Origin of the sequence: Nocardiopsis halotolerans DSM 44410 (genome assembly GCF_000341065.1) — a bacterium.
In the GTDB taxonomy this organism is placed as follows: Bacteria; Actinomycetota; Actinomycetes; order Streptosporangiales; family Streptosporangiaceae; genus Nocardiopsis; species Nocardiopsis halotolerans.
On the sequence record NZ_ANAX01000079.1, the window covers coordinates 1 to 41,114 of the forward strand.

The 41,114-nt window shown below is 71.6% G+C and carries 28 protein-coding genes, 2 pseudogenes and 1 riboswitch; of the genes and pseudogenes, 15 read left to right on the plus strand and 15 right to left on the minus strand.

The annotated features are described in order from the left end of the window. Nucleotides 1-252: 252 nt before the first annotated feature. On the plus strand, nt 253-1,683 hold the full coding sequence (locus tag D455_RS0106210; protein WP_040684545.1) for an SGNH/GDSL hydrolase family protein: 1,431 nt from the start codon (nt 253-255) through the stop codon (nt 1,681-1,683). Nucleotides 1,684-1,952: 269 nt separating this feature from the next. Here D455_RS0106210 and rocD read toward each other — a convergent pair whose 3' ends face one another. Further along, on the minus strand, nt 1,953-3,209 hold the full coding sequence (rocD, locus tag D455_RS0106215; protein ID WP_017569893.1) for an ornithine--oxo-acid transaminase: 1,257 nt from the start codon (nt 3,207-3,209) through the stop codon (nt 1,953-1,955). Between the two features lie 362 nt (nt 3,210-3,571). Between rocD and D455_RS0106220 the strand changes: the two genes are divergently transcribed. From D455_RS0106220 to thiD, 4 genes are all read left to right on the plus strand, one after another. Further along, on the plus strand, nt 3,572-5,251 hold the full coding sequence (locus tag D455_RS0106220; RefSeq protein WP_017569894.1) for an acyl-CoA synthetase: 1,680 nt from the start codon (nt 3,572-3,574) through the stop codon (nt 5,249-5,251). A 513-nt stretch (nt 5,252-5,764) separates the two neighbouring features. Next, nucleotides 5,765-6,691, plus strand: coding sequence for a DUF368 domain-containing protein (locus D455_RS0106225; protein ID WP_017569895.1), 927 nt, complete (start codon nt 5,765-5,767; stop codon nt 6,689-6,691). A 19-nt stretch (nt 6,692-6,710) separates the two neighbouring features. Then, nucleotides 6,711-7,391 (plus strand): DedA family protein, encoded by a 681-nt coding sequence (locus D455_RS0106230; protein WP_017569896.1) that lies wholly within the window; start codon nt 6,711-6,713, stop codon nt 7,389-7,391. Nucleotides 7,392-7,499: 108 nt separating this feature from the next. Next, a riboswitch (TPP riboswitch) is annotated at nt 7,500-7,597 on the plus strand. Further along, complete coding sequence (thiD, locus tag D455_RS0106235; RefSeq protein ID WP_017569897.1) at nt 7,585-8,388, plus strand: bifunctional hydroxymethylpyrimidine kinase/phosphomethylpyrimidine kinase; 804 nt, start codon at nt 7,585-7,587, stop codon at nt 8,386-8,388. Its footprint overlaps the riboswitch before it by 13 nt. A gap of 88 nt (nt 8,389-8,476) precedes the next feature. On the opposite strand, the pseudogene D455_RS29420 reads toward thiD, so the two are convergent. Further along, a pseudogene (locus D455_RS29420) lies at nt 8,477-9,900 on the minus strand (alanine/glycine:cation symporter family protein). Nucleotides 9,901-10,108: 208 nt separating this feature from the next. Continuing rightward, the gene (locus D455_RS0106245) at nt 10,109-10,360 is read right to left on the minus strand and encodes a DUF6457 domain-containing protein (RefSeq protein ID WP_026122371.1); all 252 of its coding nucleotides are present in this window, start codon (nt 10,358-10,360) and stop codon (nt 10,109-10,111) included. Nucleotides 10,361-10,574: 214 nt separating this feature from the next. Between D455_RS0106245 and D455_RS29425 the strand changes: the two genes are divergently transcribed. Then, nucleotides 10,575-11,837: a glycosyltransferase family 4 protein gene (locus tag D455_RS29425; protein ID WP_017569899.1), complete on the plus strand. Its 1,263-nt coding sequence runs from the start codon at nt 10,575-10,577 to the stop codon at nt 11,835-11,837. Here the strand turns inward: D455_RS29425 and D455_RS0106255 are convergent. Further along, nucleotides 11,830-13,158: a pyridoxal phosphate-dependent aminotransferase gene (locus D455_RS0106255; RefSeq protein WP_017569900.1), complete on the minus strand. Its 1,329-nt coding sequence runs from the start codon at nt 13,156-13,158 to the stop codon at nt 11,830-11,832. The two genes, D455_RS29425 and D455_RS0106255, sit on opposite strands and share 8 nt — an antisense overlap. 135 nt (nt 13,159-13,293) lie before the next feature. Here D455_RS0106255 and D455_RS0106260 point away from each other — a divergent pair, with 135 nt between their 5' ends. Further along, nucleotides 13,294-14,211, plus strand: a complete 918-nt coding sequence (locus D455_RS0106260; RefSeq protein WP_017569901.1) for a LysR family transcriptional regulator — start codon at nt 13,294-13,296, stop codon at nt 14,209-14,211. 294 nt (nt 14,212-14,505) lie between these two features. Here D455_RS0106260 and D455_RS0106265 read toward each other — a convergent pair whose 3' ends face one another. The 3 genes from D455_RS0106265 to D455_RS0106275 form a co-directional block, all read right to left on the minus strand. Further along, nucleotides 14,506-14,829, minus strand: coding sequence for a hypothetical protein (locus D455_RS0106265; protein ID WP_017569902.1), 324 nt, complete (start codon nt 14,827-14,829; stop codon nt 14,506-14,508). Between the two features lie 96 nt (nt 14,830-14,925). Continuing rightward, nucleotides 14,926-16,143 (minus strand): glycosyltransferase, encoded by a 1,218-nt coding sequence (locus D455_RS0106270; RefSeq protein ID WP_017569903.1) that lies wholly within the window; start codon nt 16,141-16,143, stop codon nt 14,926-14,928. A gap of 16 nt (nt 16,144-16,159) precedes the next feature. Beyond that, nucleotides 16,160-17,038 carry a DMT family transporter gene (locus D455_RS0106275; protein WP_017569904.1) on the minus strand — a complete coding sequence of 293 codons (879 nt, stop codon included), beginning with the start codon at nt 17,036-17,038 and terminating at the stop codon, nt 16,160-16,162. Between the two features lie 479 nt (nt 17,039-17,517). On the opposite strand from D455_RS0106275, the gene D455_RS0106280 reads away from it, so the two are divergent. Further along, nucleotides 17,518-19,110, plus strand: a complete 1,593-nt coding sequence (locus tag D455_RS0106280) for a beta-N-acetylhexosaminidase (RefSeq protein WP_017569905.1) — start codon at nt 17,518-17,520, stop codon at nt 19,108-19,110. 243 nt (nt 19,111-19,353) lie between these two features. On the opposite strand, the gene D455_RS0106285 is transcribed toward D455_RS0106280, so the two are convergent. The 3 genes from D455_RS0106285 to D455_RS0106295 form a co-directional block, all read right to left on the minus strand. Beyond that, nucleotides 19,354-19,959 carry a dihydrofolate reductase family protein gene (locus tag D455_RS0106285; RefSeq protein ID WP_017569906.1) on the minus strand — a complete coding sequence of 202 codons (606 nt, stop codon included), beginning with the start codon at nt 19,957-19,959 and terminating at the stop codon, nt 19,354-19,356. Between the two features lie 356 nt (nt 19,960-20,315). Then, nucleotides 20,316-21,554: an alanine racemase gene (locus D455_RS0106290; RefSeq protein WP_017569907.1), complete on the minus strand. Its 1,239-nt coding sequence runs from the start codon at nt 21,552-21,554 to the stop codon at nt 20,316-20,318. Nucleotides 21,555-21,768: 214 nt separating this feature from the next. Further along, nucleotides 21,769-22,731 carry a glycerophosphodiester phosphodiesterase gene (locus tag D455_RS0106295; RefSeq protein WP_017569908.1) on the minus strand — a complete coding sequence of 321 codons (963 nt, stop codon included), beginning with the start codon at nt 22,729-22,731 and terminating at the stop codon, nt 21,769-21,771. Between the two features lie 255 nt (nt 22,732-22,986). Between D455_RS0106295 and D455_RS0106300 the strand changes: the two genes are divergently transcribed. The 3 genes from D455_RS0106300 to D455_RS35140 all read left to right on the plus strand — a co-directional run bounded on the left by D455_RS0106300 (nt 22,987) and on the right by D455_RS35140 (nt 28,141). Then, entirely contained in the window at nt 22,987-24,417 is a 1,431-nt protein-coding gene (locus D455_RS0106300) for a hypothetical protein (RefSeq protein WP_026122373.1), read from the plus strand. 633 nt (nt 24,418-25,050) lie between these two features. Further along, complete coding sequence (locus tag D455_RS0106310; protein WP_017569910.1) at nt 25,051-26,850, plus strand: gamma-glutamyltransferase family protein; 1,800 nt, start codon at nt 25,051-25,053, stop codon at nt 26,848-26,850. 850 nt (nt 26,851-27,700) lie between these two features. Further along, nucleotides 27,701-28,141 (plus strand): hypothetical protein, encoded by a 441-nt coding sequence (locus tag D455_RS35140; RefSeq protein WP_017569912.1) that lies wholly within the window; start codon nt 27,701-27,703, stop codon nt 28,139-28,141. Nucleotides 28,142-28,210: 69 nt separating this feature from the next. Here D455_RS35140 and D455_RS0106325 read toward each other — a convergent pair whose 3' ends face one another. The 5 genes from D455_RS0106325 to D455_RS0106345 all read right to left on the minus strand — a co-directional run bounded on the left by D455_RS0106325 (nt 28,211) and on the right by D455_RS0106345 (nt 34,252). Continuing rightward, nucleotides 28,211-29,395: a C40 family peptidase gene (locus D455_RS0106325; RefSeq protein WP_017569913.1), complete on the minus strand. Its 1,185-nt coding sequence runs from the start codon at nt 29,393-29,395 to the stop codon at nt 28,211-28,213. Nucleotides 29,396-29,558: 163 nt separating this feature from the next. Beyond that, on the minus strand, nt 29,559-31,223 hold the full coding sequence (locus tag D455_RS0106330; RefSeq protein ID WP_026122374.1) for a bifunctional 3'-5' exonuclease/DNA polymerase: 1,665 nt from the start codon (nt 31,221-31,223) through the stop codon (nt 29,559-29,561). 144 nt (nt 31,224-31,367) lie between these two features. After that, nucleotides 31,368-32,297, minus strand: a complete 930-nt coding sequence (locus D455_RS0106335; RefSeq protein ID WP_017569915.1) for a 2-hydroxyacid dehydrogenase — start codon at nt 32,295-32,297, stop codon at nt 31,368-31,370. Nucleotides 32,298-32,333: 36 nt separating this feature from the next. Continuing rightward, a complete protein-coding gene (locus tag D455_RS0106340; protein WP_017569916.1) occupies nt 32,334-33,149 on the minus strand; it encodes a TrmH family RNA methyltransferase in 816 nt (271 codons plus the stop codon). 416 nt (nt 33,150-33,565) lie between these two features. Then, nucleotides 33,566-34,252 carry a hypothetical protein gene (locus D455_RS0106345; RefSeq protein ID WP_026122375.1) on the minus strand — a complete coding sequence of 229 codons (687 nt, stop codon included), beginning with the start codon at nt 34,250-34,252 and terminating at the stop codon, nt 33,566-33,568. Between the two features lie 423 nt (nt 34,253-34,675). On the opposite strand from D455_RS0106345, the gene D455_RS0106350 reads away from it, so the two are divergent. The 4 genes and pseudogenes from D455_RS0106350 to D455_RS0106365 form a co-directional block, all read left to right on the plus strand. Next, a complete protein-coding gene (locus D455_RS0106350; RefSeq protein ID WP_017569918.1) occupies nt 34,676-36,424 on the plus strand; it encodes a substrate-binding domain-containing protein in 1,749 nt (582 codons plus the stop codon). A 338-nt stretch (nt 36,425-36,762) separates the two neighbouring features. Beyond that, nucleotides 36,763-38,504 (plus strand): annotated as a pseudogene (locus tag D455_RS29435) (substrate-binding domain-containing protein). 432 nt (nt 38,505-38,936) lie between these two features. Then, nucleotides 38,937-39,560 carry a hypothetical protein gene (locus D455_RS0106360; RefSeq protein ID WP_017569920.1) on the plus strand — a complete coding sequence of 208 codons (624 nt, stop codon included), beginning with the start codon at nt 38,937-38,939 and terminating at the stop codon, nt 39,558-39,560. A 99-nt stretch (nt 39,561-39,659) separates the two neighbouring features. Then, nucleotides 39,660-41,114 (plus strand): DUF2510 domain-containing protein (locus D455_RS0106365; protein WP_026122376.1); only part of this gene is annotated, 1,455 nt, incomplete at its 3' end.

The window sequence follows — 41,114 nt, forward strand, 5'->3', positions numbered from 1 at the left end:
CGGCTGACCGCCCGGGCGACCCTGGGCGACGGCGACGTCGACCGCGTTCTGGACGTCATCGCCGCGAACCGGCCCGTGACGTGAGCCGGTCGTTCGACTGACGGGGCTCGGCCGACCGGCGCCGGGACGGGGCGCCTTCGCCGGACCGGCCCGGCCCGGCCCGGTTCGGCCACCACCGGCCGACCGCGACGGGAACGGTAGTCTTGCGCGTGGACTGGAAAGCCCTCCGGGATGTGGGAGGCGGTAGCGGCCGTGTCAGCACGTGGTGAGGACCCCGAGGTGCCCGAACCGGCTTCCGGGTCTTCCTCCGCTGACCCCGGACGCGCCGAGACCGGCGAGGAGGGCGGGAAGAGCGAGGGCTCCCCGGGGGCCGCGGAGGAACCCGTGACCGGTGCCTCCTCCGGGGACGCCTCCCCCTCCGGGGGTGGAAGGCCCGGCAGCGGCTCCTCCGACGGTGGAGCGGACGGCTCCGGCGGTGAGGACGCCGGTGGCACGGACGACGGCGGGGGCTCCCCGAGGAAGCGGCGCCGACGCCGGGTCGCGGTCGCCGTCTCCCTCACCCTGGCCCTGCTCCTGACGGTGGTCCTGGTGCTTCCCCCCACCCGTGAGGGCCTGGTCTCCCTGTGGTGCGAGGTCACCGGCGGCGTGTGCCCGACCCAGGAGTTCCCCCCGATCACCGAGGAGGAGCAGACCGGCTGGCGGGTCCGGATGGAACCGGAGGACGCCGCCCTGTGGGGCAACTACGTGGCCCTGGGCGACTCCTACTCCTCCGGCGACGGCGCGGGCGACTACGTCCCCGCCACCGCCGAGCAGGGCGGCTGCTGGCGTTCGGAGAACGCCTACCCCAAGGTCATCGAGGAGGAGTTCGACTTCGCCGGTTCGCTGGCCTTCTACGCGTGCAGCAGCCACGAGGGCTCGGAGATGCTCGAACAGGTCGGCGCTCCCGAGTCCCAGATCGAACGGGTCACCGAGAACACGTCCCTGGTGACCCTGGGCATCGGCGGCAACGACCTGGGCTTCATCCCCGTCCTGCGCACCTGCATGGTGCGGATGCCGCTGCTGGAGAGCAGCGTCTGCGTCGAGCAGGAGGAGGAGATCGACAAGCGGATGGAGGAGTTCGAGAAGATCCTGACCGAGATCCTCGGGGAGATCCACGACCGCGCACCCGACGCCCGCATCCTCGTCCTGGGCTACCCGCGGCTGTTCCCCGAGGAGCCGCCGGGCATGTACTACACGCTGACCAAGAGCGACCAGCTGTGGCTGAACGGACTCGCCGAGCGGTTCAACGAACTCATCCGCGACGTGGTCTACGAGGTGGACGGCGGCGTGTACGGCGCGCGCGAGACCGGCAGCGTCGAGTACGTGAACACCTTCTCCGCCCTGAGCGGGCACGAGGTGAGCACCGAGCGGGCCTGGCTGAACGGGATCGTGCTCGACCAGCTGGGCGAGGGCCTGCGCGTGGACCGGGCCAGCTTCCACCCCACCGCGGAGGGACAGCTGTCCATCGCCGAGCGGGTGCGCCTCCAGATCGTGGAGGGCCCCGAGCGGGTGCTGTACGTGTCCCGGGAGACCCTGGACAACGTCGACCCGGAGCAGCTGCGGTCGGAGTTGGGTGGTCCGCTGGACCCCGAGTTCACCCCCGACCCCTCCGAGGCACCCAGCGCCGAGGCCGACGGCGCCTGACCGGGCGGAAAGCCGTCACGGTGCCGCGCCGCGCCCCGTGGCTTCGGCTGGTGGCCTGACCGAACACGTCGCCGGTGTTACTGGAGTGCTTCCACCCGGGATGAACGGCGGACCAGGGGACCCTTCCGATCACCGCACCGGCGCTGGTGCGGGGGTGTGGGACACCGGGGGCCTCCGGCCCGGACGGACGTCGCGGTCCGCACCGGTGCCGAAGACCCCCTTCCGTCTCCGTGTGCGTCGGGCGGGACGGCACCGACCCGTCGGTGCGCCTAACGGCCCGCCCGGAGCTCCCCGACCACCTCGGCGAAGCGGTCCAGACCCCAGTTGAGGTCGTCCTCGCTGACCACGAGTGGCGGGGACATCCGGACGGTGGAGCCGTGGGTGTCCTTGACCAGGACTCCGTGTTCGGCGAGCCGCGTGCACAGCTCCCGCCCTGAGGCCAGCGAGGGGTCGACGTCGATGCCCGCCCACAGGCCGATGCTGCGCGCGGACACCACGAGCCCGTCGCCGACGAACTCCTTCAGCCGGCGCTTGAGCACGTCGCCCAGACGGCGCGCGTTCTCCAGGTAGGGCCCCTCGGTCAGCATCCGCACCACGGTGCGCCCCACCGCGCCGGCCATCGGGTTGCCGCCGAAGGTGCTGCCGTGCTGACCCGGCCGGATGACACCGAGCACGTCCTCGTCGGCGACCATGGCCGACACCGGCAGGATGCCGCCGCCCAGCGCCTTGCCGAACAGGTAGGCGTCGGGGACCACACCGCTGTGTTCACAGGCCCGGATGGTCCCGGTGCGGCCCAGGCCGGACTGCACCTCGTCGGCGATGAACAGCACCCGCTCGCGGTCGCAGACCTCCCTGACCCGGGGCAGGTAGTCCGGCGGCGGCACGATCACGCCCGCCTCCCCCTGCACCGGTTCGATGAGGACCGCCGCGGTGGTGTGGTCGATGGCCGCCTCTAGGGCCGCGGCGTCCCCGTAGGGCACCGACCGGAACCCCGGCGTGTACGGCCCGAAGCCCGTCCTGGCCTCCGGGTCCGACGAGAAGGAGACGATGGTGGTGGTGCGCCCGTGGAAGTTGGCGCCCGCCACGACGATGGTCGCCTCGTTCTCGGGCACGCCCTTGACCTCGTAGGCCCACTTGCGGGCCACCTTGATGCCGGTCTCCACCGCCTCGGCGCCGGTGTTCATCGGCAGGACCCTCTCCTTGCCGACCATGTCGGCGAGGGCGCTGACCCACGGGGCGAACTGGTCGTTGTGGAAGGCGCGGCTGGTGAGGGTCACCCGGTCGAGCTGCCGGTGCGCNNNGTGGCCGAAGTTCATGGCCGAGTATCCGGCCAGGCAGTCCAGGTACCTTCTGCCCTCGACGTCGGTCACCCAGGCGCCACGGCCCTCGGCGATCACGACGGGAAGGGGTGCGTAGTTGTGCGCCGAACGCGCCTGTGCGAGCGCGATGTGCTCCGCGCCGGAGAGTGCCTCTCCACCGGGGTCTCCGGCAGAGTCCCGCTGTCCCAGGTTCTGGGTGTTGCTCATCTAGCCGCTCCGATCACCATTGACCGTTGTCAAACGAGTGATACCCACCGTGGGGACGGATCGCGCCCTCCGGCGGGAGGTCTCCAAGAGTTGAGCAGATGATCCGGTGAGCCCACAAGGGGTGGGATCCGTCACAGTTCACGGGCCCCGCCCGAAACCCCAGGCGCGCGCAACGCCCCGCACACCCTCTGAGCGGGGCGGTCCCGTCCACCGTGACCTGCGATAAAACCCCTGGTGACGCGCTCCACAGCCCCAACGGCGATCGGGCCGTCGCCTGAGGGGTACCGTCGCACCAACAGCCACTCCGCCGCCGCGAGCTCCGAGCCGTGGACGGCCCGTCGACCGTGTCAGGGAGGTCAGGCGTGTCCACCCCCGCGTCCTCGGACCCATCCTTCTCCCTCGCCCGCCTGTTCGCCGCCGTCACCGACGCCGTGCCCGAGCGGACCGCCCTGGTCGCGGGCCCCCGGAGGCTCACCTACCGTGCCCTGCACGAGCGCTCGGTACGCCTGGCCCGCCACCTGGTGGGAGCGGGTGTACGCCCGGGCGAGCACGTCGCCGTCCTGGCCTTCAACCGCGCCGAGTGGATGGAGTCCTTCCTGGGGATCCTGCGCGCGGGAGGGGTCCCGGTCAACGTCAACTACCGCTACGTCGCGGGCGAGCTGCGCCACGTCCTGGCCGACTCGCACGCGGTCGCCCTGATCGCCGAGGACGCCCTGGTCCCCGCCGTGGCCACGGTCCGCTCCGACCTGCCCCGACTCCGTCACGTGCTGCTCATCGCGGACGGCTCCGCGCGCGGGACCGACGGGGTCGACTACGAGGACGCCCTGGCCTCGGCCCCCGACGACGCGGTCCTGCCGCCCACCAGCGGCGATGACCACTACCTGCTCTACACCGGCGGCACGACGGGCTACCCCAAGGGCGTGCTGTGGCGGCAGGCGGACATCTTCCGCGCGGCGCTGGAGCGCCGCGCTCCGGGCGCTCCCCGCGCGCGGACGCCCGAGGACGTGGCCGAGCGCGCCGCCCGCTGCTTCCCGCAGCGCATGATGGTCCTGGGACCGCTCATGCACGCGGCCGGACAGTGGAACGCGCTGAGCATGCTGCTGTGCGGCAAGCGGATCGTGCTGTCCACCGACCGCAGTTTCCGCCCGGACCGGGTGCTGGAGACGGCGCACCGCGAGGGTGTGCACGTGCTCCAGCTGGTGGGCGACGCCATGGCCCGCCCGCTGGCCCGGCACCTGCTCACCGAACCGGGTCTGTGCCCCGACCTGGCCTCGGTGCGCTCCGGCGGCACTCCGCTCACCCCGGCGGTTCGTGCGCTGTGGCGTGCCTGGCGCGAGGACGTGTCCCTCTCCGACGCCTACGGGGGCTCGGAGACGGGTGTGTGCGGCTCGGCGACCGCCGCCGAACAGGACGACCGGGGGCGGGAGCCGACGCCGGTCGGGTCCTCCGACAGCCGCAGCTTCACCATGGGCGGCAGCATCGCGGTGCTGGACACCTCCCTGCGCCCGCTGCCTCCGGGATCGACGGAGGTGGGGCGGATCGCGCGTACCGGCCGGATTCCGCTGGGCTACTACAACGACCCCATCGCGACCGCGCGTACCTTCCCCACCGACGCCGAGGGGCGCCGCTGGGCGCTGTCGGGCGACTTCGGAACGCGGGACGGGGACGGCTCGATCGTGCTGCTGGGACGTGGCAGCGCGGTCATCAACACCGCCGGGGAGAAGGTCTACCCCGAGGAGGTGGAGGCCGCGCTGAAGGCGCACCCCTCGGTGGAGGACGCCATCGTGGTGCCCGCACCCGACGAGAGCCTCGGGCAGCGGGTGACCGCGCTGGTCTCGCTGGCCCCGGGAGCCCGGCTGGAGGAGGCGGAGCTGCGCGCGTACTGCCGTGTGCGGCTGGCGGGGTTCAAGGTGCCGCGTACCGTCCACTTCGTGGACCGGGTGCGGCGTACGGCGGTCGGCAAGCAGGACTACCGCTGGGCGTCGTCGGTCGCCCGGAGCGGCACGGCGACCGGCGGTCCCGTCCTCCCGCTCTCGCCCTGAGTGTTCGGCGTGCCGTGGCCCGGGGCCGGGCCGCGGTGTCGCTCCCGACCGTGGAGGGCGCCCTCGGGGGCGTGCCCTCGTCCGGCCCGGCCCTCCCCCACCGTTTCCCACCACGGGGACCGAATCCACGGACCTCCACACCCCCTTCGTGCGGAACTCCGCACCGAGAAGGTAGGGAACCCCTCATTTCGGGCACAAGGTCAATCCGCACGTGTCCAGCCGAAACAGGGGTTCCGCGTGCTTTCGAAAGCCCTCGACCCACTCGGCCACCGCTAGACTGGCGTCGCCTGGTTCCGGGCCCCACGGTCACCTCTCCCCCTGCTCCGGTTCGGTCGGTACCTCCCGACCGAGACGGGCGGCTCCCACCGTGCATCCGGCCGGAACCGTGGAACGCGTGGACAAACCCCTGACTCACCCTCCACCCGTGCACACGGTGCGCGTGCGGTGGCACCACTAGGACGGAGGACGGTGCGCTCGTCCGGGTTCCGGCCCGGGCCGCGCCCAAGAACCCAGATGCCCAACTCAGTAGGCAGCTACATCTTCAACGCGGTGCGCGGCGGTGCCGTGGGCGCCTCGGAGGCCCTGCCCGGCATCAGCGGCGGCACGGTCGCCCTCATCGTCGGCCTCTACGACAAGCTCATCGGCGGCGCGGGCCACATGGTCAGCGGAATCAAGCGCTACGTCACCGACGTCCCGCGCGGACGCGGGAGGGAGCGCGCGCAGGAGCAGTTCCGTCAGGTGGACTGGAGCGTGCTGGTCCCCGCCCTCGTCGGCATGGTGGTCTTCCTGGGACTGGCCGCCGTCGTGCTCGCCCCGCTGGTGGAGGCCCACACCCAGTACGCGTACGCGCTGTTCTTCGGGCTGGTCCTGGCCTGTCTGTGGGTGCCCTACACCGGCGCGGGCAAGCGGTGGCGGGCGTGGCACTACCTCGTCGCCCTGGTCTTCGCCGCGGGCGCGTTCTTCCTGACCGGCCTGCCCGGCGCGAACCTGCCCGCCCACCCCGTGGTCGTCTTCCTCGCGGCGGCGGTCGCCATCTGCGCCCTCGTCCTGCCCGGCCTGTCCGGATCGTTCATCCTGCTCACCCTGGGCCTGTACGAGCCCACGATCGGCGCGGTCGGGGACGCGGACGTGGCCTACCTCGCGGTGTTCGCGCTCGGCGCGCTCACGGGCCTGTCGCTGTTCGTGAAGATGCTCCAGTACCTGCTGGAGAACTTCCACCACATGACCCTGGTGGTCCTCACCGGCCTGATGGCCGGGTCCCTGCGCGCCCTGTGGCCGTGGCAGGACGAGGACCGCACCATCCTGGCCCCCACCGACGTCCCGGTGACGGTGACCCTCATGGTGGTCGGCTTCGCCATCGTGGCCGCGGCCATCGTCTGGGAGCGCCGCAAGCAGCGGAAGCAGGAGCCCGAGCACCACGGGGTGCCCACGGGCGTCTGAGAACGGGAACGACGATCTCATGGGAACGAGTCTGCTGGCGACGGAGGGCGGGACCATCCACGAGTACGAGGGGTTCATCGGGTGGGTCCTGAGCCTGATGGAGGTCCTGGGCGAACCCGGGGTCGGCGTGGCCCTGCTGGTCGAGACCTTCTTCCCTCCGGTGCCCAGCGAGGCGGTCCTGCCCGGCGCGGGGTTCCTGGCCTACTCCGGGCAGATGAACGTCTGGCTCGCCATCACGTGGGCGACGGTCGGCGGCCTGGTCGGCGCCTGGGGCTTCTACGCGGTCGGCGCGCTCCTGGGCCGGGAGCGCACGGCCTGGCTGTTCGAGAGGACCCCGCTGCTGGAGATCGAGGACTTCCACAAGGCCGAGCGCTTCTTCGCCCGGTACGGCGGCGTCGCCGTCCTCCTGGGTCGGTGCGTGCCGGTGGTGCGCAGTGTCATCTCGGTACCCGCGGGAATCGAGCGGATGCCCCTGTTCAGGTTCTCCCTGTACACGGTCATCGGTTCCGTGGTGTGGAACTCGGTCTGGATCGGCCTCGGATACGCCTTCGGCCCCACCATCGAGCCCGCCCTGGCCCGGTGGAGCGGCATGATCAGCAACATCGTGCTCGTGATCATCGGCCTGCTGGTGCTGTGGTTCGTCGTCGCCCGCGTCCACAGGCTGGTCAGGAACCGCCGGAACGAGGGCACCTCCGCCTGAGCGGCCTCCCGACGCGGCCAGCCCTCCCCGGGCGGGCCGCGTCGGCTCCCGCTGGGTATCCTTCCCGGAGCACACCACGACACATACCGACCGGGTCCGCCGCGGCGGACCCGGGGCGCGGGGTGCCGGACACGGTTCCGGCTGAGAGCACACCCGTCGAACCTGCCCTAGTTAGCACTAGCGAAGGAACGCCATGAGCGCGTACAACATCGTGTCCATCGCCGGAAGCGACCCCAGCGGGGGCGCGGGCGTCCAGGCCGACCTCAAGGCCTTCTCCGCGCACCGCACCTTCGGGATGACCGTGGTCACCGCGCTGACCGCCCAGTCCACGCGCGGCGTCACGGGGGTCCACCCCGTTCCGGCGGAGTTCGTCGCCCAGCAGATGGACACCCTGTTCACCGACGCCACCGTGCACGCGGTCAAGGTGGGCATGCTGGGCACCTCGGAGGTCACCGAGGCCGTGGCCGAGGCGATCGACCGTTACGGGCTGCCGAACGTGGTGGTGGATCCGGTGATGGTCGCCAAGAGCGGCGACCGGCTGCTGGAGACCGCCGCCGTCGACGCGCTGCGCACCAAGCTCCTGCCCCGCGCGGACCTGCTCACCCCGAACCTGCCCGAGGCCGCGGACCTGCTGGACGAGCCCGAGGCCACCGACCTGGCGGCGATGCGCGCCCAGGCGGGGCGGCTGCTGGAGCTCGGCCCGCGCCGGGTCCTGCTCAAGGGCGGACACCTGCCCGGGGAGGAGAGCGTCGACATCCTCGTCTCTCGGGAGGAGGACCCCGTCGAGTTCCGCGCCCCGCGGGTGGCCACCCGCAACACGCACGGCACGGGGTGCACGCTGTCCTCCTCGATCGCGGCCCTGATCCCGCGGCGGACGGACGTGGCCGCGGCGGTCGGAGACGCCAAGGACTACCTGACGGAGGCGATCCGGCGCGCGGACGGGATCGACGCCGGAGGCGGCCAGGGTCCGGTACACCACTTCCACGCCTGGTGGTAGGGGCGGCGTCCCCTGGTGGCACCCGGCCGCGCGGACGCGAGGAGGGGACCGGCGCCGTGCCGGTCCCCTCCTCGCGTCCGCGGTGGGACTACTTGCTCACGTCCTCCATGAGCTTGTCCGGGTCCCTCCAGTCCGGGTGGGCGAAGAACCTGCGCGTCTCGGCCACGATGACCGGGGACAGCAGCAGGAGCCCGATGAGGTTGGGCAGGGCCATCAGGCCGTTGGCGATGTCGCTGAACAGCCACACCGAGTCGAGGCTGGCGACCGATCCGACGAAGATGACGGCGATGAACACGATCCGGTACGGCGTGACCAGTTTGCGTCCGGCCAGGAAGACCACGCAGCGCTCGCCGTAGTAGGCCCAGCCGAGCAGGGTGGTGAAGGCGAACACGGCCACCGCGATGGCCACGACGTAGGTGCCGACCGGGGCGAGCGCGGGGGTGAGGTTGCCCAGGCCCTCGGCGACGGCGCTGCTGGTCATCAGGGAGCCGTCCTCCCTGGCTTCGCCCTCGGCCTGCCAGGCGCCGGTGATGATGATGACCAGGCAGGTCATGGTGACCACGATGAGGGTGTCGATGAAGGTCTGGGTCATCGAGACCATGGCCTGGCGGACCGGCTGCCTGGTCTTGGCCGCGGCGGCGGCGATACCGCCGGTGCCCAGGCCCGACTCGTTGGAGAAGATGCCGCGGGCGAAACCCTGCTGGATGGCGAGCATGAGGCCCGCGCCGGCGAAGCCGCCCGCCGCGGACGTGCCGGTGAAGGCGTCGGTCACCACGAGATGGAGCGCGGGCAGGATGCCGTCCCAGTTGACGATCAGGACGAGCAGGCAGGCACCGACGTACCCGACGATCATGATGGGCACCAGCCCGGAGGCGACCCGGCCGATGCTCTTGATCCCGCCGAGGATGACGGCGCCCGCGATGATCGTCAGCGCCAGGCCCACCATCCAGTTCTCGAGCGGCGTGATGTTGGTGATCTGGTCGGCGACGGCGTTGGACTGGGTGCCGTTGCCGATACCGAAGGAGGCGATGGTGCCGAACACCGCGAACGCCACGCCCAGGGTCATGCCCAGGCCGCCGGGGAGCCCGTACCTGAGGTAGTACATCGGCCCGCCGCTCTGTTCACCCTTGGCGTCGACGCGGCGGAACTTCACGCCCAGCAGGGCCTCACTGTACTTGGTGGCCATGCCCAGGAGACCGACCATCCACATCCAGAACAGGGCGCCCGGGCCTCCCGTGCCGATGGCGAGGGCGGCACCGCCGATGTTGCCGACACCGACGGTGGCGGCCAGGGCGGTGCTCAGCGCCTGGTAGTGGGAGATGTCGCCCTGGACGGACTCGTCCTCCTTGCGTCGGACGAGCGCCAGCCACAGCGCGTGCGGCAGACNAAGAGTTGGAGCAGGCGCAGGCGGATCGTGAGGAACAGGCCGACGATGAACAGCAACGGGATGAGGACGAAGGGCCCCCAGATGATGTCGCTGAGGATGCCCGCCATTTCGAGGAGTTGGTCCACAGGGGGTCTCCCTATCGGTGAGTGTGTGGGGACGGGGTCGCCGGTGCTGCCGTACGTGGGGAGCCGACACCCTCGCGATCGCTTCGGCGCTGGTGAACACCCGCGATACCGGCAAAGAATCGCACCGGCGCGTCACAGGCGAATAACGCGTGTTCCACATGCCGGTTTCTTTGGGAACTCGTACGTCCCTACGTACGTTCGCGCGGCGTCAGGCGCCGTTCTCGTCACTCTGGGCGAGGGCGAGCCTGCTGAGGGCGGCCGCGACCTCGGCGGGGTCCGCACCCCGTCCCACCGCGACGCCCATGAGGTAGGTGGTGAGGGGAGCGGCGGGCCGGGCGACGGAGTGGGCGGCGTCCCGGGCGAGATCGAGCACCCGATCGACGTCCTCCTTCCGAAGCGGTTCCGTACCGGTCAGGTCCAACTCTCTTCGGACCGCTTCCGCCCATTCCACGAGGGTCACCACATGACTCCTTAGAGCAATATATTGGTTACTTACAGCGATCATATCCACCGGAGCGTCACCCTGTGGACACGCGGGCACACGAGCTCGGTCACCGCCCGCTCGGCCTGCCCACGCCTGGTCTTCGGGTGCGGTTCCCCCGCGCCCTGACCGAGGTTCACCCCACGAGCCTAGCGTCGGAGTCAGCCATCCCCCGGCGTTGGGAGCCGCTCGTATGTCCCCGGACGAAACCCGAGAGCCGCTGCGCGTGGCGATCGTGACCGAATCCTTCCTTCCCCAGGTCAACGGGGTGACCAACTCCGTGTGCCGTGTCGTCGACCTGCTGGCCGACCGCGGCCACGAGGTCCTGCTGCTGGCCCCGGGCCCCGGCCCCTCCTCCTACGCGGGTTTCCCCGTGGTGCGCCTGCCGTCCCTGCCGCTGCCCCTCTACCGGGGTTTCCCCATGGGACTGCCCGCCCGACGCGTGATGACCGCGGCGATCCGCGCCTTCTCCCCCGACGTGCTGCACCTGGCCTCCCCCGCCCTGCTCGGCTCGGCGGCCGTGGAGACCGCCCGCAGGTGGGCCCTGCCGACCGTGGCCGTGTTCCAGACCGACCTGCCCGGCTTCGCCGGCCGCTACCGCCTTCCCGGCCGGGACGCCCTCTGGTCGCTGCTGCGCCGTACGCACGCGGCGGTGGACCGCACCCTGGTCCCCTCCTCGGCCACCATGGAGACGCTGTCGGATCGGGGGTTCCCCCGGCTGGACCTGTGGCGTCGCGGTGTCGACACCCGGCGCTTCTCCCCCGACCACCGCGACGCGGAGCTGCGTCGCGGGCTCGCGCCGGGCGGGGAGGCGATCGTGGGTTACGTGGGGCGGTTGGCCCGGGACAAGCGTGTGGAGATGCTGGCACACGTGTCCCGGCTGCGCGGGATCAGGCTGGTCGTGGTGGGTGACGGCCCCGAACGCGCCCGTCTGCGCAGGATCCTGCCCGACGCGGTGTTCACGGGGCAGCGCACGGGCGGGGAGCTGTCGCGCCTGTACGCGTCCATGGACGTGTTCGTGCACACCGGCGCGGACGAGACGTTCTGTCAGGCCCTCCAGGAGGCACTGGCCTCCGGGGTGCCGGTGGTGGCCCCGGCCTCGGGCGGACCGCTGGACCTGGTGCTGCCCGAGCGCAACGGGCTGCTGTACGCGCCGGACTCGGCGCGGGAGCTGCGGGTGGCGGTGGGGCGGCTCGTCCACAACCGNCGGGGCGCCCGCCCGTCGGTGGAGCACCGCACGTGGGACGCGGTCGGCGAGCAGCTGCTCGGGCACTACCGGGCGGTGATCGCCTCCAGCGCGGAACTGGCCGCCCGGGGCGTCGGGTCCGGAGGCGGAGCCGCGGAGGGGGCCGGACGTGTTCCGGCCTCCCCCGGAAGGAGCGGCCGGGGGAGGCCGGAGACTGGTGCGTCCGCCCCGCCCCCTTACACGGGGCGGACGCCGGAACGGTCTAGCTGACCGTCTGTGGTGCGGTGGCCTCGGGGCGCGCGGGGACCGGGGTCGACGCTCCGGTGAGCAGCTCGTCCAGGACCTCGGTGAGGCGGTCGAGGTGGTCGCGGATCCAGGGCAGCGCCAGCGGGTCGGTGGCGGCCAGGGCGGCGTAGCGCCGTTCCTCGCTGTCGCCGTAGAGCAGGCTGGTGGCGACCCGCATGCGCAGGGCTCCGGCGCCCTCCCCGAACTCGGCGGCGGGCAGCACTCCCATGCCGAAGCGGTCCAGCAGCAGCCCGGTCAGGTCCGGCCCGGTGGCCACTCCGTGCAGGGCGGCCAGCTGTTCGCGGGCCGGTTCGAAGTCGGGGTAGAGGTAGAAGGCCGCCCGCGGCGCGGACACGGTCGCGCCCGCGCGGACGAAGGCCTCGGTGACCGCGCCCGCGACGATGCCGTGCAGGCGGCGGCTGCGGTCGATGTGGTCGAGGAGTTCGGCGGGTTCGGTGAAGGCGTGGGCGGCGGCCTCCTGGACGGGTGCGGCCGGACTCGACCAGATCTCGCTGGCCACCCCGAGCAGTCCGCCGCGCAGGCGGTGGCCGATCTCGGAGTCGGGCAGGCGCAGGACGCCGATACGCCAGCCGCCCAGGGCCAGGTTCTTGCTCAGGCCGGTGGAGATGACGGTGCGCTCGGGCGCGTACTCGGCCGGGCTGTGTACCTCGGTGGCTTCCCCGCCGGGGTCCGCCGGGTGGACGAGGTCGCGGTAGATCTCGTCGGAGATGATGACCAGGTCGAGTGCGCGGGCCACCTCGCACAGGTGGCGGACGGTGTCGGCGCTGGCCACGGTCCCGGTCGGGTTGTCGGGCAGGGTGACGACGACGGCGTTGACCGTGCGGCCCTGTTCGCGTGCGGCGGTGACGGCGGCGTGCAGGAGGTCGGGCTGCGGTACGCCGCCCTGGCCGGTGGCGGTGGGGACCATGACGGGACGCTGGCCCACCAGGCGGCTCTGGGCGGCGTAGCTGACCCAGCTGGGCGCGGCGATCGCGGTGTCGCCGCCGATCTCCAGCAGAAGGCTGTAGAGGAGCGGCTTGCTGCCGGGCCCGGCGATGACCAGCGCGGGGTCGGTGGGCAGCCCGCGGCGCTCCCAGTACCCGGCGGCGGCCTCGCGCAGGGCGGTCGACCCCGCGACGGGACCGTAGGCGTTGGCGCCGTTTCCGGCGGTGAGCCGGTCACGCATGACCGGGTGGACCGGGAGTCCGGCCTCGCCGAAGCCCAGGGGAAGCACGCGGACCCCCTGGCGGCGCTTCTCGGCGAGGGCTTCGTTCACGGCGAGGGTCGCGGACACAGTGACGGTCATCGATGACTCATCTCCGGCTTGTCGTGGAATGCGTGGCCGTCGCCACCTGGGGCGATGGTCTCTCACCACACACACTGCCCATCTCACCCCATCAGCACAAGCGAGCCTTTTCGATGCTGAGCGTAAGCTCTTCTTATGCTTGATCTGCGCCGACTGCACATCCTCCGTGAGTTCAGCGTCCGGGGCACCATCGCCGCCACCGCGAGCGCCCTCGGTTACACGCCCTCAGCCGTCTCCCAGCAACTGGCCACGTTGGAGAGGGAGGCGGGTGTGGCACTGCTGGACCGCTCCGCGCGGGGCGCGGAGATCACGGACGCCGGACGGCTCCTGGTGACGCACGCCGAGGACATCCTGGCTCTGGTGGAGGCGACCGAGTCGGTGCTGGCGGAGCAGTCCGGCCGTGCCCTGGGCGTGGTCACCGTCACGGCCTTCCCGACCGCGGCGGTGGCGTTCGCGCCCCTGCTCGTACCGCTGCTGCGCCAGCACGAGGGGATGCAGCTGCTGTTGCGCCAGACCCTGACGGCGACGGGGACCCAGCAGGTGCGTTCGCGCGAGGTGGACATCGCTTTGGTGGACGACTGGTCCGGGCAGCATCCCGGGCGCGGTCCGGACAGCGGGCTGCGGCACGTCAACCTGATGCGCGACCCGATGGTGCTGGCGGTTCCCGAGGAGCATCCGCTNNNNTTGGAGAGGTTGCTGAGCGAGTCGTGGATCGTGACGCCCGAGAGTGAACGCTCACGCTACGGCACGGACCGGCTTCTGTCCGAGGTGGGCGGGCTGCCCTCCGCGGCATGGGAGTTCGAGGGCCTGGGGACGGTCCTGAGCCTGGTCTCGCGCGGGATCGGGATCGCGGCCGTCCCGGCCCTGGCCATGGCGGGCGCACCGGCCGGGCTCGTCTACCGGAAGCTGCCCGCCTCCGCGCCCGAGCGGCACGTGTACGCGGTGGTGCGTCCGGCGGCCATGAGGAGACCGGCGGTGCAGGTGACCCTGACGGCCCTGCGCGACGCGTCACAGCAGGTGAACCGGGAGATCGCCGGGACCACCATCTCCTGATCCCGGTGGCCGGGGGCTGGGGTCGACGCCGTTCCGGGCCGGTGGCCGCCGGTGAGCCCGGGGGTGGGCCTCGGGGCTGAGAATCCTGGGGGTCCTGCTCGGAGTCCTGGGCCCGGCTCCCGCACGGGCCGTCCACAGCCCGGAACCCGCTCTGGCGCGGTCGTGTCCGCCCACGGTTCAATGGAAAACGGGGGGCCACCCCACCCCGTCCGTTTCGGCGTGCCCCGGTCCCGCGGCCGGGTGCGGGGCCGCACACGACGGGTGGTCCGACCCCGGGGTCGGACCACCCGTCGTTCACCCGTCCTTGCGGCGCGTTCGATCGATGCGGCGGCGCAGTCGACGGCACACGTGGAGCGCTCGGTCACGGTCGTCGCGGGCGTTCCACCATCGTGCGTAGGCTTCCAGTCTCCGTTTTCGCAGTGCCTCCAGCTCGGCCTCCATCCGGTTCACCCGGTGCTCCAGGTCGATGCGTTCGCGTTCGAACACCGACATGTCACGCTCATGGAACCCCGCCTCGCGTTCGGCGCTGACGAGCCGTTCGGTGAGGCCTTCGGCGACGTTTCCGCCCCGGGCGATCCGGCCGCGACCGGACTGTGCACTGATGCCTTCGAACCACACAACATCTTGTGTATCCCGCAGCGGGGCAACATCACATTTCGCTACGCAAAGAATACGGAAAGTGGCAAAGGCTGCATTTCGGACAAAACGCCCCCGCTACACGGCGACCATCCTCTCGGCCCGCGGCGGCGCCTCCTGGCGGAACCGGGTGTAGACGCCCTCGAACCGCTCCAGCGACCGATGGTGGTCATGCCGCCGCGCGAGCTCACGGCTGGCCGCGCCCATGGCACTCCGGGTCTCCTCGGACCCGAGCACGGCGATCAGCCGGTCCGCCATGTACGCGGAGTTGCCGGGCGGGAAGAGGAAACCGTTGCGCCCCACCTCCACCAGGTGCGGCAGCGCCATCGCGTCGGCGGCCACCACCGGCAGACCGGTGGACATCGCCTCCAGGGTGGCGATGCTCTGCAACTCGGCCACACCCGCGATGGCGAAGACGTCCCCCGCGGCGTACACCGACGGCAGGTCCTCGTCGGGAACGAACCCCAGGAAGAACACCCGGTCCGCCACGCCCAGCTCCTTGGAGAGCGCCCGCAGTTCCTCCTCGCGCTGGCCGGTCCCCGCCAGGACCAGCTGCGCGTCCCGCTCCGGCACGATCCTGGCCAGCGCGCGGATCGTGTCGTCGATCCGCTTCTCCTCGTCGAGCCTGCCCACGAACACGACCGTGTCCCGGTCGGGCAGGCCGAACCTCAGGCGCGCCGCCGCCCTGGCCCGCCGCGGCCGGGGACGGAACCGCTCCAGGTCGATCCCGCACGAGATGGCCTCGACCTCGCGCGCGAACCCCTTCTCCCGCAGCAGCTGGGCGGCACGCGGGGTCGGTGTGGTCACGTGGTCGGCCTCACCGGCCACCCGGACCATGTCGTTCCAGGCCAGCGTCCCCGCGGCCTGCTGCATGGAGGAGGGGATCCGGGCGTGCGCGTACAGGTTGTCCGGCATGAAGTGGTTGGTGAGCACCACCGGGACGCCCGCGGCCCTGCCCCTGCGTATCGCCGAGCGGCTGAGCGGGAAGTGGCTCTGCGCGTGCACGACGTCGGGATCCAGGCGCTGCACGATCCTGGCGATGTGGCCGCCCATGCCCAGGGGAACCGCGGCGCGCATGCTGTCCTGGAGGGGGATCAGCATGGAGCGCAACCGGTGCTCGGTCACCCGGTTGTTGACCCGCACGTGGGGCTCACCCCCTTCGGAGGGGCACACCACGTGGACCTGGTGCCCGCGTTCCGCCAGCCCCTCGGCCAGGCGGTGGGTGAAGTATCCGGCACCGTTGACGTCGGGAGGGTAGGTGTCGCTGGCGATCAGGACACGCAACGGACGGGCCATGGTGGCACTCCTTCGTTCAGCGTTCGGGTATGCGGATGGTCGTCTCTGGGTTGCGGTAGCGCGCCTGTGCCAGCGCGATGGTCCCGGCCACGGCGAGGCAGGCGAAGACCAGCGCGCCGAACCGTGCGGGAGCGCTCTCCGGCACCCCCTCCCCGAGGAGGAGGACGCCGATACCCACGCCGACCACCGGATCGGTGACCAGGAGGGTCGCGTAGGCGGCCGAGAAGTGCCCGCTCCGGTAGGCGTTCTGCATCAGGAGGGCTCCGAAGACCGCCGTGACCACCGCGAGCGGGGTCAGCCAACTGAGCAGACTGGTCCAGTCCTCCTGGGCGTTGGCGGCCAGGACCCGTGCCAGACCGGACGTGGTCCCCATGGCCGTTCCGCCCGCGAGGGCGAGCAGGAGGGCGCGGGCTCCGCTGTTCATCCAGTGCGCCGTGAGGTGGATGGCGGCCCCCGCACCGAGGGTGACCGCGGCGAGTCCCAGTGCCGCGCCCGTCGTCATGACCGGGGCGGTGGAGGAGTGCGGGAAGAGGGAGATCAGGCCGACGAGGCCCACCATGACGACGGTTCCGGCGACGATCTGGGAGAGGCCGACCCCGCGGCGGTTGAACAGGGCCGACAGGACGATGGCGAACAGCAGGCCGGTCACACCGATCGGCTGGATGATGGTCAGCGGCGCGCTGCTGAGGGCGACCAGGTGCAGTACCGATCCGACGACCGCCGCGGCGCTGCCGACCATCCAGCGGGGCTGGCGCAACAGGTGCAGCAGGAATCCCGCACGCGCCACCTCGCGGCCGGGGGCTCGCACAGCGTCGCGCTCCTGGAGGGCGGACCCGAACGCGAGGGTGAACGCCCCCGCGACGGCGATGAGGATCGGCGGCAACATCAGCGCCACCAGCCCACGGGCGTCCCCCGGCTCTCCAGCATCGCCGCACCTCCTGGCACTCGGTTCTCCCTGTTGGGGCGGTTGTCTCTGGTCTCCCCGGTGTAGCTGCTACCCCGGGCCCCTCTCGTTCCCCCGGTTTCGCCGGTTTCCCCGAGTCAGCTGGTAGACCCCAGTCCCCTGGGTTCGCCGGTTTCCCTGGTTCTCCTTGCTTCTCCCGTGGCGCCTCCGGGCCACGGACACGACCACAACGCTAGGGACGGGCGCCGCGTCCCGGCGATAACGCCACCCCCACGTTCCACCGTGGTGGTAACCCCACGAAGTCGGTGTGATGGCCTACGGAAACCATCGCGCCGATCCGGGAAACCGCAGCGTCGTCACCCTCGGGGAGCGGGTACGGGACGGCCGCGAAGGATTTCGGGGGTGTGCCCGCGCGGAAGCTCATGGCACTATGTCCGGTATTGGTCTAGACCGGATAGGAGCGGTTACCCGTGCCTGACACCTCCCCCTTCTCCACACACCCCCTCGTTCCCCGTCCCGCCGCGGCGGCCACGGGCGGAACCGGAGGCCTCACACTCACCGCGTCGACCAGGGTGTCCGCCGATCCCGACGCCCGTGGCACGCTCACGTGGCTCCAACGTGAACTCGGGGCGGCGACCGGTCTGCCCCTGTCCACCGGTGACGAGGCCAGCGCGCAGGTCCGGCTGAGCGTGGACTCCGAGGCGGGTCTGGGACGCGAGGGCTACCGGCTGATCGTGGACGGCGAGGGGGCCATCATCGTGGGCAACGACCCCGCCGGTGTGTTCTACGGCGCGCAGACCCTGCGCCAGCTGCTGCCCGCCGACGTCTACCGCGACGCCCCGGTGGGCGGCGCGGAGTGGACCCTGCCCGCCGTGAGCGTCACCGACGCGCCGCGTTTCCGGTGGCGGGGCGTGATGCTGGACGTGGCCCGCCACTTCGTGCCCAAGCGCGAGGTCCTGCGGTTCATCGACCTGCTGGCCATGCACAAGCTCAACGTCCTGCACCTGCACCTGACCGACGACCAGGGGTGGCGCGTGGAGATCCGCCGCTACCCGAAGCTGACCCGTGACGGCTCCTGGCGGACCCGGAGCCAGGTGGGCGCCAGCAAGCCCCCGGTGTTCGACGACCGCCCGCACGGGGGCTTCTACACCCAGGACGACATCCGCGAGATCGTCGCCTACGCCGACGCCCGGCACGTGGCCGTCGTCCCCGAGATCGACGTGCCCGGCCACTCGCAGGCCGCCATCCACGCCTACCCCGAACTGGGTGAGAGCGGGCTGATCCCGGTGGGGACCCAGTGGGGCGTCTCCGAGGAGGTGCTCGCGGTGACCGACGAGGTCCTGGAGTTCTACCGCAACGTCTTCGACGAGTTGATGGAGCTGTTCCCGAGCACGTACGTCCACGTGGGCGGCGACGAGTGCCCCAAGACCCAGTGGAAGGCGAGTGAGTCCGCGCAGAGGCGGATCAAGGAGGAGGGGCTGGCCGACGAGGACGCGTTGCAGAGCTGGTTCATCCGCCAGCTGGACGCGCACCTGACCTCGCGCGGTCGCCGTCTGGTCGGGTGGGACGAGATCCTGGAGGGCGGACTGGCCGACGGGGCGACCGTGATGTCCTGGCGCGGCGAGGAGGGCGGCGTCGCCGCCGCCCGCGCCGGTCACGACGTGGTCATGAGCCCCACCCACACCTCCTACCTGGACTACCGGCAGTCCGAGGCCGACGATGAACCCGTCAAGGTGGGCACGCTGCTGCGGGTCGAGGACGTCTACCTGGCCGAGCCGGTGCCGTCCGGTCTGACCGAGGAGGAGGCCGGGCACGTGCTGGGCGCGCAGGTGAACGTGTGGAGCGAGCACCTGGACACGCCCCGCCGGCTGGACTACATGGTGTTCCCGAGGCTGTCGGCGTTCGCCGAGCAGGTGTGGTCGTCCGGTGAGCGCGACTACGCCGAGTTCGAACCCCGGTTGAGGCGGCACCTGGAGCGGCTCGACGCGGCCGGGGTGGAGTACCGGCCGCTGGAGGGGCCGCGCCCGTGGCACACCCGCCCGGGTGTGGTCGGCTGGGGGTGAGCGCGCCCGGCCGGTGATCGCGGAGGCGTTGTCCACGGGAACGCGGTGACGGGTTCGGGCTGAGGGGCTCCGCAGGTGGGCCACGGTCGACGGGCTGGCCGGTCGTCCCGGCGGTAGGTCGTGCGTACCTGTTCTGCATCATCGGCACGCACCCACCCGGGCGGTCTCTCAGCACAGCCGTTTCTGTGAATTGCTCCGCGTCCGCCGGTCTGGCGGTGGTCCGGACCGGCGGACGGGGCGACGTCACGCAGGAGCGCCGAGCGGAGGGTGCTCGAGTACGCGGGGCTTGTACTCGACCAGCTGGATGCGGCCGTCGAAGGTGCGGTGCTCAATCATCTCGAGGGCGACGTCCGGATAGCCGTCGTAGATACGTTCTGCGCCCGTGTTCCCGGTGATCACCGGGAACATCACGACCCGGAAGCGGTCGACGAGTCCGGCTCGTAGCAGGGATCGGCACAGGCTCAGGCTTCCGATCGTGCTGAGGAGCCCCGAGCCACTCGACTTCATGGCGCGGACCACCTCGACGGCGTCGTCGCGGACGAGCGTGGAGTTGGCCCACGTCAGTGGCTCCTCGAGCGAGGAGGAGAACACCACCTTGGACGCTCGCGTGAGCTCGTCGACGGACGCCTCTTCCTCGGGCCTGAAATCGGCCTGGCTGTTCGGGACCTCACCAGCGGCGAAACCCGACATCTGGCGGTAGGTATTCGCTCCCATCAGGTGGGTGGCCTCGGGCTGCTCGCCGAGCCATGCGAGGTACTCCGGGCCCTCAAGGCCCCAGAACCCGGGCCAGCCCTCCCCCGACGCGTGGCCGTCGAGGGAGGTGATGAAGTCAACGAGAAGCTCCGACATGGCGGTGTCCTTTCCTGGGGTGTCACAAGCTTTGACCGGCCGGGAGCCACAAACTCATCGGCCGCGCGCCGGGGCAATGAGAGAACCCGTGACGCTGCAGCCGATCGCCTCGTCCGAGGGGGGAGACAGCGTGGCAAGCACTGCTGGTCGAGGAGACGTCGAGACGCTGGTCGTGCCGATCCGCTGGCTCCGCCCGCCCAACTCCCGGCCGCCGCCAAACCACATCGATGCGAGCCGACGCTTATGGTGACGCGGCCGGGGATCCTCCGACACCACCATCCCCGACCGGCCTTCCGTCCACCACCCCGCCGCCGAACCTGTGGACGACCCCTGACGGCCCCGGAGGCGGGACGGCCTCAGAAGTAGGTGGCCACCATCTCCACGACGGTGTCCCCGTCGTCCACCACCGGGATGGTCCGCCAGCGGTCGAAGGCCGTGCACGGGTGCGAGATCCCGAAGGAGACCAGGTCGCCGGGGCGCAGCTCCAACCCCGGCGGCACACTCAGGTAGGCGTGGTGATCGTTGAGGTCGGTCACCTCCAGGCCCTCCGCCGCCGTGCTGGCGCCGTCCGTTCGGCGCACCCGGCGCGGAACGGGGAACCCCTGGTCGTGGTTGGCCTCGCGACGGCCCAGGGAGGCGATCGCCAGTCCCTTCTCCGGGACGGAGATGACCTGGGCCCACAGCTCCAGGGCAGCGGTCAACGCCTCGGACCCCTCAGGCAGACGCCGGTAGGGCGTGGTGCGTTGGTACAGGCCGTCGTCATGGACCACGTAGGCACCGCTGCGCAGGATCGGAACGACGTCCTCCCTTCCGCCGAGCTCCTCGGCGACCAGGTCGAACCACGCGCTGCCGCCCACCGACAGCACCGGTCGCTCCAGTCCGTGCCGGGAGGTCAGTGCCGCGGCGTCGTCGAGCAGGAGTCGCAGGAAACCGCGAACACCGTCGGCGTCGCCGAGCGGACCCTCGTAGCCCGCCACTCCGGCCAGTTCCAGACCGGGCGCGTCCACGACGGCGCGTGCCACCGCGAGCACCTGCTCACGGGTACGGCAGCCGGTGCGTCCGCCGGGGACCCCGCGTTCGACCATCACGCGCAGGGGACGTCCTCCGGGGCGGTCGGCGGCCCGCGCGGCGACCGACACGCCCTCGGCGGAGTCGACGTAGAAGAGAAACTCGAAGTCGGGGTCCCGGTCGAGCTCGCCGGCCACCCAGCGCAGCACGCGCTCGTCGAGCAGCTCGTTGGCGAGCAGGATCCGGCGCACGCCGAACCCGCGGAAGGCCAGGACCTGGTTGGCGGTGGCGGCGGTGCTCCCCCAGGCGCCCGCGTCCAGTTGGCGCTGGATGAGGACGGGTGACATGGAGGTCTTGCCGTGCGGGGCGAACAGCAGCCGGTGGCGCGAGGCGAAGTCGGCGAGCGCGGCGATGTTGCGGTCCAGCGCGGAGGCGCGCAGCACCATCAGAGGCCAGGTGAACGGCCCGGTGAACAGGTGGTCGCGGCGGGCGGCGAACTCCTCCAGGGTGACCGGGTCGCCCGTCCACCACAGACCCTTGGTGCGCCAGTCGACGTGTTCGCGGGGGATGGTCAGGCGGTCGCTCAACGGGCCTCCCGGTGCAGGATCGGTCCGGCGGACGGGTGGCGTGGCGAGGTCCGGGCGCGCATGTCCTTCTCTCGTTCTCCTCGGGGGCGTGTCCGTGCTGGACCCGCTCCTTCCGCACCAGCGCCCTGGGGCCGCCGCGGCGGCCCCAGGGCGGGGTTTCCGGTAGGGGTCGGACCGATCATCCCACTGGTACGGACCAGTGGCCAGGGGTCGGTCAGCGGGTCACGGGCAGCGACGGGATGGGAATCCTGACCAGGGGCGGGGACTTCCTGCTGTGGGCGGCGATGGCCTCCTGCCCGACGTCGGGGTAGTCGGTGATGAACCCGTCGACCTTCCAGTCCAGGACGGTGTCCATCCGCGACCGCTCGTTGATGGTGTAGGGCATGATCCCCATCCCCGCCTCATGGACCCTCTCGACGTAGGTGGCGTCGATGGTGTTGTGGTTGGGGTTGATCATCTGCGCCCAGGAGAACTCCTGGATGCGGTCCTCGGGGACCCGGCCCAGCAGGGCGTGCGGCACGGACGGCAGCAGATCCTTGGAGCGGCGCACCGCCTCCCAGTCGAAGCTCTGCATGACCAGGCGCCGGGGCTCCCCGGAGGGGTTGGACTCCAGCCAGCTCCCGCGCTCGGTCAGCTGGTCCGCGATCTCCTGTTCGATGCCGGGGTAGAGCGAGGGTTCCTTGAGCTCGAGGAAGAGGTTGAGGTCCAGTTCCTCCATCCGGTCGAGCGCCTGGGCGAAGGTGGGAACGGGTTCGCCCTTGAAGGAGGAGTCGAACCACGACCCCGCGTCGAGCCTGCGGATCTCCTCCATGGTGAAGTCACTGACGTGGTAGGAGTCGCGGTCGGGGAAGACGTCCTCGACGTCGGTGGTGCGCTCGAGGGTGGTGTCGTGTATGAGGACGAGGACGCCGTCCTCCGTGCGCTGGACGTCGACCTCGACGGTCTCGGCTCCCATCTGGTATGCCGCGTCGAGGGCGGCGAGGGTGTTCTCGGGTGCGTGACCGGACGCCCCCCGGTGGGCGACGGCGATCAGCGGGCGCTCTGATGTCGTGTACTCGGTGACCGCGGATCCGCTCTCCGACCACCGAGGATCGGCGCCCGGCATCGCGGACGACGCGCTCGCGCTGGTGACGACGAAGAACGATACGGCTGCGACGACGATGCCGATGCGCTGCACCAGACCTCCCAAGTGCGCGTGAACGTGCCGGCTACTTCCTCAGGTTGAGTGCGTATGGTGACCATGTGGTTACCGACCGCCAAGCAGCCGGTGATCCGCTGCCCATCTTCTGGTGATGTGTCCGGCAGTTCGACGACATTCTCACTTAATGCATCCATTTGATCACTTCATGTACGGGTTTTGACCCCCGAGCCTCTTGGTGATTACTCAGGGCCTGCAAACATCACTAGGAGTAGTCGATGGGAAGGAGCACTCATGCGCAAGCACCACAAGAGGTGGGTCGCGCTGATCGGCGCCGCCGCGATCGCGTCGTCGGGATGGGTCAGTATCCCCGCGGTGGCCGACGAGAAGGACACGCGAACGGTCACGGGGCCGGAGGACGGCCGGGACGCCTCCCCGTACAGCCTCGATGGCTACGGGATCGGTTACCTGCCCGCTGGCCTGGAGCGATACGGGGTCAGCTCCTCGACCGTGGCCGACCGTCTCGGCAACCGGCAGTCGCAGCTTTCCTGGATGCGGGGCCCCGGCCAGCTGCTCGGCAGGGTCTCGGTCCTGCGTTCCGACCGTTACCAGAGCCTCGACGACCTTCGCGAGCACCGGTACGGACACCTTCCCGAGAGGACCCTGGAACGCCTGGCCTCGGGCGAGGCCCTCCGGAACGAGGCCTACCTGTCACCGGAGACCGGCGACCTGTTCTGGATGGAGGAGCCCGGGGTGGCCGTGTCCGTGTACCTCCAACCGGACCGGTGGGGCAGCGGCGAACTGGTCAGGATGGCGGAGTCGCTGACCGAGTTGAAGGAGGGGTCTCCCGAGGAGCCCGCCACGGAGGGGGCCGAGGAGCCGACCGCGGAGGAACCGACGGTCGAGGAGCCCTCCCAGGAGGGCGGTGCGTCGGAGACCGCGGAGGAGGGGACCGGCGGAGCCGCCGGTGGGTCCACCGGGGCGACCGGGCAGGAGGAGCCCGCGGAGGAGGGCGGAGACGCGCAGAAGCCCGCTGCCGAGGCGGGTGAGGAAGCGACCTCCGTGGACGGGGTCACTGACGGGACCACCGTGGGCACCTCCCCCGTCGGGCGGCCCGAGACTCCGGAGACCCACAATGAAATCGAGACCTCTGAAGCCTCCGAGACCTCCGATACCCCTGGGGTGACGGCCGGAGGAGAGGAGGACGCCTCGCAGGAGAAGCCCGACGCGGAGGAGCCCGCGGGCTCCGAGCAGACCGAGGAGACCAGGGTCCGACAGGCCAAGGAGTGTGTCATCCACCGGTTCGTGGACTTCGGGACCGGGGAGACCAGCCTTGCCGAGGCCGGGATGACGCCGTCCAGCAAGGAGTTCGTCGAACGGACCCTGGCGCTGGCCCTGGAGGAACTCAGCGACGAAGAGCGCGACCGTCTGCTGGCCACCATCTGGTACTACGGCGACGAGGGCGCGAAGGCCGGTGCCGTCGACGACTGCGCTCGGACCCTCGACATGACGCGTGGTGAGGTGGAGACGGTCATCTACGGACTCGCCTCGGTGATCGCCGAACTCGTGGAGGCCGCCGAGCAGCACGAGGCCACGCACGACGAGACCGTGGCGCGCACGCTTGACGTGGTGGAGGACACCCTGCCCGTGGAGCCGATCGGCGCCGCGGAGTGGGAGGAGATGGTGACGTCCCTGCCGTGGAGCCTCCCGACCGGGGCCTCCTGAGGTGGCGTGCCTTCAGGCGCGGCGCGGGGCCGCCGTCGGGGTGGTGCCGCGCCCGGAGGCCGACCGTGGCGGAAGGCGGTCGGCGGGGCGGGATACCGTGCACTGAGTGCGCTGAGGGCGTCGGCCAGAGGTGTGCGGCGGGGACTGCCGGGCCGGAGGCCGCCGTGGTGGTGGAGGGCGACGGGCGGGCGCCGCGCGGGGAACGCCGTCCCTGAGAGTGGTGGAGGACGAAGAGCTGGTGCCGCTCCCGAGGCCAACCGCTGAGGGAGCGGAGGGCGAGGGCCGGGAGAGCACCGCGCACGGAACCACCCCCGTGAGAGCGGCAGGTGGCTGTCGGAGGGCAGCACCATGCGGGCGGGCCGTGAGCCCCCCTGACATCCAGTCAACCCGGGGTGGGCGCACGCCACCAGTCCCGGGTTGTTTCTGTGGACGGCCCGCCCAAGGAGACCGTCCTGTGGAAAACCGGTCAGGGGGCCGTTCATGGGAACAACCCATGATGTACCGTCACCTCAGGTCCACGACCCGGTGACCGAGATCACCCCCTTCGGCCGCCACGCCTCCACCCGGGGCACGCCCGGCCCGGACCACGGTGGCGACCCCGCCATCCCCGCTCCCTGAGGAGGACCCGCTCAGATGCCCGGTTTCACCACCCGCCCCCAACTCCGAGGTGACTTCGGCATGGTCGCCTCCACCCACTGGCTGGCCAGCGCCACCGGCATGTCCCTGCTCGAACGCGGCGGCAACGCCTTCGACGCCGCCGTCGGGGTGGGTTTCACCCTCCAGGTGGTCGAGCCCCACCTCAACGGCCCCGGCGGCGAGGTCCCCGTCGTCTTCCAGGCCGCCGGAAGCGCTCCCCGGGTCCTGTGCGGCCAGGGCGTCGCCCCCGCCGCGGCGACCACCGACGCCTACGCGGGGATGGACCGCGTTCCCGGCAGTGGCGTGCTCGCCGCCACCGTTCCCGGGTCCTTCGACGCCTGGATGCTGCTCCTGCGCGACCACGGCACCATGACCGTCCGCGACGTACTCGACCACGCCATCGGACTCGCCGAGCGCGGCTACCCCGTCCTGGACCGCATCGCCGCCGCCGTCGAGGCCCTCACCCCCGTCTTCTCCCGGCACTGGGCCGGTTCCGCCGCCGTCTACCTACCGCACGGCGCCGCGCCCAGAGCCGGATCCCGGCTGCGCAACCCCGCCCTGGCCGCCGCCTACCGGCGGATCGTCGCCGAGGCCGAGAGCGCCGGGAGCGACCGCGAGGCCCAGATCGAGGCCGCGAGAAGGTCGTGGTCCCAGGGCTTCGTCGCCGAGGCGGTCGGGGACTTCCTGGCCTCCCCCGTCCCCAGCGGTTCGGGAGAGCCGCAGACGGCCCTGCTCACCGCACAGGACATGGCCGAGTGGAGCGCCTCCTACGATGATCCGGTCAGCGTCACCTACGGTTCCCACACCGTGCACAAGACCGGACCGTGGGGGCAGGGTCCCGCCATGCTCCAGCAGTTCCGCCTCGCCGAGGCCCTGGGCACCGGCCACGACGTGCGCGAGGGGATCAGCGCCGACTTCGTGCACGGGGTGACCGAGGCCGCCAAGCTCGCCTTCGCCGACCGCGAGGCCTGGTACGGCGACCCCGACTTCGTCGACGTCCCCCTCAAGGAACTCCTCAGCACCGACTACGCCGCCCGCCGCGCGGAGCTGGTCGACGGGTCCCGCGCCAGTCTGGAACAGCGCCCCGGCGGCGTCAGCGGCCGTCTTCCCTTCGAGCCTCCGCTGTACGTGCCGGGCCAGGCCCCCGGCGACCGCACCACGGGCGAGCCCACGGTGCGCGACGACGTTTCCAACCCCGCCGACCTGCGCGGGGACACCTGCCACGTGGACGTCGTGGACGCCTGGGGCAACATGGTCTCGGCCACGCCCAGCGGCGGTTGGCTCAGCAGTTCCCCGGTCATCCCCGCCCTGGGTTTCCCCCTGGGCACCCGGGCGCAGATGTTCTGGCTCGACCCGGCCTCCCCCAACGCCCTGGCGCCCCGCAAACGTCCCCGCACCACCCTGTCCCCCACCCTGGTCACCCGCGAGGACGGTCAGGCCGTGCTGGCGATCGGCACCCCCGGCGGCGACCAGCAGGACCAGTGGACCTTCACCGCCCTGCTGCGGATCCTCAACGGGGTGGAGAACCTCCAGGAGGCCCTGGACACCCCGATGTTCCACACCACCGCCTTCCCCAGTTCCTTCCATCCCCGCGAGACGGTCCCCGGCGGCCTGGTCGTGGAACCGGGTGTGGGCGAGGGGAACATCGCCGAGCTGCGCCGACGCGGGCACCAGGTGCAGGTCGTGCAGGAGTGGTCGCTGGGACGCCTGGCCGCCGTGGCCCGCGATCCGGAGACCGGCGAACTGCGCGCCGCGGCCGACGCCCGCGCCGCGCAGGGGTACGCGGCCGGCCGCTGACCTGGAGGAAGACGAACCGGAACCGAACCCGTCATGACATTGAGCGCGATGGACGGTAGACACGGGATGAGAGCGCTTGCCTGCATTGGTCTTCGGTCTTGCCAAATCGTCCGGTCACTGCTTATGTAGACCCTGTGCGACGGCACTCCGGGAGAGCTCCCGAACGCGCTCCGTCAGAACTCAATACCACCACATCAGGGCTCGTACGCTGTCTCCCCCTCCCTCAGTGACGGCCCTGTCCCCCTCCTGACCGAAGCCTGCCTTCCCCTCCCGGCTGGGTTTTTCGGACAGGGAGAAACGAGTGGTCCGTGGTGTCACCGGCGCGGTGACACCACGGACCACTCCCTTTCTCCGACGTCGGCGAACGGTCCCCGTACCGTCCAGCCCCGGACGAACCCCCCTCCCACGGCGGAACGCCCCGACCGGCGCCGGGCCGGACGGGGCGCTGGAAGCGGTGAGAGCGGACAGAGCGGTGGGGTCAGGACGGGACGTCAGCCTTGCTTTGGCGAGGCACCTCGGGGCCTCGGTCCCGGGAGGAATCGCCGTGCGGACGCGCCGCTCCACCAGTGATGCGAGTCACATTGAACTGGTGCGGCTGCGTGCTGTTACTGGGCTGCTACATGATGGTGGGCGTGTCGAAGATCGTGGTGCGGGTCAAGCTCGCGCCGTCGCCCGAGCAGGCCGCGGTGCTGGCCTCGACCCCGCGCGACCTCAACACCCACGCCACCCGGGTAGCGCACGTGGCTCACGAACGGGGCGTGTTCCGCAACTACGGTCTACGCGAACACACCTACCAGCAGTTGCGTGCGGCCGGGATGGGCTCACAAGCCGCCCAACACACCATAAAAAGGTGTGCGATGCCTACCGCGCCCAACGGTCCAACCTGGACAACGGCAACCACGGCCCCAAGGGATCGGCCCGTCGAGAGCGGATCGAGCCCGCACCCATCGCTTTCCGGGCCGACTCAGCGCACCCCTACGATCAGCGCGACCTGTCCTTCGCTCCGGACGCGCGCACGATCTCGCCGTGGACCCTCCCAGGCCGGTTGAAGGGCGTGCCGTTCATCGGATCGGCCAACCAACTCACAGCCCTGGCCGAGCACAAACGTGGCGAAGCCGACCTGTTGCGCAGCGACGGCACCTGGTTCCTGGCCGTGACCGTCGACGCCCCTGATGCCCCCGTGATCGAACCCGACACGCGGACCGGAACGCCTCCACCAGCATCGCCCGTCGGGGTGCTGTTGCGTGGGATGCGGGGCGGCGGTCACACGTCTGACCCGACCACCCGCTAGGGGTGGTCGGGTCAGACGCGGTGGGTTACCTCGCACCCAGCGGGGTGGTCCAACCGCACGCTCGGCCGTTCACGGCCGAGAAGCTGACGTGTTGACCCGCACGGCTCCCGCGTAGTTGTCGGTCCGCACCGGGGTGACGCGCACGTCCAGCCCGGTGCGCGGCGCCTCCAGCATCATGCCGTCGCCCAGGTAGATGGCCACGTGTGAGATGTAGTCGGGCGCGGTGGGGTCGGTGCGCCAGAACAGCAGGTCTCCGCGTTGGATGTCGTCGAAGGCCACGCGCTGTCCGGCGTTCCACTGGTCGTGGGTGACCCTCGGGATGGACACGCCCGCCTCGGCGAAGGCCCACTGGAGCAGGCCGGAGCAGTCGAACCCGCCCTCCGGGGTCTCACCGCCCCAGACGTAGGGGACACCGAGCTGGCTCTCAGCGTGGTCGATGACCTGCTCGATCACCGACGAGGGCACGGCATCGCCCTCGACGAGCGGCTCGGTGGCGTCCGCGACGAGCTGGAGGGAGGCGTCCTCGCCGAGGGCCTCCCGCAGGGCCTCGTGCAGCTCGGCCAGGTCGGCTTCGGGCGCCGAGATCACCAGGGCGTTGCCCCTGGGCATGCCCAGCTCGACCGCGCGCTCACGGGAGACCAGGGCGTCGATCCCGGCGATGCCGGAGGTGGCGTGCGTCCACACCTCCAGGGAGACCTCTCCGCGCCCGCCCGCGACGGTGACCTCGCCGCCGATCTCCAGGTCGCGTTCGGTACCGACGTCGTTGGACAGGGCGATGTGGCCCTCGGCGACGCCCTGCCAGACCTCGTCGGACGTGGCCGAGGGGTCGGGGGCGTGGTTGCGGAAGCTGGAGGGGCTGACGCCGAGCACCGAGGTGGGTTCGCCCTCGATCCCGACGCGTGCGGCGTCGACCGTCAGGACGCTCTCGACGCCGTCGATCGCGCGGACCGCCGAAACGGCCTCGCGGGGCAGGGTGCGGGGCGCGACGGCGAAGTACTCGACACTGCGCGCCTCGCGGAAGGGGGCCACGTAGGCGTCGCGTCGAAGGTCGGAGACGTCGGCGACCTCGGGGGGCGGGTTGTCGGTCTCCTGTCGGGGGTCGGTGCCGCTGGCGCTTCCGGAGGGAAGCTGTTCGCTGATGGGGGGACGGTCCTCGACCACCGGGTCCGCCCAGGCGGGCGGTGCTCCGAAGGCGGCGAAGGCGACGGCGAAGGCCGCCGTGGTTCCCGCACACGTTCTCAGACGGGTCCGCACGGGGGGGATCTCACCTTTCTGTGAGCGAGCCGCCCGGGGCATGGGGAACCCCTGCGACGCACGGCCTGTTGATTGTTCTGTACTGTCCGGATCCAAGAATGGGCGTATCGGGGCGAGTTTGCAAGAAGTCCACGCCGACCGATACAGGACGTCCATCCCGTGCTCATCCGATGTTCTGGGTGACCACCGGGGCCAGGGGGAAGCGCACCGGGCTGTTCCCGAAGAGGGTGACGCGGGTTCTGGCCTCGGCTTCGGCGACCGCACGTACCGTCTCCTCGGCCAGGTCGGCGGGCACGTGCAGGACGACCTCGTCGTGGACGAAGAAGACGATACCGGCGCCCTCCGGCATGTCCGGCAGGAGCTGGCGCAGCGAGGCGAGCAGGACGAGGGCCCACTCGGCCGCGGTGGCCTGGACGACGAAGTTGCGGGTGAACCTGCCGTGGGCGCGGCGGCGGCGTTCTCCTCCGGGGCCCGCGACGGTGGCGGCCCACCCGTCGGGGGCGGGTGAGGTGCGGCCCAGCCAGGAGCGGACGATGCCGCCGCCCTCTCCGGTACGCGCGGCGGAGTCCACGTAGTCCAGGGCGCGCGGGTAGAGGCGGCGCATGGTGGCCAGCAGGGGCGCCGCGTCGCCGGAGGTCTGCCCGTACATGGCCGAGAGCATGCCGATCTTGGCGCGTTCGCGGTCACCGCCCACGTGCACGGCCAGCCGTGCGTACAGGTCCTCCTCGGCGGCGGCCGCGGCCAGGGCGTCGTCGCCGGAGACGGCGGCGAGCACACGGGGTTCGAGCTGTCCGGCGTCGGCGCGGACGAGGACCCAGCCGGGGTCGGCCCGGACCGCCCCGCGCAGGGACCGGGGGATCTGGAGGGCTCCGCCGCCCCGGGTGGCCCAGCGTCCGGAGACCACACCGCCGACCACGTAGTCGGGGTGGAAGCGCCCGAGGCGCTGGCCGTCGGGGCCGGAACGCTGGCGCACCCAGCTCTCCAGCCACGTCCAGCCGTTGGCGGAGTGCAGTCGGGAGAGTTCCTTGTAGCGCAGCAGGAGCGGGACGACGGGGTGGTCGATCCCCTCCAGGACCCAGGAGCGGGTGGAGGCGACGGGGTGGCCGATCCACGCCATGGCCTTGAGGACCTGGGCGGGAGAGTCGGGGTTGACCTCGCGTCCGACGGACTCGCTGATGCGGGTGACGAGGTCGGCGAGCACGGGCGGGCGCTGCCCCGACGGGGGCCGGGGTCCGAGGAGTTCGGTGAGGATCTCGTCGTGGACGTCGGGGCGCCAGGGCAGGCCGTCGTGGCTCATCTCCGCGGCGGCGAGCCCTCCCGCGGACTCCACGGCGGCGAGCAGGCGCATGCGTCCGGCGTCGGGGAGTTCGGCGATGCGCCGCAGTTGGTCGGCGTGGACCTCGACCAGCGCGGCGAGGCGGTCCGTGCCCGGAGGCAGTGTGGAGCGGTCGGCCTCGAAGAGAGCGGGTTGGGCGGTGGTGCCCTCGCCGAGGGGACGGGCGGGGTCGTCGGGGACGGGCAGTCGATGCAGGCGGGCCCATGCGGCGCCCAGGGAGGAGGCCTCGCCGTGGCGGGCGTGGTAGCCCAACAGCAGGGCCTCGGTGAGCGCGGCGTCGTGGCAGCGCGAGACCCGCACTCCGGCGCGGACGAGGTCGGGATAGAGGTCCTCGCTGGCCGACCACACCCACCGGGGAGGTTCGGAACGGGCGTGCTCGGCCTCGCGGACGGCGGTGGCGAGGTCACTCACGTGGCGGACCGGGCCGGGGGCCTCGTCCAGTTCCTGGAGCCAGCCGCCGCCCTCGCCGTCGGCGACCACCGCTATCCGCATTCTCCCAGTCTGTCCCCTGTCTCTGACAGTTGGCCCCTTGTGAGCCCCTTCCGGGCTCCTTTCGGGATCCTGGGCTCTTCCTGGGGGTTTCCTGAGTCCCTTCCGGGCTCCTGCTGGCATCCCTCGCCCCGGTTCGGGGTGACGTCACCGTTCTCGGGCGCCGGGACGGACCACGTTGGCCAGTTCCCCGCCGGTGGCCCAACGGGCGAGCTGGGCGTCCATGAAGGCACGGGCCCGGGGATAGAACGCGGCCGAGCCGCCCGCGACGTGCGGGGTGAGGAGCACGCCGGGGGCGCTCCACAGCGGGTGGTCGGCGGGCGGGGGCTCGGGGTCGGTGACGTCGAGGGCGGCCCGCACCCGGCCCTTCTCCGCCAGCAGGGCGCCGGTGTCCAGGACCGCCCCCCGCCCCACGTTGACCACGAGCGCGCCGTCGCGCAGCAGGGCGAACTCACGGGCGCCGAACAGACCACGCGTGGTCTCGGTGAGCGGGGTGACCAGCACGACGACATCGGTGTCGGGCAGCAGGGCGTGTAGTTCGTCCACCCCGTGCACGCCCTCGTCCGGGCGGGCGCGGCTGGCCACGCGCACGACCTCGGTCTCGAAGGGCAGCAGGCGGCTCTCGATGGCCTGGCCGATGCTGCCGTAACCGACGATCATCACCCGCGAGTCGGCCAGGGAACCCACCGGGGCGGAGTCCCAGTGGTGTTCCCTCTGCGCGAGTGCCCACCGTGGCAGGTTCCGCCGCGCGGCCAGGATGAGCGCGAGGGCGTGTTCGGCGGTGCTGGCGTCGTGGAGCCCGCGCCCGTTGCACAGGGTCACGTTCTCCGGGACCAGGGGGAGCACGTGTTCGTACCCGGCGGAGAGGAGCTGGACGACCTCCAGTGACGGCATCCGCGCGATCATGTCGATCCGCTCGTCGGCTCCCTGGGTGGAGGGGGCGTAGGGAACCTGGTAGAAGGTCACCTCGTCCAGGACGCCCTCGGGTGCCGGTCCCCCCGCGTAGAGGTCCACCGTCAGGGAACGCGGCGCGTTGTCCCTGTTCTGCTCCCACTGCACCAGCGTTCGGTCGCCCATCCGCGCCGTCCTTCCTCGTTCGCCTCGGACGCCACCCTAACGGGAGCGCGTCAGCTCGTAGCAGGCGATGGCGGCGGCGGCGGTGACGTTGAGGGAGTCGACGTCGCGGTCGGCCATGGGGATGTGCACCCGGGCGGTGGCCCGCTCCATCCACCGTGAGGAGAGACCGTCGCCCTCGGTACCCAACAGCAGACCGACCCGGTCACCGGGGTCGACGGCGGCCATGGCGTCGCCGAGGGGCAGGGAACCCTCGCCCGGGGTGAGCGCCATGAGGTGGAATCCGGCCTCGCGCAGCGTGTCCAGGCCGCCGTACCAGTCGTCCATGCGCGTGTGGGGCAGGGTGAACACCGAGCCCATGGACACCTTGACGGCCCGCCGGTACAGGGGATCGGCGCAGCGGGGCGCGAGCACGATCGCGTCGACACCCAGACCGGCGGCGCTGCGGAAGATGGCGCCCACGTTGGTGTGGTCGACCAGGTCCTCCAGGACCACGATGGTGCGTGCCCGGGTCAGGACGTCGTCGAGCGTGGGCAGGGGACGGCGGTGGAAGGAGGCCAGGGCGCCGCGGTGCAGGTCGAATCCGACGAGCCGCCGGGCGGTGTCCTCGCTGACCACGTACAGCGGTGCCGCATGCGCGGAGACCACGTCGTCGAGCGCCTCGGCACGGCGTTCGGTGAGCAGGAAGCTGCGGGGCGCGAACCCGGCCGCGGCGGCCCGGCGGATCACCTTGTCGCCCTCGGCCATGAAGAGCCCGTGTTCGGTCTCCAGGTGGCGGCGCAGGTTCACGTCGCGCAGGCGGGTGTAGTCGGCCAGGCGCGGGTCCGCGGGGTCACTGACCTTGATGACGTCCATGAAGGACGATTATCGCCCGTCCCGGGAGCGTATCCGCACCCCAGGGGCCTCAGGGAGGTCGTCCACCCTGGGGGAACCCCGGTCAGGCACACGTGGAGCCAACAGCGGCGGCCCGCCGCGGGGGCTGGGCACACGCGCTGGCGGCCCGCCCCAGGGGGTGGGAGGCGGAAGGTGGCTGGTGTCCTCGACCACGCGTCCGTGAGCTGGTGCGCCCCGGCATGAGCTCCAACGTGCGTGGCGGCTCCGCCCGGAGAAGGCGGGGAAACGGCTTCCGACGTCCCCAGAGGGCGCGTGGCCGAGGAAGGGCACGCCGAAGCGGACGGGACCGGGGATCCCCCCACTTTCCAGTCAACCGGAAGCCGGGGTCCCGGGCCAGAGGCACCTCGCTCCTGTGGACAACGACTCCCGGGGCGCGCTCAGCCGAGCTGCTCGGTGAGCATGCGCAGGCGCTGCCAACGCGCCTCCTCGCAGGAACCCTTGCGGCTGAGCGTCGTCTCGACCTCCTGGCCCTCCCAGGTGCCCGAGATCCTGGCCTCCTGGGGTCCGTACACCTCGTCGGTGCACACGGTCCCCTCGCGCACCTCGGTGAACAGGTACTCGATGCCCGTGTCGACGGCGTCCGTCTGCTCGGCGTCGCCCTCAGCGCCACCCTCGGCACCGCCTTCGGCGTCACTCCCGGCCCCGGCCCCGGACTCGGCGCCACCCTCGCCCTCGCTCTCGCCGGTCCCCTCGTCCTCCCCGGTGACCGGTTCCCCGGTGTCGGTGCGGACCTCCGCGGCCGCCCGGGCCAGCTCGGCGCAGGCGGGCGGGTCCTCCTCGGCGTCGCCGTCGCACACCAGCGTCTGCACCCAGGCACGGTCGCGGTCGCTCACCTGGATCCGGAGTTCGCCGGTCGGCGCGTCCCCCGCCACGGTCTCCTCGGGCTCCTCGGCGTTCGGACTCAGGTCCGGGGTCATCGCGGTGGTGGCCTGCACGTCCTGCGGTGGAAGCATCGACGGACCGACGATCACCCCGTAGGCGAGTGCGCCCGCACAGCAGAAGCCAGCGAGCAGGGCGGTGCCGAGCGTGCCTCGGCTCCGGTGGTCACGATGCGATGGGGACATGCCAAAAACCCTCGGGGGTCGGTGTCATGGGACGTCCACTGGGGGAGGTGGGCCGGGTGTGGACGCGGGGCCTAAGCCTAGCGGGGTGCCCTGGGTACTCACGGATGGGCACGGTAACAAAGCAATCACCCTGTTCGGACCGCGACGGGCCGCTCCGGCGGCGCGAACCTCCTCTTCCGTTGGCGCGTTACCAACGAGTAAGGTCCTGGAAAAGTCTCATGGTGTGGTTGTTACGTTCTCCGTACCGTGTGACGCCGTCAGTCGCGCGGCGGTTCGCCCCCCGCCACCGGAGTGCGGGATGTCACTCCGCACCACCGGAGTGCGGGGGCGCGGGACGCCACCCCGCGCGTCCGTTCCCCACAGCACCGGCCTCCGTGCGGACCCCGGACGGGAGCCGGGCACAGCCCCACCCCCGGAGTGCCCGTGTCCAGTGGACGCCACCGACTCACCCCACCGACCACCGCGACCGCCGCGACCACCCGCCGGGTGGTGGCGTCACCGCTGGGAATCGCCGCGGTCTCCGTCGCGCTCATCGCGGTCGTCGCGATCGCGGTTCCCGTCGGGTTGGACGCGCTCGGCTGCGGCGAGGTCCGCTACCTGCGCGTGTCGGCGACCCAGGGCATGGCACCGGTGCTGCGCGAGGCCGCGAGCGAGTTCAACGACGACCACCCCAGCTACGACGGGGAGTGCGTGTACGCGCAGGTGGACGAGATCGCGCCGCACCGGATCATGGCCGCCCTGTCCGGCGACCGCTCCGGCGGCTCCACCATCGCCCCGCACGTGTGGGTGCCCGAGTCCTCGGCCTGGGTCGAGCTGACCCGCGTCTCGGAGGGCGGCACGCACAGCATCGCGACAGACGCGCCCTCGTTGGCCAGCTCGCCAGTGGTCCTGGCCGCCCCCGAGGGGACCGAGGGCATGCCCGAGCCCGACGGGGCCAGCTGGACCCTGGTCCTGCCCGGCGAACGCGACCCCGAGCGCCCCCTGGTCATGGTCGACCCCAACCGGGGGGTCGACGGCATGACCGTCATGCACGCGGTCCGCCGGCACCTGGGCACCGGCGACGACGCCGACACCGCCATGACCGACTTCGTCCGCGACGTGCAGCGCGACAGCGCGTTCGGCGAGATCGACCTCAACACCTTCCACACGGGCTCGGAGGCCGCCGAGGAGCGCGTCGACCCGGTGATCGTCGTCCCCGAGCAGGCGGTGGTGGCCTACAACGCCAACCGCGCCGAGTCCGCACCGCGGATGGAGGCCCACTACCCGGCCGAGGGCACCGTCAGCCTCGACTACCCCTACGTCACCACCACCGGCGTCCCCTCGCTGCGGTCGGCCGCCGCCGACCTGCACGAGGTGCTGAGCCAGGACTCCCACCGCTCGCGCCTGCGGGAACTGGGCTTCCGCGATCCCGACGGCACCGCCTCCCCCGTCCTGGCCGACCAGCCGGGTATCACCGCCGAGGAGCCGCCCACCCACGACGACCTGACCGGGGACGCCCTGCTGACGTCGGTCACCGACTGGAACCGGCTGTCGATGCCCAGCCGAACCCTGGTGCTCGCCGACACCTCCGCGAACATGGCGGAGGAACTCGACGACGGCCTGACCCGCATGGAGGTCGCCCAGCAGGCGGCGCTCATGGGTCTGTCCCTGTTCCCCGACGAGACCGACATGGGCCTGTGGCTCATGTCGGACGAGTACGGGGAGAGCGGCCGTGACGAGGCCGCGGGCATCCACCAACTGGGCGCGCCCGAGGAGGGTGAGGAGGCCACCCGCCGCCAGGAACTCGTCGAGGTGGCCGAGGAGATCACGGTGCGCGGCGGTTCCTCCCGCCTGTACGACAACATCCTGGCCGCCTACAACCGGGTGCGGGACGACTACGACGAGGACAGGATCAACAGCGTCATCCTGCTCACCGCCGGACAGGACGAGGGGTCCAGCGACATCTCGCACGAGGAGCTGGTGGCCGCGCTCCAGGACCGCTTCGACCCCGAGCGTCCGGTCAGTATGTTCATCATCGCGTTCGGGGCCCGGGCGCAGGAGGAGGAACTGCGGCAGATCGCGGCGGCCACCAGCGGCTCGCTGTTCGTCACCGACGACCCCGACGAGATCGGCGACATCTTCCTCAGCTCGATCTCGCGGCGACTGTGCGTGCCCGACTGCGACGCCTCCTGAGCCTTCCGCCCGCCGGAAACCGACTCGGGGTGGTCTCGATTGGGTATCGGAATCGAATTTCGGCCCGCTCTCCTCGGAAAAACGAACGCGAACGAAACAGACCGAACCCTCGAGTTAACCGGCCCTGTGTCCGTGTTCACCTCCGGCGATCCCCGATCCCGCCGCCCCCTGACCGATCCGACCGGCATTCACTCGGTCTGAACGGTTGAGTACCGTTTCCCACCAGTAACACCCCTGTGGCCGATCCCACCCGCTGGCGAACCGGTGCACACGGGCCCCTCCCCTACCACCCATCCCCCGTACGACAACCGTCCGTACACCACCCCGTGAGGAAAGCTGTGGGACGTCACCGCGGAAGATACGCAGAAGAACCCTCGCGCCGGTCCAGGCGCCGACGCGGCCGTGGCGGAGCCTTCGCCGCCCTGGCCGCCGCCCTGGTGATCGTGGTCGGTCTCGCCGCGGCGGGCGTCTACATGTTCGGCCGGTCCGACGGCTGCGGCGGCTCCGACATCGCGCTGGACGTCGCGGTCAGCCCCGAACTGGCCCCCGCCCTGGACGATGTCGCCAGGGACTTCAACGCCGAGGAACACCAGGTGGACGACCGCTGCGTGCGGGTCCAGGTGCGCCAGGTCGACTCCGCCAACGTCGCCTTCGGTATCACCGGCACGGGCGCCACCATGGGCGACACCGACTCCCACGTGTGGATCCCGGACTCCTCGGTGTGGCCCCGCCTGGTCCAGAGCCAGGCGGGCGACGCCATCATCACCCAGACCGGCACCTCCGTGGCCCGTTCACCGCTGGTCCTGGCCGAACTGGCCGAGTTCGCCGACCAGGGGGAGCAGCCCAGCACCTGGGCGGACATCGTCCCCACCACCGCTCCCGGCGAGTCGGGCGGCAGCGCCGTCCGCATGGTCGACCCCGCGCGCAGCTCCACGGGCCTGGGCACCCTCTACCTGCTGCGCGGCGCGCTGGAGGAGGCCAGCCCCGACGCCGGCACCTTCAACGCGCACATGACCGCCGCCCTGCAGTCCCTGCACAGGGGCGCGTCCTCCGACGAGGAGGCCGCCTTCCTCGCCTTCAGCGGCGGCGGCGCCGAGGCCCCGCCGATGATGGTGATGTCGGAGCAGGCGGTGTGGCGCTACAACTCCGCCCACAGCGGCGCCACCGCGCGGGCCAGCTACATGGAGGGGGGCACCCACTACCTGGACTACCCCTACATCGTGCGCAGCGAGGAGAGCGCCGTCACCCGCGCCGCCGAGGAGTTCCGCAAGGAGGTACAGACCGACGAGGCCCGGGCCCGGCTGCTCGCCGAGGGCTTCCGCGGCCCCGAGGGGGAGATCGACACCTCCGTACTCACCGAGGAGGTCGGCTTCGCGGAGGAGGCGCCCACCGAGCTGCCCACCCCGGAGGAGGACGCGGTCACCGAGCTGATCCGCACCTGGAACCAGCTCAAGATGGACTCCCGGGTGCTCGCGATCGTGGACATCTCCGGCTCGATGCTGGCCGAGGTGCCCGGGACCGGGATGACCCGCATGCAGGTGACCAGTACCGCCGCCACACAGGGCCTGGAGATGTTCACGCCCAGCTCGGAGCTGGGCCTGTGGGAGTTCTCCACCAACGTCAACGGCGACCTGCACCACCAGGAGATCACGCCGATCCGCGAGTTGCAGGCGGCCACCGAGGAGGGTGGCACGCACCAGGACGTCCTGGCGGGCGCGCTGTCCTCGCTCCANCGTTGTACGACACCTACCTGGCCGCCTACCAGGAGATGTCGCGCACCTACAAGCCGGACCGGAGCAACGTCATCCTCATGCTGACCGACGGGGACAACGACAACCCCGGCGGTCTGGGGCTGGACGAGCTGCTCTCCCAGATCGACTCCCTGGCGAGCCCGTCGCGGCCGATCCCGATCATCACGATCGCGTTCGGACCGGACGTGCAGAACCTGGAGCCGCTCCAGCAGATCGCCGCGGCCACCGGCGGTGCCGCGTACATGACGGAGGACCCCACCGAGATCGGTCAGATCTTCGTGCAGGCGTTCTCGCTGAGGATCGCCGAGGAACCCGAGGGCACCGAGTAGGCCGGGAGCACCGGGAGGTCCTCCTCACCCCCGGGTGACGTCCGGGCCGTGGCGCGTGGCGCCACGGCCCGGACGCGTTCGTCCCCTCTTCGGCCGCCCTCCCGCCCCTCTCCCACCACGCGGAAACGCCGTACCCTCGGCCCGCGCCCCGGCCCTCCTGCGGACCCTTCTCGCGGAAGGCCCGCCCGACCTTCCCCCCGCTCCCTCCGAAGCACCCGGAACCCACCCCTCGCGGTACGGACAACCGCGCGGGACCGGCGGTGAGAAGACACTGTCCTCCGCGTGCGGGGCTCTGGACTTCTGCGCGGTGTTGGCGTACCCAAAAGGGGTCGGGGATTCCCGAGGCGCCCGCCGCGCGCGGGGGACGGACCCGCCCGCCCGGGCCTCCCGCGGCGCCGGACACGGCACACGACGACCGGATTGGGGAAGACCATGGCGGAGGCGTGGATGCCCGGTGCCGAAAGGCTCGTCGGTGAGACCACCCGGACACCTCCCGGAATCGGTGCCCCGCGTGCCGTGTGGACGGTGACGGGATCGGACCCGCGGGCCTGGTCCGCGCGTGAGGAGGCGCGGCGGCTGGTGTACGAGGAGCGCACGGCGCACCTGGTGTGGAACCCGTTGACCGGCGACGTGGTCCAGATCCTGGCCGCGACCCGCCGCGCACGGTTACCCCTGGGGAGCACCGACCAGTACGGACTGCACCTCGACCACGGTCACGAGGGACGCGTGTGTGTGGCGGTGGCGGTGGTGTCGGAGGCACCCTTCACCGACGGACCGATGCACGGGCTCGCCCCGATCCTGACGTGGCTCGACTCGTGGGATGTGGAACGCGTCTGGCCGGCGGGGCCTCCGGGAGCGGAGGGCGCGAAGGCCGCCGACGCGGCGCGCGTGTGGGCCAGGGGCGGCCACTTCGGTCACGACCAGGTGCCCGGCTCCTCCGCCAAGGGCCCGGGAAGGTTGGACACCGCGCGGCTGTTGTCCGTCGGCCTCTCCACCACCGGACCGCCCGACGGCCCCCGCGTTCCCCCGGAACCGCGACGCTCAGCGATGACGTGAGCACGGGAGGACAGGAGAAAAATGCTCTCGCGGCCCTGACCACGGGGAACTGGATACCGCTGGTTCAGCGCCGTTCCGTAACCCTTTAGTCTGTCGCCCATGGGTGGATCTATCGAGCCGGGTTGGTACGCGGACCCGCAGGGCGACGCGCAGACGCTCAGATGGTGGAACGGCGACGAGTGGACGCGGCATACCCGTTCCCTGAGCGAGCTTCAGGGCGGTACCGGAGGCGCCGGCGGCGCTGACGAGGAGGCCGCCACCACCTACCTGGGCGGATCCGGACCGGGCGCCTCCGCTCCCGGTGAGGACGACGACCCGGAGACCGTACGGCTGGGGCCCTCCTCCACGGCGCCCGCGCCGATCGACGACGAGCCCAGCACCATGCGCATCAACCCCTCCTGGGCGCAGGGCTCCCCCCAGCAGGACTCCACCCCTCCGCCCTCCCAGCCCCCGGTCGAGGACGAGCCCAGCACGATGCGGATCGACCCCTCCTGGGCGCAGGGCTCCTCCCCCGCCTCTTCCACCCCCCAACCCCCCATCGACGACGAGCCCAGCACCATGCGCATCAGCCCGTCCCGACCCCAGGGCGGTGCCGAGGACGAGGAGCCCACCGCCGACCTGGGTGGCACGGACTCCACGATGCGGGTCAGCCCCTCCGACCTTCCCGGGCGCGATGACGACGAGGTGCCCACCGCCGACCTCACCGACGACGAGATCCCCACGTCCAACCTGACCGACGGAGACATCAGCGGGGACGCTCCGCGTACCGCGGTGTTCGACCCGGGGTCCGGATCCGGTCAGGACGCCCCCCGCACGGCGGTGTTCGACCCGTCGGGGGGCGAGCCCGCCGGCACTGCCGTGTTCGACCCCAACGACCCCGCGTTGTCGGGCGGTGGTACCTCCGGCACCGCGGTCTTCGACCCCTCGGGGGGCGAGCCCGCCGGTACCGCCGTGTTCGACCCCAACGACCCCGCCTTCTCCGGCGGCGTGCCCGAGGACGAGGGCAGGAAGGGCGGCAAGTTCAACAAGTTCCTCGGCAGCCTCAAGGAGGGCTGGTCCGACCTGTCCGAGGAGCGCAAGGAACAGCGCCGCCAGGCCGAGGAGGAGGCCGCCAAGCAGCGTGAGGAGGAGCGGGCCCGTAGGGAGGCCCAGCTCCAGGAGGAGGCCAGGCGGCGCGAGGAGGAGGCCAGGCGCCAAGCGGAGGAGCAGCCCTCGGGCGCGCAGACCCCCGGTGCCGCCGACGCGCAGAGCGGGGCGCGGCCCGGGGCTCCGTGGGGCCCGTCCGGACAGCAGACCCCCGGGCAACAGCCCCCGGGACCGCAGGCGGCCGGACAGCCCTTCCCCGGCGGTCAGCAGCCCGCGCAGCAGCACCCGGGCGCGCAGCCGCCTCCCGACCCCCAGCAGGGGCGCTCCGCCCCGCCCGTGGCCCCGTCCGGACCGCAGCAGGGCATGTTCGAGCGTTCGGGCCCGCAGCAGCCGCCGTCGGGGCCCCAGCACGGCTACCGCCAGCCCCCGCCGCCCCAGCAGCCTCCGCAGCCTCCGCAGCCTCCGCAG

What these genes read in the sequence shown, in the direction of transcription:
- D455_RS0106225 (WP_017569895.1), top strand. Translation starts at nt 5,765, where the DNA reads ATGCCCAACTCAGTAGGCAGCTACATCTTCAACGCGGTGCGCGGCGGT.
- D455_RS0106230 (WP_017569896.1), top strand. Translation starts at nt 6,711, where the DNA reads ATGGGAACGAGTCTGCTGGCGACGGAGGGCGGGACCATCCACGAGTAC.
- thiD (WP_017569897.1), top strand. Translation starts at nt 7,585, where the DNA reads ATGAGCGCGTACAACATCGTGTCCATCGCCGGAAGCGACCCCAGCGGG.
- D455_RS0106255 (WP_017569900.1), bottom strand. Translation starts at nt 13,158, where the DNA reads ATGACCGTCACTGTGTCCGCGACCCTCGCCGTGAACGAAGCCCTCGCC.
- D455_RS0106270 (WP_017569903.1), bottom strand. Translation starts at nt 16,143, where the DNA reads ATGGCCCGTCCGTTGCGTGTCCTGATCGCCAGCGACACCTACCCTCCC.
- D455_RS0106285 (WP_017569906.1), bottom strand. Translation starts at nt 19,959, where the DNA reads ATGTCGGAGCTTCTCGTTGACTTCATCACCTCCCTCGACGGCCACGCG.
- D455_RS0106300 (WP_026122373.1), top strand. Translation starts at nt 22,987, where the DNA reads ATGCGCAAGCACCACAAGAGGTGGGTCGCGCTGATCGGCGCCGCCGCG.
- D455_RS0106310 (WP_017569910.1), top strand. Translation starts at nt 25,051, where the DNA reads ATGCCCGGTTTCACCACCCGCCCCCAACTCCGAGGTGACTTCGGCATG.
- D455_RS0106330 (WP_026122374.1), bottom strand. Translation starts at nt 31,223, where the DNA reads ATGCGGATAGCGGTGGTCGCCGACGGCGAGGGCGGCGGCTGGCTCCAG.
- D455_RS0106335 (WP_017569915.1), bottom strand. Translation starts at nt 32,297, where the DNA reads ATGGGCGACCGAACGCTGGTGCAGTGGGAGCAGAACAGGGACAACGCG.
- D455_RS0106340 (WP_017569916.1), bottom strand. Translation starts at nt 33,149, where the DNA reads ATGGACGTCATCAAGGTCAGTGACCCCGCGGACCCGCGCCTGGCCGAC.
- D455_RS0106345 (WP_026122375.1), bottom strand. Translation starts at nt 34,252, where the DNA reads ATGTCCCCATCGCATCGTGACCACCGGAGCCGAGGCACGCTCGGCACC.
- D455_RS0106360 (WP_017569920.1), top strand. Translation starts at nt 38,937, where the DNA reads ATGGCGGAGGCGTGGATGCCCGGTGCCGAAAGGCTCGTCGGTGAGACC.